Annotated in this window: 53 protein-coding genes and 3 tRNA genes (2 of these 56 cut by a window edge); 13 read left to right on the top strand and 43 right to left on the bottom strand. The window is 71.9% G+C overall.

Translation table 11 applies throughout. The features are described 5' to 3' along the window. The 9 genes from LVO85_RS04900 to LVO85_RS04860 all read right to left on the bottom strand — a co-directional run. Positions 1–559, bottom strand: the 5' portion of a protein-coding gene (locus LVO85_RS04900; protein WP_332875409.1) for a UDP-N-acetylmuramate dehydrogenase. Its footprint begins 533 nt before the window's first position; the window shows 559 of its 1,092 coding nt (coding positions 1–559); it begins with the start codon at positions 557–559; its stop codon lies beyond the left edge, outside the window. Next, entirely contained in the window at positions 556–990 is a 435-nt protein-coding gene (locus tag LVO85_RS04895) for a MaoC family dehydratase (RefSeq protein ID WP_232746297.1), read from the bottom strand. The genes LVO85_RS04900 and LVO85_RS04895 overlap by 4 nt, the downstream gene beginning before the upstream one ends. After that, positions 990–1,436, bottom strand: a complete 447-nt coding sequence (locus LVO85_RS04890) for an FAS1-like dehydratase domain-containing protein (protein ID WP_232746296.1) — start codon at positions 1,434–1,436, stop codon at positions 990–992. Before LVO85_RS04890 ends, LVO85_RS04895 begins: the two co-directional genes overlap by 1 nt. An 85-nt stretch (positions 1,437–1,521) precedes the next feature. Then, positions 1,522–1,689, bottom strand: coding sequence for a 50S ribosomal protein L33 (gene rpmG, locus LVO85_RS04885; protein ID WP_232746295.1), 168 nt, complete (start codon positions 1,687–1,689; stop codon positions 1,522–1,524). Between the two features lie 50 nt (positions 1,690–1,739). Then, a tRNA-Met gene (locus LVO85_RS04880) sits at positions 1,740–1,813 on the bottom strand. A gap of 36 nt (positions 1,814–1,849) precedes the next feature. Further along, positions 1,850–1,922 (bottom strand) — tRNA-Thr (locus LVO85_RS04875). Positions 1,923–2,028: 106 nt separating this feature from the next. Beyond that, the gene (locus LVO85_RS04870) at positions 2,029–2,919 is read right to left on the bottom strand and encodes a MaoC/PaaZ C-terminal domain-containing protein (protein WP_232746294.1); all 891 of its coding nucleotides are present in this window, start codon (positions 2,917–2,919) and stop codon (positions 2,029–2,031) included. 2 nt (positions 2,920–2,921) lie between these two features. Continuing rightward, positions 2,922–4,310 (bottom strand): 3-oxoacyl-ACP reductase, encoded by a 1,389-nt coding sequence (locus LVO85_RS04865; RefSeq protein WP_232746293.1) that lies wholly within the window; start codon positions 4,308–4,310, stop codon positions 2,922–2,924. Continuing rightward, positions 4,310–5,596, bottom strand: a complete 1,287-nt coding sequence (locus LVO85_RS04860; RefSeq protein ID WP_232746292.1) for an acetyl-CoA C-acetyltransferase — start codon at positions 5,594–5,596, stop codon at positions 4,310–4,312. The genes LVO85_RS04865 and LVO85_RS04860 overlap by 1 nt, the downstream gene beginning before the upstream one ends. A gap of 108 nt (positions 5,597–5,704) precedes the next feature. Here LVO85_RS04860 and LVO85_RS04855 point away from each other — a divergent pair, with 108 nt between their 5' ends. Next, a complete protein-coding gene (locus LVO85_RS04855; RefSeq protein WP_232746291.1) occupies positions 5,705–6,439 on the top strand; it encodes a TetR/AcrR family transcriptional regulator in 735 nt (244 codons plus the stop codon). Beyond that, positions 6,423–8,411, top strand: a complete 1,989-nt coding sequence (locus LVO85_RS04850) for an acyl-CoA dehydrogenase family protein (protein ID WP_232746290.1) — start codon at positions 6,423–6,425, stop codon at positions 8,409–8,411. The genes LVO85_RS04855 and LVO85_RS04850 overlap by 17 nt, the downstream gene beginning before the upstream one ends. Positions 8,412–8,560: 149 nt before the next feature. On the opposite strand, the gene rocD is transcribed toward LVO85_RS04850, so the two are convergent. The 3 genes from rocD to LVO85_RS04835 form a co-directional block, all read right to left on the bottom strand. Next, positions 8,561–9,793, bottom strand: a complete 1,233-nt coding sequence (gene rocD / locus LVO85_RS04845; RefSeq protein WP_232746289.1) for an ornithine--oxo-acid transaminase — start codon at positions 9,791–9,793, stop codon at positions 8,561–8,563. 121 nt (positions 9,794–9,914) lie between these two features. After that, complete coding sequence (locus LVO85_RS04840; protein WP_232746288.1) at positions 9,915–11,249, bottom strand: MFS transporter; 1,335 nt, start codon at positions 11,247–11,249, stop codon at positions 9,915–9,917. An 81-nt stretch (positions 11,250–11,330) separates the two neighbouring features. Continuing rightward, positions 11,331–11,416, bottom strand: a tRNA-Tyr gene (locus LVO85_RS04835). Between the two features lie 72 nt (positions 11,417–11,488). Between LVO85_RS04835 and LVO85_RS04830 the strand changes: the two genes are divergently transcribed. From LVO85_RS04830 to folP, 3 genes are all read left to right on the top strand, one after another. Then, complete coding sequence (locus LVO85_RS04830) at positions 11,489–11,986, top strand: YajQ family cyclic di-GMP-binding protein (RefSeq protein WP_232746287.1); 498 nt, start codon at positions 11,489–11,491, stop codon at positions 11,984–11,986. 87 nt (positions 11,987–12,073) lie between these two features. Further along, positions 12,074–12,973 carry a DUF368 domain-containing protein gene (locus LVO85_RS04825; RefSeq protein WP_232746286.1) on the top strand — a complete coding sequence of 300 codons (900 nt, stop codon included), beginning with the start codon at positions 12,074–12,076 and terminating at the stop codon, positions 12,971–12,973. 41 nt (positions 12,974–13,014) lie between these two features. After that, entirely contained in the window at positions 13,015–13,947 is a 933-nt protein-coding gene (folP, locus tag LVO85_RS04820; protein WP_232746285.1) for a dihydropteroate synthase, read from the top strand. On the opposite strand, the gene htpX is transcribed toward folP, so the two are convergent. Genes htpX through LVO85_RS04755 form a run of 13 tightly spaced genes read right to left on the bottom strand, consistent with a single transcriptional unit; the run spans position 13,941 to position 25,005 of the window. After that, positions 13,941–14,810, bottom strand: coding sequence for a zinc metalloprotease HtpX (htpX, locus tag LVO85_RS04815; protein WP_232746284.1), 870 nt, complete (start codon positions 14,808–14,810; stop codon positions 13,941–13,943). The two genes, folP and htpX, sit on opposite strands and share 7 nt — an antisense overlap. 41 nt (positions 14,811–14,851) lie before the next feature. Next, positions 14,852–16,333, bottom strand: coding sequence for a proton-conducting transporter transmembrane domain-containing protein (locus LVO85_RS04810; protein ID WP_232746283.1), 1,482 nt, complete (start codon positions 16,331–16,333; stop codon positions 14,852–14,854). Further along, positions 16,330–17,877, bottom strand: a complete 1,548-nt coding sequence (locus tag LVO85_RS04805) for a complex I subunit 4 family protein (RefSeq protein WP_232746282.1) — start codon at positions 17,875–17,877, stop codon at positions 16,330–16,332. Before LVO85_RS04805 ends, LVO85_RS04810 begins: the two co-directional genes overlap by 4 nt. Beyond that, complete coding sequence (locus LVO85_RS04800) at positions 17,874–19,850, bottom strand: NADH-quinone oxidoreductase subunit 5 family protein (protein ID WP_232746281.1); 1,977 nt, start codon at positions 19,848–19,850, stop codon at positions 17,874–17,876. The genes LVO85_RS04805 and LVO85_RS04800 overlap by 4 nt, the downstream gene beginning before the upstream one ends. Continuing rightward, the gene (gene nuoK / locus LVO85_RS04795) at positions 19,847–20,152 is read right to left on the bottom strand and encodes an NADH-quinone oxidoreductase subunit NuoK (protein WP_232746280.1); all 306 of its coding nucleotides are present in this window, start codon (positions 20,150–20,152) and stop codon (positions 19,847–19,849) included. Before nuoK (LVO85_RS04795) ends, LVO85_RS04800 begins: the two co-directional genes overlap by 4 nt. Further along, entirely contained in the window at positions 20,149–20,676 is a 528-nt protein-coding gene (locus LVO85_RS04790) for an NADH-quinone oxidoreductase subunit J family protein (protein ID WP_232746279.1), read from the bottom strand. The genes nuoK (LVO85_RS04795) and LVO85_RS04790 overlap by 4 nt, the downstream gene beginning before the upstream one ends. Next, positions 20,673–21,143, bottom strand: a complete 471-nt coding sequence (locus LVO85_RS04785; protein ID WP_232746278.1) for a 4Fe-4S binding protein — start codon at positions 21,141–21,143, stop codon at positions 20,673–20,675. Before LVO85_RS04785 ends, LVO85_RS04790 begins: the two co-directional genes overlap by 4 nt. Next, positions 21,140–22,102 carry an NADH-quinone oxidoreductase subunit NuoH gene (gene nuoH, locus LVO85_RS04780; RefSeq protein WP_232746277.1) on the bottom strand — a complete coding sequence of 321 codons (963 nt, stop codon included), beginning with the start codon at positions 22,100–22,102 and terminating at the stop codon, positions 21,140–21,142. Before nuoH (LVO85_RS04780) ends, LVO85_RS04785 begins: the two co-directional genes overlap by 4 nt. Further along, positions 22,102–22,659: an NADH-quinone oxidoreductase subunit C gene (locus tag LVO85_RS04775; RefSeq protein WP_232746276.1), complete on the bottom strand. Its 558-nt coding sequence runs from the start codon at positions 22,657–22,659 to the stop codon at positions 22,102–22,104. The genes nuoH (LVO85_RS04780) and LVO85_RS04775 overlap by 1 nt, the downstream gene beginning before the upstream one ends. Next, positions 22,656–23,234 (bottom strand): NADH-quinone oxidoreductase subunit B, encoded by a 579-nt coding sequence (locus tag LVO85_RS04770; protein ID WP_232746275.1) that lies wholly within the window; start codon positions 23,232–23,234, stop codon positions 22,656–22,658. The genes LVO85_RS04775 and LVO85_RS04770 overlap by 4 nt, the downstream gene beginning before the upstream one ends. A gap of 4 nt (positions 23,235–23,238) precedes the next feature. After that, entirely contained in the window at positions 23,239–23,595 is a 357-nt protein-coding gene (locus LVO85_RS04765; RefSeq protein ID WP_232746274.1) for an NADH-quinone oxidoreductase subunit A, read from the bottom strand. 10 nt (positions 23,596–23,605) lie between these two features. Next, positions 23,606–24,457 carry a fructosamine kinase family protein gene (locus LVO85_RS04760; protein ID WP_232746273.1) on the bottom strand — a complete coding sequence of 284 codons (852 nt, stop codon included), beginning with the start codon at positions 24,455–24,457 and terminating at the stop codon, positions 23,606–23,608. Beyond that, on the bottom strand, positions 24,454–25,005 hold the full coding sequence (locus LVO85_RS04755; protein WP_232746272.1) for a low molecular weight protein-tyrosine-phosphatase: 552 nt from the start codon (positions 25,003–25,005) through the stop codon (positions 24,454–24,456). The genes LVO85_RS04760 and LVO85_RS04755 overlap by 4 nt, the downstream gene beginning before the upstream one ends. Positions 25,006–25,086: 81 nt before the next feature. Between LVO85_RS04755 and LVO85_RS04750 the strand changes: the two genes are divergently transcribed. Next, positions 25,087–26,022 (top strand): hypothetical protein, encoded by a 936-nt coding sequence (locus LVO85_RS04750; protein WP_232746271.1) that lies wholly within the window; start codon positions 25,087–25,089, stop codon positions 26,020–26,022. A 130-nt stretch (positions 26,023–26,152) separates the two neighbouring features. Here the strand turns inward: LVO85_RS04750 and LVO85_RS04745 are convergent, their stop codons facing one another. Further along, on the bottom strand, positions 26,153–26,932 hold the full coding sequence (locus LVO85_RS04745; RefSeq protein ID WP_232746270.1) for an ATP-grasp domain-containing protein: 780 nt from the start codon (positions 26,930–26,932) through the stop codon (positions 26,153–26,155). A gap of 100 nt (positions 26,933–27,032) precedes the next feature. Between LVO85_RS04745 and LVO85_RS04740 the strand changes: the two genes are divergently transcribed. From LVO85_RS04740 to LVO85_RS04715, 6 genes are all read left to right on the top strand, one after another. Next, positions 27,033–28,913, top strand: coding sequence for a 2-oxoacid:acceptor oxidoreductase subunit alpha (locus tag LVO85_RS04740; RefSeq protein ID WP_232746269.1), 1,881 nt, complete (start codon positions 27,033–27,035; stop codon positions 28,911–28,913). Then, positions 28,910–29,989: a 2-oxoacid:ferredoxin oxidoreductase subunit beta gene (locus LVO85_RS04735; protein WP_232746268.1), complete on the top strand. Its 1,080-nt coding sequence runs from the start codon at positions 28,910–28,912 to the stop codon at positions 29,987–29,989. Before LVO85_RS04740 ends, LVO85_RS04735 begins: the two co-directional genes overlap by 4 nt. After that, positions 29,986–30,954, top strand: coding sequence for an EamA family transporter RarD (gene rarD / locus LVO85_RS04730; RefSeq protein ID WP_232746267.1), 969 nt, complete (start codon positions 29,986–29,988; stop codon positions 30,952–30,954). Before LVO85_RS04735 ends, rarD begins: the two co-directional genes overlap by 4 nt. A 9-nt stretch (positions 30,955–30,963) precedes the next feature. Beyond that, on the top strand, positions 30,964–32,244 hold the full coding sequence (locus LVO85_RS04725; RefSeq protein ID WP_232746266.1) for a glycosyltransferase: 1,281 nt from the start codon (positions 30,964–30,966) through the stop codon (positions 32,242–32,244). A gap of 100 nt (positions 32,245–32,344) precedes the next feature. Further along, positions 32,345–32,989 (top strand): TetR/AcrR family transcriptional regulator, encoded by a 645-nt coding sequence (locus tag LVO85_RS04720; RefSeq protein ID WP_232746265.1) that lies wholly within the window; start codon positions 32,345–32,347, stop codon positions 32,987–32,989. A 69-nt stretch (positions 32,990–33,058) separates the two neighbouring features. After that, positions 33,059–35,722 carry an MMPL family transporter gene (locus LVO85_RS04715; protein WP_232746264.1) on the top strand — a complete coding sequence of 888 codons (2,664 nt, stop codon included), beginning with the start codon at positions 33,059–33,061 and terminating at the stop codon, positions 35,720–35,722. Here LVO85_RS04715 and LVO85_RS04710 read toward each other — a convergent pair. Continuing rightward, positions 35,689–36,699, bottom strand: a complete 1,011-nt coding sequence (locus LVO85_RS04710) for a hypothetical protein (protein WP_232746263.1) — start codon at positions 36,697–36,699, stop codon at positions 35,689–35,691. The genes LVO85_RS04715 and LVO85_RS04710 overlap by 34 nt on opposite strands. An 87-nt stretch (positions 36,700–36,786) precedes the next feature. Between LVO85_RS04710 and LVO85_RS04705 the strand changes: the two genes are divergently transcribed. Next, positions 36,787–38,412, top strand: a complete 1,626-nt coding sequence (locus LVO85_RS04705; RefSeq protein ID WP_232746262.1) for a GAF domain-containing sensor histidine kinase — start codon at positions 36,787–36,789, stop codon at positions 38,410–38,412. Between the two features lie 356 nt (positions 38,413–38,768). Here the strand turns inward: LVO85_RS04705 and LVO85_RS04700 are convergent, their stop codons facing one another. The 16 genes from LVO85_RS04700 to LVO85_RS04625 form a co-directional block, all read right to left on the bottom strand. Continuing rightward, entirely contained in the window at positions 38,769–39,434 is a 666-nt protein-coding gene (locus LVO85_RS04700; protein WP_232746261.1) for a response regulator, read from the bottom strand. A gap of 3 nt (positions 39,435–39,437) precedes the next feature. Continuing rightward, positions 39,438–40,427 (bottom strand): polyprenyl synthetase family protein, encoded by a 990-nt coding sequence (locus tag LVO85_RS04695; protein ID WP_408637670.1) that lies wholly within the window; start codon positions 40,425–40,427, stop codon positions 39,438–39,440. 44 nt (positions 40,428–40,471) lie between these two features. Next, positions 40,472–42,004 carry an NADH-quinone oxidoreductase subunit NuoN gene (nuoN, locus tag LVO85_RS04690; RefSeq protein ID WP_232746838.1) on the bottom strand — a complete coding sequence of 511 codons (1,533 nt, stop codon included), beginning with the start codon at positions 42,002–42,004 and terminating at the stop codon, positions 40,472–40,474. Beyond that, positions 42,004–43,539 carry an NADH-quinone oxidoreductase subunit M gene (locus LVO85_RS04685; RefSeq protein ID WP_232746260.1) on the bottom strand — a complete coding sequence of 512 codons (1,536 nt, stop codon included), beginning with the start codon at positions 43,537–43,539 and terminating at the stop codon, positions 42,004–42,006. The genes nuoN and LVO85_RS04685 overlap by 1 nt, the downstream gene beginning before the upstream one ends. After that, positions 43,539–45,407 (bottom strand): NADH-quinone oxidoreductase subunit L, encoded by a 1,869-nt coding sequence (nuoL, locus tag LVO85_RS04680; RefSeq protein ID WP_232746837.1) that lies wholly within the window; start codon positions 45,405–45,407, stop codon positions 43,539–43,541. The genes LVO85_RS04685 and nuoL overlap by 1 nt, the downstream gene beginning before the upstream one ends. Before the next feature lie 115 nt (positions 45,408–45,522). Then, positions 45,523–45,822, bottom strand: coding sequence for an NADH-quinone oxidoreductase subunit NuoK (gene nuoK / locus LVO85_RS04675; protein ID WP_232746259.1), 300 nt, complete (start codon positions 45,820–45,822; stop codon positions 45,523–45,525). Further along, entirely contained in the window at positions 45,819–46,640 is an 822-nt protein-coding gene (locus tag LVO85_RS04670; RefSeq protein ID WP_232746258.1) for an NADH-quinone oxidoreductase subunit J, read from the bottom strand. Before LVO85_RS04670 ends, nuoK (LVO85_RS04675) begins: the two co-directional genes overlap by 4 nt. Beyond that, complete coding sequence (gene nuoI / locus LVO85_RS04665; protein ID WP_232746836.1) at positions 46,637–47,281, bottom strand: NADH-quinone oxidoreductase subunit NuoI; 645 nt, start codon at positions 47,279–47,281, stop codon at positions 46,637–46,639. The genes LVO85_RS04670 and nuoI overlap by 4 nt, the downstream gene beginning before the upstream one ends. A gap of 70 nt (positions 47,282–47,351) precedes the next feature. Next, entirely contained in the window at positions 47,352–48,752 is a 1,401-nt protein-coding gene (gene nuoH / locus LVO85_RS04660) for an NADH-quinone oxidoreductase subunit NuoH (protein ID WP_232746835.1), read from the bottom strand. 5 nt (positions 48,753–48,757) lie between these two features. Continuing rightward, on the bottom strand, positions 48,758–51,316 hold the full coding sequence (locus LVO85_RS04655) for an NADH-quinone oxidoreductase subunit G (RefSeq protein ID WP_232746257.1): 2,559 nt from the start codon (positions 51,314–51,316) through the stop codon (positions 48,758–48,760). Further along, positions 51,313–52,623, bottom strand: coding sequence for an NADH-quinone oxidoreductase subunit NuoF (gene nuoF, locus LVO85_RS04650; RefSeq protein ID WP_232746256.1), 1,311 nt, complete (start codon positions 52,621–52,623; stop codon positions 51,313–51,315). Before nuoF ends, LVO85_RS04655 begins: the two co-directional genes overlap by 4 nt. Next, positions 52,620–53,534, bottom strand: a complete 915-nt coding sequence (nuoE, locus tag LVO85_RS04645) for an NADH-quinone oxidoreductase subunit NuoE (protein WP_232746255.1) — start codon at positions 53,532–53,534, stop codon at positions 52,620–52,622. The genes nuoF and nuoE overlap by 4 nt, the downstream gene beginning before the upstream one ends. After that, entirely contained in the window at positions 53,531–54,880 is a 1,350-nt protein-coding gene (locus LVO85_RS04640) for an NADH-quinone oxidoreductase subunit D (RefSeq protein WP_232746254.1), read from the bottom strand. Before LVO85_RS04640 ends, nuoE begins: the two co-directional genes overlap by 4 nt. After that, a complete protein-coding gene (locus tag LVO85_RS04635) occupies positions 54,880–55,653 on the bottom strand; it encodes an NADH-quinone oxidoreductase subunit C (RefSeq protein ID WP_332875408.1) in 774 nt (257 codons plus the stop codon). Before LVO85_RS04635 ends, LVO85_RS04640 begins: the two co-directional genes overlap by 1 nt. Next, positions 55,650–56,204 carry a NuoB/complex I 20 kDa subunit family protein gene (locus tag LVO85_RS04630; protein ID WP_232746253.1) on the bottom strand — a complete coding sequence of 185 codons (555 nt, stop codon included), beginning with the start codon at positions 56,202–56,204 and terminating at the stop codon, positions 55,650–55,652. The genes LVO85_RS04635 and LVO85_RS04630 overlap by 4 nt, the downstream gene beginning before the upstream one ends. Positions 56,205–56,272: 68 nt before the next feature. Beyond that, positions 56,273–56,418, bottom strand: partial view of an NADH-quinone oxidoreductase subunit A gene (locus LVO85_RS04625; RefSeq protein ID WP_232746252.1) — the final stretch only. Its footprint extends 217 nt past the window's final position; 146 of the gene's 363 nt are visible here — the last part of the coding sequence; the start codon falls outside the window, past its right edge; it ends in the stop codon at positions 56,273–56,275.

The following is a 56,418-nucleotide window of genomic DNA, read 5'->3' as shown; positions in this document are numbered from 1 at the left end:
CCTCGAGCACGACGTAGCGGGGGGTGACGCCGTCGCCGCCTGCGGTGCGCATCGACTCCTTGAGGAGGCTGTGCCGGTAGGAGAAGTCGCAGTCGGTGTTGGCGAGCGATCGCACCCGCTGCTCGTGGCGGTCGTAGACCCGCACCTGCCAGATCGTCTGCGAGACCTCCTGGCCGTAGGCCCCGACGTTCTGCACCGGCGTCGCGCCGGTGCTGCCCGGGATGCCGGACAGTGCCTCGACCCCGGACCACGACTCCGCGACGGCCAGGTCGACGAGGTCGTCCCAGGGCTCGCCCGCGGCCACCCGGATGACGACGCCGCCGCACAGGTCGTCGGACTCCACCCGCACACCCCGCGAGGTGACCTGCACGACCGTGCCGGGGAAGCCCTCGTCGGCCACGACGAGGTTGGACCCACCCCCGACGACGAGCAGCGGCTCCCCCGCCGCGTCGACGGCACGCACGGCGTCGACGAGGGCGTCGGCGTCGGCAGCCTCGACGAGCGCGCGCGGCGGACCGCCGACACGCATGGTGGTCAGCTCGGCCAGCGACCGGGTCACGGAACGGGCACCGGGGCCTGCACGACGGCGACCGCGCGACCCAGCACCTTGGTGCCGTCGCAGGTGACCGACAGCTCGACCGTGACGCGGCCGGTCTCCTCGTCGACCTTCGTGACCACGCCGGAGACCTCGACGTCGGCTCCGCCCGTGGCCGGCACGACGACGGGGTTGACGAAGCGGGTGCCGTAGGAGACCACGGCCGTGGGGTCACCCGCCCAGTCGGCCACGAGCACCACCGCAGCACCCATGGTCCACATGCCGTGCGCGATGACGTCGGGCAGACCGACCGAGTGCGCGAACTCCTCGTCCTGGTGGATCGGGTTGTGGTCGCCGCTGGCCTCGGCGTACGCGACGAGGCGCTCCCAGTCGACGTGGACGGTGCGGCGGGGCAGCTCCAGCCCCGGCCGCACGTGCAGCAGGTCGAGGGCCATCACTGCTCACCCCGGACGACGATCGTGGAGCTGGCGGTGCACACGGGGTCGCCGCTCGCGGTGGACAGCTCGCTGCGGGTCGTGACCATCGCATGGCCGCCGGCCTGCCGGACCTTGTCGACGTGCAGCACCCCGACGATCTCGTCACCGGCCACGATCGGGCGGTGGTGGGTGAAGGTCTGCTCGCCGTGGACGACGCGCGTGAAGTCGACGCCCGCCTCCGGGTCGGAGACCAGCTGCGCGTCGCACTGCTGGGCGACCACGACGGCGAAGGTCGGCGGTGCCACGACGCCGGCATGGCCCGCGGACCGGGCGGCACTCTCGTCGTGGTGCACCGGGTCGTCGGCACCCACCGCTGTCGCGAACGCCGAGATGCGCTCGGCGGGGACGGCATACGGGTCGGTGGGCGGATAGCTGCGCCCTTCGAACTCTGCGTTGACAGCCATGGATCTCACCCTAGCCGTGGGCGGGGACGACGAAGGGCCGCCACCCGGTGCGGGTGACGGCCCTCGTGTGCGCGGTGCGCTGGGGTCAGCGGGTCTCGCGGTGCGGAGTGTGAGCGCGGCAGCGCCAGCAGAACTTCGCGAGCTCCAACCGGTCGGGGTTGTTGCGGCGGTTCTTCTTGGTGATGTAGTTGCGCTCCTTGCACTCCGTGCACGCCAGCGTGATCTTCGGGCGGACGTCGGTGCTCTTTGCCACGGGGCAACCTGCTCTCGGAACTCGGTGTGGGGTGGTGCGGGGTGAATCTGTAGCGGGAGCGGGGCTCGATCCCGCGACCTCACGATTATGAGTCGTGCGCTCTAACCAGCTGAGCTATCCCGCCTCGGGAAGGCCGTGGACGTCGCCCTCGGCCTACCAGAGCCCCCAAACGGAATCGAACCGTTGACCTTCTCCTTACCATGGAGACGCTCTACCGACTGAGCTATAGGGGCCGGCTCGCGGCCATGGGAGATCCCGGTGGCTCGCGGCGCTGTGCAAGGCTACACAACCGGGGGCCGCTGCGTGAAATCGGGCGGGGTGCCGGTGCCGTGGCCTTCCTCAGCCCGTCTGGTCGGGCTCACGGACCGTGCCCAGGAGGTGCTCGCGGGCCCCGTCCCTGCCGGTCACGGCGAAGTCCCAGCCCGTCTCTGCGCGCCCGGCACGCAGCTCGACCGTCGAGGGCAGCAGGACGGGCTTGCGGAACTGCACCCGCACCGTATGGCGTGCGGGCAGCCTGCCCTCCAGCGCGGCGAGGACGCGGGCGTGGGTCCACATCCCGTGGGCGATGGCCCGCGGGAACCCGAAGGCTTTGGCCGCGAGCGGGCTGAGGTGGATCGGGTTCACGTCACCGGCCACCGCGGCGTAGCGCCGGCCCAGGGACGCCGGGAGCCGCCACTGCGCCCGCCACGGCAGGTCGACCACGTCGACCAGGTCGTCCTCGGGCTCGACGACGACGCCCTCGGCCGGGGCACCACGGACCAGGTAGGTGCTGCGACCCTGCCACACGGTCTCATCGCCCGCCTGGGCGCTGCCGACCAGGTCGACGGTGAGACCACGCCGGTGCGGGCGCAGGCTGTCGGCGTGGGTCGACAGGGTGAGCCGCTCGCCGAGGTCGACCGGCCGGTGCAGGGTCATCTCGTTGCCCACGTGGACCATGCCCGCCATCGCGAACGGGAAGTCTGCGGCGGCCATGAGGTGGACCTGCAGCGGGAAGGTGAGGACGTGCAGGTAGGTCGCCGGCACCTCGTTGCGCAGCGTCATGCCGCACACCCGGGCGTAGTCGGCGAGCTCGGCGACGTCGACGCCGACCCCCGTGCGCACGACCCGCCGGGTCGGCAGGTCACCGGCAGCACCGGGGCGCCCGGCCCCGGTCGCCAGGGCCCGGGCCACCAGCCGGGCCATCGACGGGCTCTGCTCGAGGAGCTCGACCTCGGTGTCGGGGACGCTCATGCTCAGGCTCCGATCTGGGACTGGCCGCACACACGGAGCACCTGGCCGGTGACGGCGGCGCTGGCAGGGTCGGCGAACCAGGCGATGGCCTCCGCCACGTCGACCGGCCTCCCGCCCTGCTGCACGCTGTTGAACCGGCGGGCGAACTCGCGCGTGGCGAACGGCACCTTCCCGGTCATCTCGGTCTCGATGAACCCTGGGGCGACGGCGTTGACCGTGATGCCGCGATGGGCGACCAGCGGGGCCAGGGCGTGCACCGCGCCGATGACACCGGCCTTGCTCGCCGCGTAGTTGGACTGCCCACGGTTGCCGGCGATGCCGCTGGTGGACGCCACACCGACGATGCGGCCGCCGTCGGAGAGCCCTCCGGGCAGCTCCGGGTCCAGGAGCACGTCGTTGATCCGCAGCTGGGCGGCGAGGTTCACCTCGAGCACGCTCTGCCAGCGCTCCTCGTCGGTGTTGACGAGCAGCTTGTCCCGGGTGATGCCGGCGTTGTGCACGACGGCGTGGATGCGCGACCCGTCGCCGTAGCGACCCGCCACGTGCGCGGCGATGCGCCGGCCGGCGTCGGGGGCCGTGATGTCGAGCTGCAGCGCCGTGCCACCCATCTCGTTGGCCACGGCGGCCAGCGGCTGTCCCGCTGCCGGCACGTCGACGGCCACGACGGTGGCGCCGTCGCGGGCGAACACCCGGGCGATGCCGGCGCCGATGCCACGCGCTGCGCCGGTGACGACCACGATCTGGCCCTCGAACGGGCGCGCCTCCGGCGCAGGCACCTGGCCGACGGTCCCGATGCGCACCGGCTGGCCGGACACGTAGGCCGAGCGCCCCTCGAGCAGGAAGAGGAGGGTCGAGGCGAGCTCCTGGGCAGACGTGCCGGCGACCTGGACCAGGTTGGCGGTGCCACCGCTGCGCATCTCCTTGCCCACGCTGCGCACGATGCCCTCGAGCGCCTGCGCGACGGCTGTCGCCTCGACTCCGTCGACCGCCTCGGGCTGCACTCCGAGGACGACGACACGGCCGGAGGACCCCATGGACCTCAGTGCCGGGCGCAGCAGGGCGCGCACGGTCTCCAGGTCGGCGATCGTGCGGGCAGCGGTCGCGTCGAGCACGAGCCCGCCCAGACGCTGCTCGTATGCCGGGGGCCGCGCCTTGCCCTCGTCGTCCGTGGTGCGGGTCTCGGGGGTGTCCAGGAGCGCGTCGACCGCGTCGACCCCCAGCAGGGCGAGGGTCTGGGCGGCCAGGCCTGCGGCGCCGATCGCCCCGAGGGCCACCGGCCGCTCCGGCAGCGTGCGGCCCCGGCGCAGGGAGGCAGGCTGCGGCAGGCCGAGGCTGCCGGTCACGGTCTTGCCCAGCGGGCTGCGGGTCAGGGTCGAGTAGAAGTCAGCCATCACACAGCCTCCAGGATCGCGACGACACCTTGGCCGCCGGCAGCGCAGATCGAGACCAGGCCGCGCGAGCCCGGTCCCTTCTCGGACAGCATCTTCGCCAGGCCGGCGACGATGCGGCCGCCGGTGGCAGCGAACGGGTGGCCCGCCGCCAGCGACGAGCCGTGCACGTTGAGCCTGGCGCGGTCGACGGCACCCAGCGGCGCCTCGAGGCCCAGCCGGTCCCGGGTGAACTCCGGCGACTCCCAGGCCGCCAGGGTGGCCAGGACGGTCGAGGCGAAGGCCTCGTGGATCTCGTAGAGGTCGAAGTCCTGCAGGCTCAGCCCCTGGCGGGCGAGCAGCCGGGGCACCGCATACGCGGGTGCCATGAGCAGCCCCTCCCCTCCACCGACGTAGTCGACGGCGGCGACCTCGGCGTCCACGATGCGGGCGAGCACCGGCAGGTTGCGGGCCCTGGCCCACTCCTGCTCGGCCAGCAGCACCAGAGCCGCGCCGTCGGACAGCGGAGTGGAGTTGCCGGCTGTCAGTGTGGCCCCCTCGCCCTTGCCGAACACCGGCGAGAGCTTCGCGAGCTTCTCCACGGAGGTGTCGGGGCGCAGCCCCTGGTCCCGGGTCAGCCGCAGGAAGGGCGTGGCGAGGTCGTCGAAGAAGCCCGCGTCCCAGGCCGCGGCGAGGCGGTGGTGGCTCGCGGCGGCCAGCTCGTCCTGCGCCTCGCGGGTGATGCCCCACTCCTTCGCGGTGCGGGCCTGGTGCTCACCCATGGACAGGCCGGTGCGCGCCTCGGCGTTCCGCGGGGTCTCCGGCGTGAGGTCTCCGGGGCGGATCGCGCCCAGGGCCTTGAGCCGCTGGGCCGTGGTGCGGGCTGCACCAGCCTTGATGAGCGCCTTGCGCAGCCCCTCGCTCACGGCGATCGGCGCGTCGCTGGCGCTGTCGACCCCGCCCGCGACACCGCTGTCGATCTGGCCCAGGGTGATCTTGTTGGAGACCTGGATGACGGTCTCGAGACCGGTGCCGCAGGCCTGCTGCAGGTCGTATGCCGGGGTGTGCGGGTCGAGCGCGGAGCCCAGGACGGCCTCGCGGGTGAGGTTGAAGTCACGGCTGTGCTTGAGCACGGCACCGGCCGCCACCTCACCGAGGCGCTGTCCGGACAGGCCGAAGCGTGCGACCAGCCCGTCGAGAGCAGCGGTGAGCATGTCCTGGTTGGAGGCGGCGGCATACGCGCCTCCGGCCTTGCCGAAGGGGATCCGGTTGCCACCGACGATCACGGCGGTGCGGGGGATCGAGGTCATGAGCGGCTCCTGGGAAAGGGGCGGTCCGGCGACGCGCGCGGACGACGATGGGACGACTAGCCGGTACCGACCGTAGCAGGTACGTGGAGTACTAGGTACTCTGAGTGCATGACATCGACGAACGCCCCCGCGCCACAGACCCCGGTGGTCACCGCGCGCGACGGACGCGACGCCCGCTGGGAGGCCCACCGCCTGCGGCGACGGCGTGAGCTCGTCGAGGACACCCTGCGGGCCATCCGGCGGCACGGGCCCGGCGTCGGCATGGATGACATCGCCGCCGAGGCCGGCACCAGCAAGACCGTGCTCTACCGCCACTTCGGCGACCGGACCGGCATCTACCTCGCGGTGGCCGAGGCCGTCGACGAGCTGGTGCTGACCGATCTCGGCGCGGTCGCCGACCAGTCCGGCCACGCCCCTGACGGCACACCCGCCGACGTGACCGAGGTGATCACGGCGATGGTGCAGGCCTACCTGCACCTCGTCGAACGCGACCCCGACATCTACCGGTTCGTCGTGACCCGGCCGCTGCTCGACCAGGACACCGACGTGCCGGACCCCGTGCTCACCCTGACCGGTCGCATCGGCGACCAGCTCGCCGCCATCCTCACCGCGCACCTGGAGCGGGCCGGTCGCGACAGCCGACCCGCCGTCACCTGGGCCCACGGCATCGTCGGCTTCGTGCGCGCGGCGGCCGACCACTGGGTGAGCGAGGCCCCCACCGACACCACCGCCGCGGACGTGACGGCCTTCGTCGTCGCCATGCTGCGGCCCGCCCTGCACGGGCCCACCCCTGACCCCACCCGCACCGACGCCCCCTGGAGGACGCATGACCACCACCCATGACCGGCCCGCCCACGTGACGGGGGCCGAGGCCACCGCTGCTGCGCCTCGCGACGACATCAGCCCGCTGGGGCGTGCCCTGCGCGTGGCCACCGGCGGCCGCTACCTGCACGTCCGCGACCGCGCCCGCCAGACCCTGTCGGCCGACGTCATGGTGCGCGACCCGGGGATGTCCCTGGACGAGGCGCGCGACTGGACCCGTGAGTCCCTGGTCCGGCTGACCGAGGCGGGGTTCGTCTGCAACGGCTACCCGGAGCAGTACGGCGGCCGCGACGACGTGGGCGAGGGCAGCGTCGACTTCGAGATGACCGCACACGGCGACCTGTCCGTCGCCGTGAAGTCGGGTGTGCAGTTCGGGCTCTTCGGCGGTGCGGTGGCCGGCCTGGGCACGCAGTGGCACCACGACCGCTACCTGGCCGACATCGCCTCGATGAGGTTGCTGGGCTGCTACGCCATGACCGAGATCGGTCACGGCAGCGACGTCGCGTCCTTGCAGACGACGCTGACCTACGACGCCGAGACCGACGAGATCGTGGTCCACTCCCCCACCCCGTCGTCGATGAAGGCCTACATCGGCGGGGCCGCCGTCGACGCCCGCATGGCCGTCGTCTACGGCCAGCTCTGGGTCGGCGAGGACTGCCACGGCGTGCACGCCACCCTGGTCCCGATCCGCGACGAGTCCGGGCAGACTCTTCCGGGCGTCACCGCCGGGGACCACGGCGCCAAGGGCGGCCTGGCCGGGGTCGACAACGGGACCCTGGTGTTCGACCACGTGCGGGTGCCCCGGGAGATGCTGCTCAACAGGTACGGCGGCGTCACCGAGGAGGGCGTCTACGAGAGCGCCATCGACAACCCCGGACGCCGCTTCTTCACCATGCTCGGCACCCTCGTACGCGGTCGGATCAGCATCGCGGCGGGCGGCGCGGTCGCCGGCCGCAAGGGCCTGTCGATCGCGACACGCTACGCGCTGGCCAGGCGCCAGTTCAGCGCGCCGGGCCACGAGGGCGAGGTGCTGCTCGTCGACTACCTCGCCCACCAGCGCAAGCTCTTCCCGGCCATTGCCACGGCATACGCGCTGCAGTTCGCGCAGAACGAGCTGAGCGAGCGGGTGCAGGACCTGCACGCGGCCCCTGAGAAGGACCAGCGCGCCCAGCGGGAGCTCGAGACCCGCGCCGCCGGGATGAAGGCCGTGGCCACCCGCTTCGGCAACGACACCCTGCAGATGTGCCGGGAGGCGTGCGGCGGCGCCGGCTACATGGCGGAGAACGGGCTGACCCTGGCCCGCCAGGACGCCGACGTGTTCGCGACCTTCGAGGGCGACAACACGGTGCTGCTGCAGCTCGTGGCCAAGGGGCTGCTGACCAACTACAAGGAGATGTTCGGCGACCTCGACATGAAGGGGATGGTGCAGTTCGCCGCCCGCTCGTTCGGCGGCGCGGTGATCGAGCACACCGCTGCCCGGCCGCTCGTCGACCGGCTGGTGGCCGCTGCCGGACGGCGCTCGGAAGACGAGACGCTGCTCGACCGCGGCTGGCACCTGGCGATGTTCGAGGACCGCGAGCGCCACGTGCTGGAGACCCTGGCCGGACGGCTGCGCGCGGTGAGCAAGGCCACCGACTCGTTCGAGGCCTTCAACGCCTCGCAGGACCACGTGCTGCTGGCAGCACGGACCCACATGGACCGGGTCGTCCTGGAGGCCTTCGTCGCGGGCATCGACGTGTGCACCGACCCGGTCGCCAGGGACCGGCTCGAGCGGCTCTGCGACCTCTACGCGCTGTCGAGCCTGGAGGCCGACTCGGCCTGGTTCCAGGAGCACAACCGGATGTCGGCGGCCCGCTCCAAGGCGGTCACGGCCCAGATCAACGAGCTGTGCCGGCAGCTGCGCCCGGACGCGATGGCCCTGGTCGAGGGCATGGGCTTCCCGGTGGAGTGGCTGGGCAGCTCGATGCTGGTCGAGCCGCAGTGGACGAGCTGAGGTGACCGCCGGCTGACCTGACGCTCCCCGGCCACTCCACCCGCACAGAGCGGAGGTGGGGGATGCGCGACGAGGCCGAGAGGCCACGTGGGCACGGCGGAGGCCGGGACCCCGTGGGGTCCCGGCCTCGGTCCAGGTATGCCGTGGGCTCAGCGCGCGGCGGCCGCCTCGGCGACGACCTCGGCGAGGGTGTCGGTCACCACCGTGAGCTCGTCCTTGGTGATGGTCAGCGGCGGCGCCAGACGGATGGTCGACCCGTGGGTGTCCTTGGCCAGGACCCCCTTCTTGGCGAGCGCCTTGCACGCGGCCTTGCCGGTCATGACGTCGGGGTCGATGTCGACGCCGGCCCACAGGCCGCGCACCCGGACGGCGACGACGCCCTTGCCGATGAGCGCCTCGAGCTGCTCCCGGAAGTAGGGCTCGAGCTCGGCGGCATGCGCCTGGTGCTCACCGGTGGCCAGCAGCTTGACGACCGCGTGGCCCACCGCCGCCGCCAGCGGGTTGCCGCCGAAGGTGGAGCCGTGCGTGCCCGGGGTGATGACGTCCATGACCTTCCGGTCGGCGGCCACGGCCGAGACCGGGATGATGCCGCCCCCGAGGGCCTTGCCGAGGGTGTACATGTCGGCCTCGACCCCCTCGTACCCACAGGCGAGCGTGGTGCCGGTGCGGCCGAGGCCCGACTGGATCTCGTCGGCGACCATGAGCACGTTGCGCTCCGTGCACAGCTCGCGCAGGCCTGGCAGGAAGCCCTCCTTGGGGATCTGCACGCCCTGCTCACCCTGGATCGGCTCGACGAGCACGGCCACGGTGTGGTCGGTGATCGCGGCCTCGATCGCGGCGAGGTCGCCGTAGGGCACGGTGACGAAGCCGGGGGTGTAGGGCCCGTAGTGGTCGTGGGCCTCCGGGTCGTCGGAGAAGCTGATGATCGTGGTGGTGCGACCGTGGAAGTTGCCGCTCATGACGACGACCTCGGCGGTGTCGGCCGGCACGCCCTTGACCAGGTAGCCCCACTTGCGGGCGATCTTCAGCGCGGTCTCGACCGCCTCGGCGCCGGTGTTCATCGGCAGGACCGACTCCTTGCCGACCAGGGCGGCCAGGTCACGGCAGAAGGGCCCGAGCTGGTCGTTGTGGAACGCCCGGCTCGTCAGCGTGGACCGGTCGAGCTGCGCCTTCGCGGCGGCGACCAGGTCGGGGTGGCGATGGCCGAAGTTGAGCGCCGAGTAGCCGGAGAGGGCGTCCAGGTAGCGGTTGCCCTCGACGTCGGTCACCCAGATGCCCTCGGCCTCGGTCACGACGACCGGCAGCGGGCTGTAGTTGTGCGCAGCGACCTGGTCCTCCAGGTCGATGAAGGACTGGTTGGTGGTGAGCGCGGTCTCTGTCATGGACTCAGCGTAGAGGCCCGCGGGCATGGTGGATGCGGTCACGGTGGTTCCTTGTCGGTGCGTGGCGGCTGATCGTATGCAGCATACAGCATGAGTATGCAGTGTGCGGGGACGTGCCAGGTCAGGCCGCCAGCCGCTCCCCGCGCTGCTCCGGCAGCAGGAACGCCGCGGCTGCCCCGAGCGCGAAGGCGGCGGCGAAGACGAGGAAGAGGCCGAGACTGCCGATCGTCGCCAGGAGGACGGGCACCGACAGCGGCGCGACGATCGAGGCGATGCGTCCGAACCCGGCTGCGGAGCCGGCGCCGGTGCCGCGCAGGGCCGTCGGGTAGATCTCCGGCGTGACGGCGTACAACGCCCCCCACGCACCCAGGTTGAAGAACGACATCGCCATCCCCGCGGCCAGGATCTGCGGCACGGAGTCGGCCAGCCCGAACGCTCCTGCGGCGAGCGCGGAGCCGACCAGCATGGTGGCCAGGGTGGGACGCCGGCCCCACTTCTCGATGAGGACGGCGGCCAGGGCGTAGCCCGGCAGCTGCGCAAGCGTGATGATGAGGACGTACTCGAACGAGCGGACGAGGTCGAAGCCGCGGTCGACCAGCAGGGTCGGCAGCCAGATGAAGGCTCCGTAGTAGGAGAAGTTGACGCAGAACCACACCGCCCAGATGGCACCGGTGCGCACCCGGTATGCCGGGCTCCACAGCTGCGTGGGCGCGGGCACCTTGGCCTCCGGCAGGTCACGCGAGGCCTCGGACGCGACGCCGGCGGACTCCTCGAAGTCCCGCACGACCTGCTCGGCCTCGGCGACCCGGCCCCGCCGCTCGAGGAACAGGGGCGACTCCGGCAGCCCGATCCGCACGACGATGGCGTAGAGCGCCGGCACGAGCCCGACGAGGAAGGCGTAGCGCCAGCCGTTGTCGTACTCCTGCACCACGAAGTAGCCCAGCAGCGCCGCGAGGATCCACCCGACCGCCCAGAAGGCCTCCAGGATGACGACCATCCGGCCCCGGATCTTCGTCGGTGACAGCTCACTGACCAGCGTCGAGGCGACCGGCAGCTCCGCACCCAGGCCCAGGCCGACCACGAAGCGCAGCAGCAGCAGCACCGCCAGCCCGGTGACGAAGGCGGAGGCACCGGTGGCCAGGCCGTAGAGCACCATCGTGGCCGCGAAGACCGTGCGCCGGCCGTAGCGGTCGGCCAGCCTCCCGCCCAGCGTCGCGCCGAGCGCCATCCCGATGAAGCCGATGGAGAGCAGCCACGACTGCTCGGTGCGGGTCAACGACCACTCCACGGCGAGCGCGGCACCGACGAACGAGATGAGCCCGACGTCCATCGCGTCCAGCGCCCACCCCGTGCCGGAGCCGATGAGCAGCTTGGTGTGCTTGCGGGTGTACGGCAGCCGCCCGAGGCGCTCGGGCCGGGTGGGCAGCTCTTCGACGGGCGTCGAGGTCACGGGCATCCCACCATCGTAGGCGGGGCACGGTCCCCCAGGACCCGCCGAGGGCCTCGCCGGTTACGACGAGGCCCTCGCGGTGCACGCTGGTGGCAGGTGCAGGATTCGAACCTGCGTAGGCATACGCCGACGGATTTACAGTCCGCTTCCATTGGCCGCTCGGACAACCTGCCGCGCTGTGCGGGTGAAAGGATAACAGCCACACACGGGCCTCGTGCCAACCAAGAGAACCGGGAGGGATCGTCATGGCGGACTCGTCGTTCGACGTCGTCAGCAAGGTCGACAAGCAGGAGGTGGCCAACGCCGTCAACCAGGCGGCCAAGGAGATAAGCCAGCGCTACGACTTCAAGAACGTGGGCGCGTCCGTGGAGCTGTCGGGTGAGTCCATCACCATGAAGGCCAACAGCGAGGAGCGCTGCCGGGCCGTGCTGGACGTGCTGCAGACCAAGCTGGTCAGGCGTGGCGTCTCCCTCAAGACCCTGGACCTGTCCAACGACGGCGAGCCCCGCGCGTCCGGCAAGGAGTACCGCCTGGACGCGGGACTGAAGGAGGGCATCTCCTCCGAGGACGCCAAGAAGATCGCCAAGATGGTCCGCGACGAGGGGCCCAGGTCGGTCAAGGCGCAGATCCAGGGTGACGAGCTGCGGGTGTCGTCGAAGTCGCGCGACGACCTGCAGGCGGTGCAGCGGATGCTCAAGGAGGCCGACCTCGACGTGGCGCTGCAGTTCACCAACTACCGCTGAGACCGGGCAGACGCGGCAGGCCCGGGGGCGAGCCGCGCCTGGGTGCTGCACCCGTCGGTCATAGGCCCGAGGACGTAGGCTGCACCGGTGGACCGGACCGCTCTTCGCCATGCCCTCCCGCACTACCTGCGCGGGCTGCTCATGGGTGCCTTCGACGTCGTGCCGGGGGTCTCCGGCGGCACGGTGGCTCTCATGGTCGGCATCTACGAGCGGCTCATCCACGCCATCAGGACGGCGGTCGAGGTGCCGACCGCCCTGGTCAAGGCGGACCTCTCCGGCGCCCGGCAGGCGCTGGGCCGGGTCGACTGGACGCTGCTCGTGCCCCTGGGCCTGGGCATCGTCACGGCGCTGCTGACCGGCGCGCGCTTCATCCCCCCGCTGCTGGAGGCCTACCCGGAGCAGAGCCGGTCGCTGTTCGCCGGCCTCATCCTCGCCTCGCTGGCGGTGCCGCTCGGTCTGATCGGCCGGTGGACCCCGCTGCGCGGGCTGGCCCTCGCCGGAGCGCTGGTGCTGGCCTTCGTGCTCACCGGGCTGCCACCGGCCGAGGTCACGGACCCGGGCTACCTCATCGTGCTGCTGGCCGCGATGGTCGCCATCAGCGCCATGATCCTGCCGGGGGTCTCCGGCTCGTTCCTGCTGCTGGCGCTGGGGATGTACACCCCGACGCTCACGGCTCTCGACCAGCGCAACCTCCCCTACATCGCAGTGTTCGTCCTCGGGTGCGCCCTGGGGCTGGCCCTGATGGCGCGCCTGCTCGAGCACCTCCTGCAGCACCGCCACGACGTCACCATGGCCGTCCTGCTGGGCCTCATGATGGGAGCGCTGAGAGCGCTGTGGCCCTGGCAGGAGGACGACCGGTCGCTGCTGCTGCCGCCCGACGCCGCAGGCGTGCTGCAGGCCCTGCTGTTGGCCCTCGTCGGGTTCGCCGTCGTCACGACGTTCATCCGGGCGACCCGCCGCAGGACGACGGAGCCGGTCGACGCCTGACGGTCCGGCCACCGCCCAGGACGTGCTGCCACAATGCGCTCGTGACCCTGCCCACCCCCGTCGACCTGCCCCGACCTGCTGCGCTCCGGCTGCGTGGGCAGGTCTTCGATGCCTCCCGTCCCGCGGTCATGGCCGTCATCAACCGCACCAGGGACTCCTTCTGGGCCGGCAACCGGCTGGCCGCCGTCGAGGACGCCGTGGCCGCCCTGCACGCCGCGGTCGAGCAGGGGGCCGACATCGTCGACGTGGGAGGGGTGCGCGCCGGTGCGGAGGGCGAGCACGTCGGTGCCACCGAGGAGATCTCGCGGGTCGTGCCCTTCCTCGAGGCCGCTCGCGCGGCATACCCGAGCCTCGTGCTGAGCCTCGACACCTGGCGCTCCGAGGTGGCCCTGGCCGCCGCACCCGTGGGCCTGGACCTGGTCAACGACACCTGGGCCGGTCACGACCCCGACCTCGTGCACGTCGCGGCCCAGGTGGGCGCCGGCGTGGTCTGCTCGCACACCGGTGGCCTGCCCCCGCGCACCGACCCCGTCGGGATGCGGTATGCCGACGAGCACGGCGACGACGAGCTCGCCGTCGTCCGCGACGTGCTGCGCACGCTGCGCACAGGCGCACGCCGCGCCCGCGAGGCCGGCATCCCCCGCGAGCGCATCCTCGTCGACCCGACGCTGGACTTCGGCAAGACCACCCGGCACAGCCTGGTCACCCTGCGCCACACCGCCGACGTCGCCGCCCTGGGCTACCCCGTGCTGCAGGCGCTGTCGCGCAAGGACTTCGTCGGCGAGACCCTCGACCTGTCGGTGGACGAGCGTCTGGAGGGCACCCTGGCGGCGACCGCCGTCGCCGCCTGGCTCGGGACCACGGTCTTCCGGGCGCACGACGTGCGGGCCACCCGGCGGGTGGTCGACATGGTCGCCGGCATCCGGGGCGACCGGGCCCCGCTGCTCACCGTGCGGGGCGAGCCGGCTCAGTAGCGCTGCGGACCGCCGGCCATGCCCTCCAGGCGCTCGATGCGCTGGGCCATCGGCGGGTGGGTCGCGAAGAGGCTCTTCACGTCGGCCGCGCGGAACGGGTTGGCGATCATCATGTGCGCGGCGTTCTGCAGCTGCGGCTCGGGGGCCAGCGGGGCCGCCTGCACCCCGCGCTCGAGCTTGCGCAGTGCCGAGGCCAGGGCCAGCGGGTCACCGGTGAGCGCCGCGCCGTCCTCGTCCGCGTCGTACTCCCGGGTGCGGCTGATCGCCAGCTGGATCACGCTGGCGGCGATCGGGGCCAGCAGGGCCATGGCCAGCAGGGCGAGGGGGTTGCCGCCGCCGCCCCGGTTGCCCCCGAAGATGTTGGCGAACATCGCCATCTGCGCCACCGAGGTGATGACACCGGCGACGGCGGCGGCGACCGAGGAGGTCAGGATGTCGCGGTTGTAGACGTGCATGAGCTCGTGGCCGAGCACCCCGCGCAGCTCCCGCTCGTCGAGCAGGTGCAGGATGCCCTCGGTGCAGCACACGGCCGCGTTCTGCGGGTTGCGTCCGGTGGCGAACGCGTTGGGGGCCGCCGTCGGGCTCACGTAGAGGCGCGGCATCGGCTGGCCGGCGCGGTCGGAGAGCTCGCGGACGATGCGGTACATCGCCGGCTGCTGCTGCTCGGTGACCGGGTAGGCCCGCATGGCCTTGATCGCCAGCTTGTCGGAGTTCCAGTAGCCGTAGAAGGTGGTGACGACACCGATGAGGGCGAAGAGCCAGATGTAGTTGCCCCCACCGATGAGCGCACCCATGCCCAGCAGGACGGCCCAGATCGCCCCGAAGAGCAGCGCCGTCTTGAGCCCGTTGTAGTGCCTGTTCATGTCTGTCCGAACGTCGGGGTCGGGCCGGGTGTTCCGGCAGGTCAGAAGATGCCGACGGGAGCGACGCTGCCGGCGACGAGCAGGGTGGTGAGCACCGCGATGAGCGCCGTGTGCCGGGCGGGCACCGCGGTGTGCGCGGTGGACCGGGTCTGTGCCTCGGCCTCCGCCGCGGCGAGGGCGTCGACCGGCTCGGGATGCTGGGCCAGCACCCGCAGCCATCTGAGGTAGACCGCGATGCCGAGGGCCACGTTGAGGGCGGCCACCACGGCCAGCCACCAGGTGCCGTCGCCGGCGACCGGGCGCAGCGCCACCACCTTGGCCACCAGACCCACGACCGCCGGGGGCAGCCCGGCCAGGGCCAGCAGCGCGAAGGCCAGCGGCAGGCCGAGCAGGGGGCTGTCCCGCAGCAGCCCCCGGTGGTCGGTGAGCAGGACACCCCGGCGCGCGCCGACGGCGACCACCACCACGAAGGCGAGCAGGGTCGCGACGGCATACACCGCGAGGTAGCCCCCCGCCGCACGGGTGCCCCGCGAGGAGAGGTCGGCCAGCGGCAGCAGCACCCACCCGCCCTGCGCCACCGTCGACCAGGCCAGCAGCCGGACCGTGTCGGTCTGCACCAGTGCGACGGCGTTGCCGACCGTCATGCTGAGCGCCGCCATCACCGCGACCGCGAGCAGGCTGGTGCCGCTCGCACCCGACAGGGCGGTGACGATGACGACGACTCCCCCGAGCGCCGCCACCTTGGACACGGTGGCCAGGTAGGTCGTGACCGGCAGGGGTGCTCCGTGGTAGGTGAGCGGGGTCCAGGCGTGGAAGGGCACCGCCGAGACCTTGAAGGCCATGCCGGCCAGCGCGAGGACCGCCGCCAGCGTGAGCAGCGAGAGCCGTGCCGGGTCGGCCGCGGCGACCGCGACCGCGTCGCCGCTGAGCACGGCGGTGCCGGTCGCGACCACCCACAGCGCCGCTCCGAGCGCCAGGAGGGCGAACGAGACCAGCGAGGTCGTCAGCAGCGCGACCGCACCGTCGACGGCAGCGGGCTGGCGGGAGGCCCTGCGCTCCAGCGCCACCAGGGCGGCGGTCGGCAGGGTCGCCAGCTCCAGGGCCACCAGCAGGGTCCCCAGGTCACCGGCCGCAGGGACGGCCACGACCCCGGCGGTGGCACCCAGCACCAGCGCGGCGATGACCGCGGTGCGACCGCCCTCGCCGTGCGACCAGTCGTCCCACGCGAGCACCAGCACCACGACACCGCTGAGCAGGGCCAGCAGCTGCAGGCCGGAGGTGAGCGAGCTCGCCTGGTAGAGGCAGGTGCCGTCGGGCAGGCACAGCGCGGCGACCCGCTCCCCCCGCCCCTGGAGCAGGCCCGGCACCGTCGCCACGGCACCACCGAGCAGTCCCAGACCCACGACGACGAGATGAGTCGCGCGGGCCGGGGGCCAGGCGATGTCGAGCACCAGCACGAGGACGGCGGCGACAGCGGGTGCCAGCACCGGCAGCAGTGCCACGAGGTTGAGGTCCAGGCTCATCGGACACCCCCGGTGAGCAGGGCCGCAGCATCGGCCGCGGTGACGTCCAGCAGCAGGGACGGGTAGACGCCCAGCACGAGCACCGCCACGACGAGCACCCCGATGAGCACTCCCTCGACACGGTGGGAGTCCGGGATCGCCGGCAGCAGCCGGTCGCCGGCCCACACCTCACGCAGGACCCGCACGGCATACGCGGCGGCGATCACGGCACCGACGGCGGCCACGACGGCGAAGAGCCGGAACCAGCCCTCGGTGCGGTCCTCGGCCGGGGCCCACGCTGCGTAGACCGCACCGAGCTCGCCCCAGAAGCCCGCCAGGCCGGGCAGGCCCATCGACGCCGCCATGCCTACCACCAGGGCGAAACCGAGACGGGGCGTGACCTCACGCAGCGCCGCCCGGGCGACGGTGAGGTCGGCGGACCCCCAGCGCTCCTTCAGCGCGCCGACGACGACGAAGAGCAGGGCCGCGATCACACCGTGGGCGACGTTGCCGAAGAGTGCCGCCTGCAGCCCGGTCTCGGTGCCGGTGGCCAGGGCCAGCACGACGAACCCCAGGTGGGCGATGGAGGACCACGCGATGAGCCGCTTGAGGTCCCGCTCGACCAGGCAGGCCAGACCCGCCCACACGATCCCGGTCACGGCCAGTCCCGCGAGCACCGGCGACGCGGTGGCGAACCCTTCCGGGACGACCGGCACGACGAGCCGCACGATGCCGTAGGTGCCCATCTTCAGCAGCACCGCGGCCAGCAGCACCGAGCCGGCGGTGGGGGCGGTCGAGTGCACCCACGGCAGCCAGGTGTGCAGCGGCCACACGGGCACCTTGAGCCCGAGGCCCACCAGCAGCAGCACCGCGACGAGAAGCTGCTCCCGGCCGCTGAGCGAGGCACCGGCGAGCTCGGCCCACCGGTCGACGTCGGTGGTGCCGGTGAGGGTGCTGAGGGCCAGGATGCCCAGCAGCATCAGCGTCGAGCCGGTGGCGGTGACCAGCACGAAACGCAGCGCCGCCCCGTCCCGCCGGGCCGCCTCGTGCGCGTCGCCGTGACGCGCGACGAGCAGCCACATCGGCAGCAGCACCAGCTCGAAGCCGACGAAGAAGACGATCGCGTCGCGGCTGAGGAACGTGACCAGGGCGCCGAGCAGCACCAGCTGCAGGCACGCGTGGTAGGCCGCGAGCCCGGGGACCCCGTGCTGGCCGACGAGGGGCGCGGTGCGGTCCTCCTCGGTGCGGTCGACGGGAGGCCGGGTGTGCCGCAGGGCGGTCGCGACGATGCCGACACCGGCGGTGAGCAGCACCAGCGGGGTGCTGATGCCGTCGGCACGCAGGTCGAGGTCGACCCCCAGGGCAGGGATCCACACCACGTCCACCCCGGTGCCGGTGAGCACGGTGCCCACGACACCCACCGCGGACAGCAGTGCGGAGCCCACGGACAGCCCGCGCACGAGCGGCTCGGACGGCGGCGAGGAGGTGCGGTCGGCCACGGCGAGGGCAAGGGTGGTCACCAGCAGGGGCAGCAGGGCCAGCGCGGGCCACAGGAGGTCGTTCACCGCAGCACCACCCCGATGACGGCGAGCACCAGCACGCCGGCGAGCACCAGCACCAGGGAGGGGGCCGGCTGCACCGGGCTCCAGCGCTCCCCGCCGCGCCCGAGCAGACGTGCGGCCCGGCCGGCCGCACGCACGTAGCCGTCGAGGACCTCCCGGTCCAGCCAGGTGACCCCGCGCGCCAGCGCCATGGTCGGCCGGGCGACCAGCGTCAGGTATGCCGTGTCGGCGCCGAGCCCGCGCTCGGCGGCCAGGTTGAGCACGGCGGGCAGGCGGGCCGCGGCGTCCCGGGTGCGCACCCCGCGGGAGGCGGCCAGCACGAAGAGCGCGGCAGCGGCCATGAGCAGCAGGGAGGCGACCAGCAGGGGCACGTTGAGATGGAGCTCCACGTCGAAGAAGGGGGTGAGGGGCAGCACGCCGCCGACGACGGTCAGCAGCGAGAGGGTGGTGATGCCGGCCCGCGCCGGGGAGGAGATCGCGGCCTCGGCCTCCTCGACACCGACCGCCTCCACCATGACCTCCGGCTCGGCGAAGAAGTCGTCCAGCTGCTCGCCCGTGCGGCCGTTGCCGCGGACCAGGACGGGTCGGCTCAGGATGAGCCAGGCCCGCATGCAGTAGGCCGCCGTCAGCGGCGCACCGGCGCCGACGGCCGCGAGCACGATGAGCGCCGGCCCCGGCGTCGCGGCCTGCACACCCGCCTCCGCGGAGCCGAGGATGAGCTCCTTGGAGACGAAGCCCACCAGCGGTGGCACCCCCGCCAGGGCGAGCAGCCCGATGCCGAGGGGGCGCCGGACGGAGCCGTAGCGGCGCACCCCGGAGACGGCGTAGGACACAAGCGTGCCTCCGGCCAGCACGGCGAGCCACCCGAGCGCGAGGAAGAGCAGGGCCTTGAAGAGCGCGTGCGAGACCAGGTGGAGCACCGCCGTGTCCGGCCCCTCCCCCACCGGGATGGCCGTCAGCGCGGCGAGCATGAGGGCGACCTGGCTGACGGTGGACCAGGCGAGCAGGCGCTTGAGGTCAGGCTGCGCGAAGGCCAGCAGCGCGGCGAGCAGTGTGGTGGCCGAGGCCAGCACCGCGAGCGTCGTCCGCGCCGGGTCACTGGCCTGCAGCAGCGGGAAGAGCTGGGCGAGCACGACCGTGCCGGCCGCGACCATCGTCGCTGCGTGGATGAGGGCCGAGGCCGGGGTCGGGCCCTCCATGGCGTCGGGCAGCCAGTCCTGGAAGGGCACCAGGGCCGACTTGCCGGCCACACCCATGATGACCAGCAGCATGGCCACGGTGAGTGCCGTGCCGGGCTCGGCGCGCCAGTGGTCGACGATGTCCGCGATGGCCGTGCTCCCCGGCCCGGCGGTCAGGGCGACCAGGCCGAGCACGAAGCCCAGGTCGGCGAAGCGCGTCACGAGCAGGGCCTTCGCAGCGGCGCGGCGGGCCGAGGCCTTCGCGGAGATGTGCCCGACGAGCAGGTAGGAGCACCAGCCCATCACCTCCCAGCCCACCAGCGTCAGCACGACGTCCCCCGACAGCACCACCAGGAGCATCGCGCCGCTGAAGAGGGAGACCGTCGCGGCGAACTGCCGGTAGCGGGGGTCGTACCAGAGGTACCAGCGCGCGTAGACCTGCACGACCAGCGCCACGAGGGCGACGGCCACCGCGGTGATCGCGGTCAGCGGGCTGGCCGAGAGGGTGAGCGGCACGGTGAGCTCGCCCAGGGCCAGCGGGCCGACCGTCTCGGACACCCGCGGCACCACGCCGACGCTGATGGTGTAGAGCTGCCAGGTGGCCGCCCCCAGCGTGAGGACGGCACCGGTGACCACCGTCCACGCCGCAGTGCGCGACGAGGTGCGCCCCAGCAGGAAGGCGAGCAGCGCGGCAAGCAGCGGGATCGCCACGACATACTGCGCCGCCGCTCCCGGGAAGTCGGGCAGCGGAGGCAACGCGGGCAGGTCGGGCAGGTCCGGCCACTGCAGGGAGGTCACGACTCACTCCGCTCGTGCTGCAGGTCGACATGGCCGCGGGCGCGGTAGAGCGCCATGACCACCGCGAGCGCCACGACGATCTCGGCGGCCGCGATCGTGATGACGAAGAGGGTGAGCACGGCACCGGAGGCCAACGGGTCGGGCGTCACCTGGCCGGTGGTCACCAGGACGAGCCCGGCAGCGGCCAGGATCAGCTCGACACCGACGAGCATCAGCACGGCGTGCCGTCGGGCGAGCACGCCGTAGACCCCGGCACCGGCGAGGACGGCAGCGAGCAGCATGGGCAGGGCGGGGGTGATCACGGCTCCTCCTCGGTGGCAGCTCCCACGTCCTCGACCGAACCGGCCCCCCGCGCCACGGCGACGGCGGCCACCAGGGCCAGCAGGAGCAGCAGGGAGAGCAGCTCGAACGGCCAGACCCAGGTGCCGAAGATCGCCGTGCCGATGTCGGTGCTGTCCGGTCCGGTGACCGGCACCCGGGTCCAGCCGACCACGGCGGTCAGCGTCACCCCCAGCAGGACCGTCAGCCCGGCGGCCACGACCCCCGCCAGCACCCGGTGCCCGGCCGAGGCCTGCACCGGGGCGTTGCCGTGCCGGGTCAGCATGAGCGCGAAGAGCACCAGCACGACGACGCCGCCCACGTAGATGAGCAGCTGCACGAGAGCGACGAGCTCGGCACCCAGCACCAGGTAGCACCCGGCCAGGCCCCCCAGCGCGACCACGAGCCACAGGGCGGCGTGCAGCACGACCCGGGAGGTGACGGCCAGGACGGCAGAGGCCGCCGTCAGCAGGCCCACCGCCAGGAAGAGCAGGTCCAGTCCGCTCACTCGGCGTCCCCCTGCTGCTCGGGCGGCTGCGGCAGGGAGGAGGGCGGCACGTCGGCCATCCACCCGCCGAGGCGGTCCTTGTCGTGCAGCAGGTTGCGGATGTCGCCTTCCGCGTAGGCGAAGTCGGGGGCCCAGAAGAGGGCGTCGAAGGGGCAGACCTCGATGCAGATCCCGCAGTACATGCACAGCGAGAAGTCGATGTCGAAGCGGTCGAGCACGTTGTGCTGTCGGGCCCGGCCGCCCTCGGGCCCCGGCTCGACGGTCTCCTTGTGGCTGTCGATGTAGATGCACCAGTCCGGGCACTCGCGGGCGCACAGCATGCAGGACGTGCAGTTCTCCGCCAGCAGGGCGATCACCCCGCGGGAGCGGTCGGGAAGGTCGGGCTCGACGTGCGGGTACTGCCGCGTGTGGGCCCTGGTGCCCAGCGTGCGTGCGGTCGTCCGCAGGCCCGAGAAGAGACCCTTCATCCCCAGATCACCACCCCTGCGCCGGTGAGCGCGAGCTGTCCGAGCGCGAGCGGCAGGAGCACCGTCCACGCGAAGCGCTGCAGCTGGTCCTCGCGGACCCGGGGCCAGGCCACCCGCAGCCAGATGATGAGCACGGCCACCGCGAGGCCCTTGAGCAGGGTCCACACCGGGCCCAGCGTGTCCGACCAGGGGCCGCCCCACCCGCCCAGGTAGAGCACGGCGAACAGCAGCGACATCACGACGATCCCCGCATACTCCGAGAGCAGGAAGAAGGCGAACCGGAGACCGGAGTACTCCGTGAGCGGGCCGAACACGATCTCGGCGTCGGCGATCGGTGCGTCGAACGGCGTCCGTTGCAGCTCGGCCACCGCGGCGGTGAGGAAGACGAAGGCACCGGGCAGCTGCCACAGCAGCCACCACGGGCTCCAGGCCCCCACGATCCCGGTGAGCGACAGCGTGCCGGCGGCCATCGCCACCGAGGCCGCCGCCAGCACGATGGGCAGCTCGTAGGACACCAGCTGGGCGCCGGCACGCAGCCCACCGATGAGGGAGTACTTGTTGCCGCTGCCCCAGCCTGCCATCAGCGTGCCGATCACCCCGACCGAGGTCACCGCGAGCACGAAGAGCAGGGAGGCGGGCACGTCCGCTGCCACCCACGAGGCCGACAGGGGGATGACCGCCAGCGCCACCAGGTAGGGGACCAGGGCGACCGCCGGGGCGAGCCGGAAGACGTGCCTGTCGGCCCCCGCCGGGGTGATGTCCTCCTTCTGCACGAACTTGATGCCGTCGGCGACGAGCTGCCCGATGCCGTGGAACCCGGCCTCCATGGGGCCCAGCCTGCCCTGCATGTGGGCCATCACCTTGTGCTCGGTCTGGCCGACGAGCAGCGGCAGGCTGAGGAAGGCCGCCATGACGGCCGCGGTCTTGAGCACGATCTCGAGCGCGAAGGCGAGGTCCATCAGCGCTCCTCCCCGGCCGGTGCTGCGGCCTGCGTGTGCCGGGGCCCCCAGGACGCGTCCGGCACGCCCGGCGGCAGCAGCCTCCGGCGGCGGGAGGCCCGGGCCGGCGTGGCCTCGGACTCCCCCGGCTCCTTGGCCCCCGGCCACGCCTTGGACGCCCGGGACGCCAGGACGAACGACTTGCGCAGCGGCGTGCCCTCGAAGCCCTCCGGGAGCAGCAGGGGACGCAGGCCCAGACCGCTGCCGTCGTCGAAGCCGCTGAACTCCACGCCGAACATCTCGTAGGTCTCGCGCTCGTGCCAGGCCGCACCACCGAAGACGCCGGTGATGCTCTCCAGGGAGATGCCGTCGGGCACGCGGGTGCGCAGCAGCACCCGCGCCCAGGGCCCGGTGCGGACGAGGTGGCAGACCACGTCGAAGCCCGGCGACTCGGCGTCGTCGGTCTGGTCGACCGCCGAGAGCCAGTCGAAGAAGGTGAAGCCCTCCTCCCGGGCCGCGCGCACCGCGGCGCGCCACTCGAGCAGCTCGACGTCGCGGGTGATGTCGGCCGTGGTCATGGCGCCTCCTCCGGGGGAGCCACCAGCGGACGGGTGACCTCCCCCGCCGTCACCGGGCCCGCGGCATACGGACGGTGCCCGCGGGCGCGGCCCGGGTGCTCGGCCTTGATCTGCTCCTGGAGCGTGATGATGCCGTTGAGCAGGGCCTCGGGGCGCGGTGGGCATCCGGGGACGTAGACGTCGACCGGGATGAGCTGGTCGACACCCTTGGTGACGCAGTAGGAGTCCCAGTAGGGCCCCCCGGAGTTGGAGCAGGCGCCGAAGGAGATGACGTACTTGGGCTCGGGCATCTGGTCGTAGAGGCGGCGGATCGCGGGGGCCATCTTGTCGGTGACCGTGCCCGAGACGACCATGAGGTCGGCCTGGCGCGGCCCGGGGGCGAACGGGATGACGCCCAGCCGCATGAAGTCGTGCCGGGCCATCGAGGCGGCGATGAACTCGATGGCGCAGCAGGCCAGGCCGAAGTTGAACACCCACAGGGAGTAGCGCCGCCCCCAGTTGAGCACGATGCGCACCGCGGTGGGGGCCCGGTCGGCGGCGGGCCCGACACGCGGCATCGGCAGGTCGGTCGTCACGGGCTCACCACCACCGCAGCAGTCCTCGACGCCAGGCGTGCCCCAGGCCGATCACGAGCACCCCGATGAAGATCGCCATCTCGACCAGCGAGGCGGGCCCGAGCTCGGTGCGGAGCACCAGCGCCCAGGGGAACAGGTAGACCGCGTCCACGGCGAAGACCACGTAGAGGAAGGCGAAGACCAGGTAGCGCACGCTGCCCTGCATCCAGCCCTCGCCGATGGGGTCCACGCCCGACTCGTAGGTCGTCTGCTTGGCGGTGGTCGGGTCGCTGGGCGCGAGCAGGCGCCGGGCGCCGTAGCCGGCAACGACGAGCAGCACACCGGCCAGCACGACCGCCAGCACCACCGCGTAGTCGCCCATGTCCGGCAGCCTAACGATCGAGGCGGTCCAGGGCACGGACGACCTGCACGGCATACGGCTCCCCGAAGAGGATCACGTGGACCAGCAGGGGCAGCAGGCGGTGCAGGCCGTCGCGGTCGCGCCACCCCGGCTGCAGGGGGGTGACCTCCTGGTATGCCGTGAAGGCCGCCTCGCCGAACCCGCCGAAGAGACGCATCATCGACAGGTCCAGCTCCCGGTGCGACCAGCTGACGGCGGGGTCGATGAGCCAGTGCCGCCCCGCCGTGTCGACCATCCGGTTGCCCGCCCAGAGGTCGCCGTGCACGAGGGAGGGCGGCTCGGGCGGGCCGCAGAGGTCCTCACCCCGGGCGACCAGACGCTCGACCGCGCCGAGCTCGCGGGGGTCCAGCCGCCGCATCTCCACGCAGCGCTGCACCAGGGGCAGCACCCGGCGGACGAGGTAGCTCTCCGCCCACGTGGACGCAGGGGTCAGGTCGACCTCGACGGTGCCGAGAAAGCCGCGTGTCTGGTCGTCGACGGCCCCGAAGTGCGGCCCGTGGGTGGCGTGCAGCATGGCCAGCGCGCGCCCGAAGGCAGCGTCGTCACCGACGCCGCGGGGGGCCGCATCGACCCACTCGAGCACCAGGCCGCTGTCGTCGACGTGCAGGACCTCCGGCACGGACAGTGCTCCGGCGGCCCGCAGGACCCGCAGCCCTGCCGCCTCGCGCTCGAACAGCCCCGCCGGGGCCTCGGGCAGGTGCTTGACGAAGACGGGACCCTCGGGGGTCTCCACCCGGTAGGCACCGGCGATGTCGCCGCCCGCGACCGGCGTCACCTGCCGGGCGTCGAGATGCCCTACGAGGGCCTGCAGCGACGCGCTCACCGGTCGCCGCTGAGGTGCTCCACCAGGCCCCGGCACGCGGTCTCCACCTGGTCGAACATCGTCACGAACTCGGCCTGTGGCCGTCCGTAGGGGTCGGGCACGTCACGCACGCCGGTGGTCCCGACGTCGGGCGCGAACTCCCCCAGGCGCACCACCCTGGCGGCGGACTCCTCGTCGGGCGCCATCTCCTGCAGCTCGGCGACGTTGCCCGAGTCCATCGCCACGACCAGTTCGAAGCGGGCGAAGTCGTCCGGGCCGAACTGCCGGCCGACGTGGTCGACCGGGATCCCCCGGCGCGCGGCCTCGGTGAGCGTCCCCTCGTGCGGTGGCTCCCCGACGTGCCACGGCCCGGTGCCCGCCGACTCCACCTCGACGTCGAGCCCCGCCTGATCGGCCAGGTGCAGGAAGACCGCCTCCGCGGCCGGGGACCGGCAGATGTTGCCCAGGCAGACGAAGCAGATGCGCATGCGCCCAGCCTGCCAGTTGGGCTTCTCGTCGCTGCCGCACCCCCGACCGGCCAGGTGGGAGCGGTCTGCAGACGGTGCCACCGGTGGCCACTTCTGCAGACCGCTGCTCTGTGTCCACAGGCCGGTCACACCGTGCGTGGGAGATGAGCCAGAGTCGGCCGCATGACCAGGGCGAGCCGGCGGCAGTCGCGGGCGCGGTTGGCTGTCGCGGCGGCAGCCCCGCACGGCGGCGTCGCCCTGCGCCGGCAGCTCCTTGCCGAAGGCATCACCAGCGACGAGATCCGCAGCGAGGTCCGTGCCGGACGGTGGACGCGCCTCGGTCGGCACACCATCGCCGTGTCGACACAGGAGCCGGTCGGTGCCGTCGACCCGGCTGCGCGTCTGTGGTGGGCGGTGTGGGAGTCCGGGTCAGGAGCGGCGCTGGACGGGGTGAGCGCCCTGATCGCCGCAGGGCTCACGGGCTGGACCGAACGCGCCGTCCACGTCAGCGTGCCGCACGGCCGCCGCGTGCACGCCCTGCCGGGGGTGGTGCTGCACCGCCCCCGGCCCTGGCACCCACCGTGCACTGCAGGACTGCCACGCGTCCCCGTGCCTGTGGCCCTGGTCCGGGCGGCGCACTGGGCGAGCAGCGACCGACAGGCCGCCACCCTGATCGCGATGACGGTGCAGCAGCGGCTGGTGTCGGCTGACCGGTTGCTGGCGCACTGGACCACGGTGCGACGGAGCACGCGGCGACAGCTGGTCGACCAGGTCATCCGAGACGTCTGCGACGGTGCTCACTCACTGTCGGAGCTGGACTTCGCGGCGCTCTGTCGGCAGCGTGGGCTTCCCGAGCCCAGCCGCCAGGTCGTGGTGCACGGGCAGGGTGGGCGCGCCTATCTCGACGTCTGGTGGGACGCCTTCGGAGTGCACGTCGAGATCGACGGGGTCCAGCACACCTGGGGACTCGCCCCGATGTCCGACGCGCTCCGGCAGAACGCGGTCGCCATCGACGGAGGGGTGACACTGCGGATCCCGGTCCTGGGCCTGAGGGTGGCTCCCGACGCCTTCCTGGACCAGGTGGGAGCAACCTTGCGGGCGCGCGGCTGGGGATCGTGATGCCCTGGACGGCGATCCTCGCCAGGAGGGGTGTGCCGTCGTGGTCACCCGTGGCCACATCTGCAGACCCATGGACGTGCAGACCCGCCATCCCGGAGCCGGCGGCCGGGACGCTCCGGGCGGGGTGGAGTCAGAGATGCGTCAGGACGTGGTCGGCAACCAGCACGTCCGCGCCGTCCACACCGCGGAAGCCGGGAAAGGCGTTGACGTCGACCACGACGGGCCCCGCGTCGGTCAGCACCACGTCGACGCCGTAGAGATGCACCCCGAGAGCGCCACCCACGCGCAGGGCCAGGTCGCGGAGGTCCTCCTCCGGGTCGAAGGGCTCACCTGTGGTCACATGACCGGCGGCGAGCGTCGAGGGCTTGCGCAGCGCGCGCACGCTCGACCCTGCGACATACAGCTTGCGGTCGGTGCCGTCGTGCCGCAGCAAGGGCTCCACCAGGAACGGCCCCTCGAACGGCGCGTCGTCGGGCAGGGAGGCGGCGTCCCCGCTGAGCACCGTCGCACCATGCCCCGTCCCCGACGCCGCCTTGACGACGACCTCGGTGTCCACGGCCAGCAGCAGCTCGGCCCACGTGTCGAACGCGGTGAGGGCGGGCGCCGGCAGGTCTGCGTCGTGCAGGAGCGGGCTCCAGCGCCGGCGGTCGAGGAGAGCATGCGTCCCGGCCCAGGGGTTGCACAGCGGGACCCCGCGTCCGTGCAGGGCCGCGAGCACCGGCTCGTCGCGGGCCCCGAGCCCGCGGTGGACGACGAGGTCGGCGCGCACCGCGTCGGGGTCGACCGGCTCATCGTGCGGCAGCCGCCGCCGGACCTCGCACCCGCGCTCGACGAGCAGCTCCTCGAGCCGTGCAGGCAGGGAGTCCGGGGCCGGGGGCTTCCCCCACAGACAGGTGACGTGCGCAGCCATCCGCCATTGTGGTCACGGTGTGACCACTTTCACCACCAGAGTCGGTCCCGTGACGTCTGTGCGGTGGAACAACCTACGGTCCCGTAGCATTGGGTCTGTTATGAGCAGCAAGCCCACACGCCGGTTGGACCGTGTCGTGATCCGTTTCGCCGGTGACTCCGGTGACGGCATGCAACTCACCGGAGACCGGTTCACCTCCGACACCGCCGCCCTCGGCAACGACATCTCGACCCTGCCCAACTTCCCGGCCGAGATCCGCGCTCCGCAGGGCACGCTGCCCGGCGTCTCCAGCTTCCAGCTGCACTTCGCCGACCACGACGTGATGACCCCCGGCGACGCCCCGGACGTCCTCGTGGCGATGAACCCGGCAGCGCTCAAGGCCAACCTCGCCGACGTGCCGCGCGGCTCCACCCTCATCATCAACACCGACGAGTTCACCAAGCGCAACCTCGCCAAGGTGGGGTATGCCGTGAGCCCGGTCGACGACGAGAGCCTCGCCTCGTGGCACGTGCACTCGCTGCCGCTGACGACCATGACGGTCGAGGCGCTGGCCGACTACGGGCTGACCCGCAAGGAGAAGGAGCGGGCCAAGAACATGCTGGCCCTCGGCCTGCTGTCGTGGCTCTACTCCCGCCCCCTGGAGGGCACGGAGGCCTTCCTGCGCGCCAAGTTCGCCAGGGCCCCCGAGGTGCTCGAGGCCAACCTCACGGCCCTGCGGGCCGGGCACGCCTACGGCGAGACCACCGAGGACTTCGCGGTGCGCTTCGAGGTGGCCCCGGCACCGATGCACGCAGGCACCTACCGCACGCTCACCGGCAACCAGGCGATGGCCCTCGGGCTGGTCTCGGCGTCGCACCGCAGCGGGCTGCCCCTGGTGCTGGGGTCCTACCCGATCACCCCGGCCTCCGACGTGCTGCACGCCTTGTCCACGATGAAGCGCTACGGCATCACGACGCTGCAGGCCGAGGACGAGATCGCCGCGGTCGGGATGGCCCTGGGGGTGTCCTTCGGTGGCGGCCTGGGCGTGACCACCACCTCCGGACCCGGCCTGGCCCTCAAGAGCGAGACCATCGGCCTGGCCGTCGCGACCGAGCTGCCGCTGATCGTCATCGACGTGCAGCGCGGCGGGCCCTCCACCGGCCTGCCCACCAAGACCGAGCAGTCCGACCTGCTGCAGGCAATGCACGGCCGCAACGGGGAGTCACCTCTCGCGGTCATCGCCGCCCAGTCACCGACCGACTGCTTCGACGCCGCACTGGAGGCCGTGCGCATCGCCACGACCTACCGCACCCCGGTCATCCTGCTCTCCGACGGCTACCTGGCCAACGGCTCCGAGCCGTGGCCGGTGCCGGAGGTCGCCGACCTGCCCGACCTCGAGGTCGAGTTCGCGACCCGGCCCAACGGTGTCGACGACAAGGGCGAGCCGGTCTTCCACCCCTACGCCCGCGACGAGGCCACCCTGGCGAGGGCGTGGGCGATCCCCGGGACCGCCGGCCTCGAGCACCGGATCGGCGGCATCGAGAAGGCCGACGTCACCGGCCACATCTCCTACGACCCCGACAACCACGACCGCATGGTGCGGCTGCGGCAGGCCAAGATCGACCGGATCGCCGACACGGTCCCGCCGCTGGAGGTCGAGGACCCGTCGGGCGAGGCGAAGGTGCTCGTACTCGGCTGGGGCTCGACCTACGGCCCGATCTCGGCGGCCACCCGGCTCGCCCGGGCCGCCGGCACCCCTGTCGCCCGGGCCCACCTGCGCCACCTCAACCCCTTCCCCCGCAACCTCGGCGACGTCCTCCGACGCTACGAGCGTGTCATCGTGCCGGAGATGAACCTGGGACAGCTGGCCATGCTGCTGCGTGCCCGCTACCTCGTCGACGTCCGCTCCCACACCGCCGTCCGCGGCCTGCCCTTCACCTCCGCCGAGCTGGCCGAGGTGCTGCACGCGCAGGCGCTGGACCTGCAGGAGGTCCCTTCATGACCAGCACCGACCTCGGTATGCCCTCGCTCGGCACCCAGGGGGTGCCCCGGCTCGACCCCGAGGCGCCCGCACAGACCAAGAAGGACTTCACCTCCGACCAGGAGGTGCGCTGGTGCCCGGGCTGCGGCGACTACGCCGTGCTCGCCGCCGTGCAGGGCTTCCTGCCCGACCTCGGCCTGCGCCGGGAGAACATCGTCTTCGTCAGCGGCATCGGCTGCTCCTCGCGCTTCCCCTACTACCTGGACACCTACGGGATGCACTCCATCCACGGCAGGGCACCGGCGATCGCCACCGGCCTGGCCACCACCCGCGAGGACCTGTCGGTCTGGGTGGTGACCGGTGACGGCGACGCGCTGTCGATCGGGGGCAACCACCTGATCCACGCGCTGCGACGCAACGTCAACATGACCATCCTGCTGTTCAACAACAAGATCTACGGGCTCACCAAGGGGCAGTACTCCCCCACCTCGGACGTCGGCACGGTCACCAAGTCGACCCCGGTCGGGTCGGTCGACCACCCGTTCAACCCGGTGTCTCTCGCCCTCGGCGCCGAGGCGACCTTCGTGGCGCGCACCATGGACTCCGACCGCGCGCACCTGACGCAGGTGCTCAAGGCGGCCGCCGCACACCGCGGCACGGCCCTGGTCGAGATCTACCAGAACTGCCCGATCTTCAACGACGGCGCCTTCCAGCTCATCAAGGACCGTGACGAGGGCCGCGCCCGGCTGGCCCACCTCGTGGACGGCGAGCCGGTGCGGGTCGGCGAGGACCACGTGGTCGTGCGCGACGGGTCCGCCCTGCGGGTCGTGCCCGAGGCGACGGCCGACCCGTCCGACGTCGTCGTGCACGACGCTGCTGCACCCGAGCCCACCCAGGCCTTCGCGCTCTCCCGCCTCGACGACGGCACGATGTCGCACGTGCCCATGGGCATCTTCCGCCAGGTCGACCGTCCCACCTACGACGACCAGGTCCGGGCCCAGGTCGACGGTGCCCGCGCCGCGGCCGGCGGACCCGCTGGTGACGACGACCTGCAGGCCCTGCTGCTCGGCAAGGACACCTGGACCGTGACCGGTTGAGCGCGCCCGCACCCACCCGCGCCACGCGTGAGACGGAGGCCGCGGCGAGGGAGCGGTCCCGCGGGACCGCATACGGGCTGGCTGCGTACGGGCTGTGGGGCCTGTTCCCCGTCTACTTCGCGACGCTCCGGCCGGCCGGGCCCGTCGAGGTGCTGGCCCACCGGGTCATCTGGTCGCTGCTGATCTGCCTGGTGGTGCTGGCGCTGATGCGTCGCCTCGGGTGGCTCCGGCAGCTGCTGCGCCGCCCCCGCATGCTGGCCGCGGTCGGTCTGGCCGGCGCCCTCATCGCCGCCAACTGGACGGTCTACACCTTCGCCGTGCTCAGCGGCCACGTCACCGAGGCGTCCCTGGGCTACTTCCTCAACCCGCTGGTGACGGTGGCCCTGGGCGTGCTGCTCCTGCGCGAGCCGCTGCGCCCGCTGCAGTGGGTGGCCGTGGGCATCGGCGCCGCCGCCGGCATCTACCTGACCGTCGACTACGGCAGCCCACCCTGGATCTCGCTGAGCCTCGCGTTCAGCTTCGCCGCCTACGGCCTGGTCAAGAACCGGGTCGGCATCTCGCTGTCCGCGATCCAGTCGCTGACCGCAGAGACGCTGGTGATCGTGCCGTTCGCGCTGTCGATCGTGGTCTTCCTCGCCGTGACCGGCCAACAGACCTTCACCACCGAGGGGCCCACCCACACGGTCCTGCTGGTCAGTGCAGGCCTGGCCACCATGGTGCCGCTGCTGTTCTTCGCCTCGGCCGCACGGCGGGTGCCCCTCACGACCATCGGGCTGCTGCAGTTCCTCACCCCGGTGCTGCAGCTGCTGTCGGCGGTGCTGCTGCTCGGCGAGTCGATGCCCGCCTCCCGCTGGGTCGGCTTCGGCATGGTCTGGGTCGCGCTGGCCATCCTGACCGCCGACTCCATGGTGGCGGTCGGCCGGTCCCGGCGCCTGGCCCGCGCCGCTCGCGGGGCTGCGGCCTAGGCCTGTGCCATGAGCCGCAGGGTGCAGCTCGTCTGCTGGGGCTCGCGGGGTGACGTCGCTCCGCTCGTCTCGCTCGGGCGGGGCCTGCTGGCCGCCGGCGACAGCGTCGCGGTGATGGCCGCCCGGGACTTCGAGGGCCTGGTCACGGGCGCGGGGCTCGACTTCGTGCCCTTCGACATCGACGTGCGGACCACGGCGGACTCCCCGGAGGGCCGCTCCTGGCTGGGTGGGCACCGCACCCTCTTCGGGGAGGGGCGGGCGCTGCAGCGGGTCCTGGACCGCTTCGCCGCCCCCCTGGTCGAAGGGCTGTGGGAGCGGACGGGCGAGGCCGACCTGCTCGTCAGCGGGCTGCTGACGGTCGACGCCTGTCTGAGCCTGGCGGACGCCCGCGGCCAGGACCACGCCCTGGCCCTGCTGGCGCCCCTGCTGCCGAGCCGCCATGGCCCGAGCTCGGCAGCAGCACCCCTGCGGGGCCAGGACACAGCGCTGAACAGGTGGGCAGGGGAGGCGGTGCTCACGTCCTCCTACCGGCTCCTGCAGGTGCCCGGGGCGCAGGTCCGGCGCCGGCTGGGGCACCGGCACACGGGGCCGCGGTGGTTCCGTCGCGAGCTCACCCGTACTCCGACCCTGCTCGGGGTCAGCCGTCACGTCGTGCCGCCACCCCCGGACCAGCCGCAGGTGCAGGTGACCGGCTACTGGCCGGCGTGGGACGACGCCGGCGCACCGTCGGACGCGGCGCGGATCGAGCACGACCTGGCACGGGCCCGCCGCCGCGGCCGGCCCGTGGCCTACCTGGGCTTCGGGAGCATGACCACCGGTGACCCCGCCGGCACGGCGGCACTGCTGACCGACGCGGCCACCCTCGCCGGGGTGCATCCTGTGGTGCACGCGGGGTGGTCGGGGCTGGACCGCCACCTCACCGGTCGTGCGGACGTCACGGTGGTCGACCACGTGCCGCACGGCTGGCTCTTCCCCCGCTGCGACGTGGTCGTCCACCACGGCGGGGCGGGCACCACGGGTGCCGCCGTGCACTCGGGGGTGCCCCAGGTCGTCGTGGCCCACATGGGTGACCAGCCCTTCTGGGCCGGCCAGGTCCACCGGTGCGGAGCTGCCACCCCGCCGCTGCGCAGGAGCGGGCTGCGCGCCGGGACGCTCGCCGCCGCACTGCGTGCGGTGACCACAGGACCGCAGGCCGGCCTCCTGTCGCGGGAGGCGCGCCGGCTGGCGGCCCTCACCGGGAGCGAGGACGGCGTGGGCACCGCGGTGCGGGCGCTGCACCACCTGCGCTGACGTGCCGCCTCCACTGGGGTGAGGGCGTTCCCGACGAGGTGGGACACTTCACACTCGTGCATTTTTGCACTCGCGTGCACCACTGCTTACCATGATCGTCATGACCAGCGGCGATGCATCCTCCCGCCGTGAGCGCAACAAGGCGCGCACCCGTCAGGCCATCAAGTCGGCCGTCCTCGACCTGGCGCTCGAGCGCGACATCGGGACCGTGACGGCCGAGGAGATCGCCGAGCACGCCGGCATCTCCCGGCGCACCTTCTTCAACTACTACGCCGGCCTCGACGCCGTGCTGGTCGAGGCCACCCTCGAGCCCATGCACGCGGTCGCCGAGCGCTTCCTGCAGCGTCCTGCGGAGGAGGACCCGCTGGCCGCCATGGTCGCGGCCCTGGAGGGTCCCGCGCCCGTCGAGCTGGCCCGCTGGTCGGTGGCGCTGTGCCGGGAGAGCACGCAGGGCACCGAGGTCTACGCCCGCATGTGGCAGCTGCACACGGCCTGGCTCCGTGGCGTCCTGCAGGACCGGCTGGGCGCGGCGTCGGTCGACCCGCTGTATGTCGCCGGGCTGGCAGGTGCGGTCATGTCCGTCTTCGCCGCGGCACAGGCGACCTGGCTGACACGCACCGGGGGTCGTCTCGACGAGGCCTCGCTGGAGGACCTCTCCCACGACGTGTGCTCAGCCCTGCAGCACGCCCGCGACGGCTGGCGCGCCCCTCCCCTCTCCGCCCGCACGACAGCCGACCGGCGCTAGCACCCGGCACGGGTGCGCCCCTGCCCTGTCCCTCCCCGACCTCGTCCCACGACGCGAAAGGAGCCCCCTGTGGCTTCCCTCCTGCACCGCCTCGGCCGATGGTGCGCCGACCACCACTGGACGACCATCGCCGCATGGGTGGCGGTCCTCGTGCTCGTCGGCGGCAGCGCCGCGGTCTTCAGCAAGCCGCTCACCACGGAGTTCTCCATCCCGGGCAGCCGCTTCGAGGTCGTCCTGGAGGAGCTCCGGCAGGAGATCCCGGTCGCCGCCGGGGCCACCGGGACCGTGGTCTTCACCGGTGAGGACGGGTTCGACGCCGACGACCGGACGGCCGTCGAGGAGGTCCTGCAGGGGTGGCGTGAGCTCGACGGTGTCGCCGAGGTGGTCGACCCCTTCGCCACCCAGGAACAGCTCGACACCGGCGACGAGGAGCTCGCCACGGCGGAGCAGGAGCTCGCCGACGGCCAGGCCGAGGTCGACGCAGGCCGCGAGCGGGTCGCCGAGGCCGAGGCCGAGCTGGACGCCGGCCAGGATGAGGTCGACGCCGGCCAGGCCGAGCTGGACGCGGCACAGGAGGAGCTGGACGCCGGGCGAGCCCAGCTCGAGGCCGGCCGGGACCAGCTCCCGGCAGAGCAGGTCGCGGCCGCGGAGCAGCAGCTCGAGGCCGGGCAGGCCGAGATCGACCAGGCGCGCGAGGAGCTGGACGCCGGCCAGGCCGAGGTCGACGCCGGCCGGGAGGAGCTCGAGGAGGGTCGGGCCGAGCTCGAGGCAGGTCAGGCGGAGCTCGACGCCGGACGCGAGCAACTGGCGGTCGGCGAGCGCCTCGCCGGGCTGAGCGAAGGGCTGCGGTTCGTCTCCGAGGACGGCACCGTGGCCCTGGCCCAGGTCCGTTTCGTCGACGACGTCAACAGCCTCGACCCCGCGCTCACCGAGCGCGTCCAGGAGATCGGCGAGCAGCTGGAGGGCAGCGGCGTCGAGGTCGACTACAGCCAGGAGATCGTGCAGGACCTCAGCGAGGTCGTGGGGCCCGGGGAGATCCTGGGTCTGGTCGTGGCGGCCGTCGTGCTGCTCGTCGTGCTGGGGTCACTCGTGGCGGCCGGACTCCCCCTGCTCATGGCCCTCGTCGGCGTGGCCGTCGGTGTCCTGGGGGCGCTGTCGTTCTCCGGCGCCGTGCAGATGAACGACACCACCCCTGCCCTGGCCCTCATGCTCGGCCTCGCGGTGGGCATCGACTACTCCCTGTTCCTCATCAACCGGCACCGGACACAGCTGCGCCAGGGCATGGCCCAGCGCGACTCCATCGCGCTGGCGACCGGGACCTCGGGCAACGCGGTGGCCTTCGCGGGGATGACCGTCATCATCGCGCTGGCCGCGTTGACCGTCACCGGCGTCCCGTTCCTCGCGGTCATGGGTCTGGTCGCCGCCGCCACGGTGCTCGTGGCCGTGCTGGTGGCCCTCACGCTGACCCCCGCGCTCCTGTCGCTGGTCGGCGAGCGGGTGCTGCCGAAGAGGCAGCGAGCCGGGGCCGACGGCGCCCGTCCGGGCGGACCCCGCCACTACGACGACACCGAGCGCGGCTGGGCCGCCGCCGTCATCCGCCGCCCGGTGCTCACCATCCTGGGCGTCCTGGCTCTGGTCGGGGTGATGTCCTTCCCGGTCGCCGACCTGCGCCTGGGCCTGCCCGACGGCAGTGCGGAGAGCGCCGACTCCACGGCATACCAGACCTACGACGCGGTGCGCAGCAACTTCGGGGCCGGCGTCAACGGCCCGGTCATCGCGGTCGCCGAGCTCGACGAGCCGCTGGCCGAGGGCGAGAGCGCCCTGGCGTCCGCCCAGGCCGACCTCGGTGAGGACCTGGCAGCGATCGAGGGGGTCGTCTACGTCGTGCCCTTCGGGGTGAGCGAGGACCGGCAGACCCTGGCCTTCCAGATGGTGCCGCAGGACGGCCCCTCGGAGGAGTCGACCGTGGAGCTCGTCGGCACCCTGGAGGCGGAGGGCGAGCAGATCGGCGCCGACAACGGCGCCACCCTCGGCTTCACCGGGCAGACCGTGGCCAACATCGACATCAGCAACCAGCTGTCCGACGCGCTGCCGGTCTACCTGGCCGTCGTCGTCGGCCTGTCCCTGCTGCTGCTGCTCCTGGTCTTCCGCTCCGTGGTCATCCCGCTGCTGGCGACACTGGGCTTCCTGCTCTCCCTGGGCGCAGCCTTCGGTGCCGTGGTGGCGACCTACCAGTGGGGTGTGCTCGACGTCGTCTTCGGGGTCAACGAGCCCGGGCCGATCCTGAGCTTCCTGCCGATCCTGCTCATCGGGGTGCTCTTCGGCCTCGCGATGGACTACCAGGTCTTCCTGGTGTCAGCGATGCGGGAGTCCCACGTGCACGGAGAGCCCGCCCGGCAGGCGATCGTCACCGGCTTCAACCACAGCTCCCGGGTGGTCGTCGCCGCCGCCGTCATCATGGTCTCGGTGTTCGGCGGGTTCGTCTTCGCCGAGCTGGCCATGATCCGCCCGGTGGGGCTCGGCCTGGCGGTGGGGGTGCTCATCGACGCCTTCGTCGTGCGGATGACCCTCACCCCCGCCGTGATGGCCCTGCTCGGTGAGAAGGCGTGGTACCTGCCTCGCTGGCTCGACCGGGTCCTGCCCGACGTGGACGTCGAGGGCACCGCCCTCGAGCGGTCCGTGGGCGTCGGCAGCCGACCTCAGGAGGTCGTGGACTCCCCCGTGAGGGCCTGACCCGCGACCGCGCGCAGGGCCTGTCTCCCGGCCGCCGCCGCCAGGGCACCCTCGGTGAGCTCGACGGCCAGCCTGCGCCCACTGCGCCGGTGCACCACCAGGCCCGGTCCGCCGGAGGCGATGTAGGCGCTGCGGTCGGGCAGCCAGCGCAGGCCCCACCCGCCCCAGGCCAGCGGGTCGAGGTCGGCGACCCCCACCCCCACGACGTCCTCTGCCCGCACCCTCAGCACCGTCACGGGCAGGCGGAGGGGGCGCAGCCGCAGCCCCTCGGCGTCGACCTCGGCGCGCACCTGCGCGAGCGAGTGCACGACCAGGGCGAGCGCCAGGCCGGGGGCCCCCAGCAGCAGCGCCGGCACCCAGCCGTCGCCGCTGCCGACCAGCAGCACCACCACGACCACGGCGACCGCCGCAACGAAGACCCCGACCCAGCGCAGCGACGGGGAGGTCGTGTCGGAGCGCCAGGGCACGCCGGGCACCGCCCCGGTGACCGGCACGACACGGTCCAGCTCCGGCACGGTGTCGAGCACCTCGGCCAGGGGAGGTCGGTGCTCGCCGTGGACGGCATACGTGAGCCAGCTCCAGCCCGCGGCCACCGGGAACGCGGCGAGGGCCCACCACGCGGTCACCGCGTCGGCGCCGCCACCGACCCGCACCCCGAGCACCGTGAGCACGTAGACCGCGGCCGCGCCCGCCCCGACGGCGGCGCACCCTGCCAGCACCACCCGGGACCACCGGGGCGTCACCAGCCGGGACAGCCCGGCGACGAGCCCCGCGGTGAGGGCGCTGATGACGGTCAGCGTCAGGGTGGTCCCCAACAGGGCCGTCCCGGACATGACCCTGTCGACGTCACCGCCGACCCCCCAGCGGGCGGGCACCGCGCCGGGAGGCGGAAGCACCGGTGCCAGCGCGAGGAGCACGGCGAGCGGGGCGATGGCCAGGAGGCCTGCGAGCAGGCGGCGGGAGCGTGGTGACGACACGTCGCCAGCGTAGGCCCGGCGCGGCGGCTCACGGATGTCCCCGACCGCCAGTGGCCTGCTGTCCCTGCAGGCCGATACGGTGAGCGGGTGACGGACACCGATCTTGCGCCCCCGGGTGATGTCGCCGCGCAGATGCGGATGCTGCTGGAGACGATCCAGGAGCTGGGCGGCGCCCAGGACCTCGTCTCCGTGCTGCAGCGCACGGTGGAGCTCGCCTGCCAGGTGACGGGAGCCCGCTACGGCGCACTGGGGGTGGTGGACGAGTCCGACACCGGCGCCATGACGCACTTCATCACCACCGGCCTCACGCCGCAGGAGCGGGAGGCCATCGGTGACCCTCCCGAGGGGCGCGGGCTGCTGGGCCGGCTGCTGCAGCACCCGACGCCGGTGCGGGTGGCGGACCTGAACCAGGAGCCCGACTCCGTGGGCTTCCCACCGGGGCATCCTCCGATGCGCAGCTTCCTGGGCATGCCCATCCGCATCGGCGGGCGCACCTTCGGCAACCTGTACCTCACCGAGAAACGCGACGCCCAGACCTTCACCGAGCGCGACGCGCTGCTGGTGCAGGGGCTCGCGTCGGTCTCCGGCGCGGTCATCGACGCGATGCAGCGACGGGTGCTCGGCGAGGTGCAGAGCAGTGTCGTCGACTCGGTGTGGCAGATCAACAACGCCCTGCTCTCCGAGGTCGACCCGGAGGACACCCTGCCCATGGTCACCGACCAGGCGCTGCGCGTCACCGCCGCCGACGCCGCGGCCGTCGTCGCCGCCGGGCCGACCGGGGAGGCGGCCCGGGTGCTGGCCTCCTCCGGGCTCGACACCGCCGCGGTCGTGGCCGACCTGCACGACCAGATCACGCAGGTGCTGGCCACCGGGGAGCCGTTGCACCTGTCCCTCGACGAGCGACGGGTCGTCCTGGACAGTAACCAGGGGCCGCGGCACACCAGCGTGGTGCCGGTCTCTCCCCGGCAGGGTGAGCGGGCCGCTCTCGTGGTGGCGCACTGGCGCTCGGCGCCGGCCACCGGGAGCCTGGGCATGCGCGACGTGGTCGACGCCCTGGCCGTGCAGGCCGCGCTCGTCCTCGACCGGACGCACACGGCCCGTGACCATGACATGCTCACCAAGCTCGCCGACCGCGACCGGATCGCTCGTGACCTGCACGACCTCGTCATCCAACGGCTGTTCGCCACCGGGCTGTACCTGCAGGGCGCCACCCGGCTCACCCGGGAGCCTGCCGTCGTCGAGCGGCTGGAGAGCTCCATCCATGAGCTCGACGCCACGATCCGCGACATCCGGGCGACGATCTTCGCGCTGCAGCACCGGCCCTTCGAGGGCTCGCTGCGCACCCAGCTGCGCAGCCTGGCCGACAGCTACACGACGACCCTGGGCTTCTCCCCGGTGACCCAGTTCACCGGCCCCATCGACAGCGTGCTGGCCGACGACGTCCACGACGCCCTGCTGCTGGTGCTGCGCGAGGCGCTGTCCAACGTGGCGCGGCACGCCGGGGCACGCTCGGTGCTCGTCGAGGTCGAGACCCGCGAGGACCGTCTGTCCCTCACCGTGACCGACGACGGGGTGGGCCTCGCGCCCGGAGCGGCCGAGAGTGGGCTGCGCAACGTGCGCCAGCGTGCCGTCGAGCTCGGTGGTCAGGCCGCGGTGGGTCCGCACGCCAAGCAGGGCACGGTCCTGCACTGGGAGATCCCGGTCCAGGCCTGAGCACAGCGGGTCACACAGCCCCGCACCGCCGGGACGTCGGCGCACGCACACGCAACCGAGCACACGCAACCGAGGGGCCGGACCGTACGGCCCAGCCCCTCGGCGTCCCCTGTGCGGCCGTCACACCGCAGTGCGCTCGGCACGGGATCCGTGCGTCGCCCACGGGCCTCGGTGCCTTCCACCACGATCCGAGGCCTCAGGTCTTCCCGAAAGCTGCACGGCGCCTCTCGCCCAGCCCCCTGCTCTGGGCGAGAGGTGGACCAGAGGCCAGCGCTGCCTCCATGTCCCATGGTGCTCGAGACCGCGCCGGGTCGACAGGGTCGACGGTCCCGGCCCGGCCGGGACCTAGGTCCCGGTCAGTGGTGGTCGTGGTCGGCGTCGAAGAGCTTCGACCCCAGCACCGCCGCCTGGGTGCGACGCTGCAGACCCAGCTTGGACAGCATCGAGGAGACGTAGTTCTTGACCGTCTTCTCCGCGAGGTGCAGGCGCTCGCCGATCTCTCGGTTGGTCATCCCCTCGGCGATGAGCGCCAGGATCCGCTGCTCCTGCGGCGTCAGCCGCTCCAGCTCACGGCGGTGCGGGTCGCCCCGGCGCACGCGCTCCAGCACCTGGGTCGTCACGCTGGGGTCGAGCAGCGACTGGCCGCCGGCAACGGTCCGGATGCCGTCCACCAGACCGGAGCCGGTGATCTGCTTGAGCACGTAGCCGGAGGCTCCCGCGAGGATGGCCGCGAACAGGGCCTGCTCGTCGTCGTACGACGTGAGGATCAAGGCGCGGATGGTGGGGTCGATCGCCCGCACGTCACGGCACACCTCGATGCCCGAGCCGTCCGGGAGCCGGGCGTCCAGCACCGCGACGTCGGGACGGAGCGCAGGGATCTGGGCTCTGGCGGAGACCGCCGAGCCGGACTCGCCGACGATCTCGATGTCCGGCTCGGCCGAGAGCAGGTCGTGCAGACCACGACGCACCAGCTCGTGGTCGTCGAGGAGGTAGACCTTGATCGGGGTGGTGGCGTCCGTCATGGTTCAGGCCGATCTGTCGGCCACACCGTCGACGAGCGCCCGAAGCGCCCGCACGGGTGGCTGGTCGGGCAGGTCCGCCAGGAGTGCTCGTGCCTCGTCGGCGACCTGCTGGGTATGCTGCCGCGCCTGCTCCATCGCCGGGTGGACCCGGAGCAGCGCGACCGCCTCTGCGACCTCGTCCGCGTCGCCGATCGGCCCCGCGAGCAGCTCGCGGAGCCTGGAGTCCCCCGGGTCCGTCGAGCCCCGGGCGTAGAGGACGGGCAGGGTCGCCTTTCCCTCACGCAGGTCGGTGCCCGGGGTCTTGCCGGAGTCCGCCGCCTCGGAGGAGACGTCCAGGAGGTCGTCAGCCAGCTGGAAGACCACGCCGAGCTTCTCGGCATACGAGGTCAGGATGTCGCGGGTGCGCGCGTCGCATCCGCCGAAGGTCGCGCCGTACCAGGCCGCGGTCGCGATGAGGGAGCCGGTCTTGTCGGCCAGGACTCCCAGGTAGTAGTCGGCCGGGTCGGCATCGGCGGCGGGTGCCCGCTCGTCGCGGATCTGGCCCGAGCACAGCCGCACGAAGGTGCGCGCCTGCACCTTGACCGCCTCGGGACCGAGGTCGGCGATCACGGACGAGGCGGTGCCGAAGAGCAGGTCACCGATGAGGATCGACACGGCGTTGCCATAGCGGAGGTTGGCGCTCTGCACACCGCGGCGCAGCTCGGCCTCGTCCATCACGTCGTCGTGGTAGAGCGAGGCGAGATGGGTCAGCTCGACGCCGACCGCGGCGTCGACGACCCGGTCGTTGCGGCCCTCCCCCACCTCGGCGCACAGCAGCGTGAGCAACGGCCGGAAGCGCTTGCCCCCGGCCTGCGCCAGGTGACCGGCCGCCTCGGCGATGAAGCCGTCGTCGTGCGCGATGACCTCCTGCAGCCGGCGCTGGACATCGGCCATCCCGGCCACCAGCCGGTCCTGCAGCGCACCGTCGATGTCCGGGATCACCGGCACGCTCACCGCAGTGGTAAGGGTGCCGGTGTCTCGGGTCGCCGAAGGTCCCATCAGCGCAGGAACTGCGAGGCCTGTTGGGTCAGCTCGAGCAGCGGCGAGGGCATGACCCCCAGGCCGAGGGTGACGACGACGCCGGTGACGATCGCGAAGGTCGTCATCGCCGACGGTGTGATGACCACCGTGTCGCCGTGGCTCTCGCCGAAGTACATCGTCACGATGACCCGGAAGTAGACGTAGGCGGTCACGGCGCTGGCCAGCACGCCGATGACGACCAGCCATGCTCCACCACCGGCCACCGCTGCGGAGAAGACCGCGAACTTGCCGGTGAAGCCGGAGGTGAGCGGGATGCCTGCGAAGGCAAGCATGAGGAAGCTGAAGCCCGCCGCCACCCACGGCGCACGCCGGGCCAGGCCCGACCACTGGGACACGTGCGTCGCCTCGCTGCCGGAGGAGCGGACCAGCGTCACCAGCGCGAAGGCGGGGATGGTCATGAAGCCGTAGGCCGCCAGGTAGAACAGCGTGCCGGAGATGCCTGCAGACTCCAGGGCCAGCAGACCCACCAGGATGAAGCCGGCGTGCGCGATGGAGGAGTAGGCCAGGATGCGCTTGATGTCGCTCTGGCGCACCGACATCACCGCGCCCACGATCATGCTCAGGGCGGCGACGACGGCCAGGATCGGCTGCCACTCCAGCCGGGCCGGCTCGACCGCGACGTAGAACACCCGCAGGATCGCGCCGAACGCGGCGACCTTGGTGCAGGCGGCCATGAAGCCGGTGACCGGCGTCGGGGCGCCCTGGTAGACGTCCGGTGTCCAGGCGTGGAACGGCACCGCGCCGATCTTGAACAGCAGGCCGACCCCGACCAGCAGGATGCCGGGCACGAGCAGCCCGTCCATGCCGACCCCGGTCCGCACCGCCTCGGCGATGACGTCGAAGCGCATCGAGCCGGCGAAGCCGTAGATCAGGGTGGCCCCGAAGAGGAAGAACGCCGAGGAGAAGGCCCCCAGCAGGAAGTACTTCAGGGAGGCTTCCTGGGACAGCAGCCGTCGCCTGCGCGCCAGACCGGTCAGGATGTAGAGCGGCAGGGAGAGGATCTCCAGCGCGATGAACATCAGGATCAGGTCGTTGGCCATCCCGAAGAGCATCATGCCGCCGACGGAGAACAGTGTGAGCGGGTAGACCTCCGTGGTGGTGGCCCCGAGCCGGGTCGCCAGCGACTCCTCCGCCGAGCCGGGCACGGACACGCCCGCCTGGGTGAAGGCATCCGCACTCTGCCCACCGAAGCGCTCGCTCATGACGAGCACCCCGATGACGGCCAGCGACAGGATGAGCCCCTGCAGCAGCAGCGCCGGACCGTCGTTGGCCACCGCTCCGGCGGCCGTGATGCCCTGGCTGTCCCGAGCGACGAGGACCACTGCCGCGAGGGCCAGCACCAGGGTGGCCACCGTGAGCGGCACCTGCACCATGTGGCGGTGGGCCCGGCCGGCGAAGCCCTCGACGGCCACACCGAGAAGACCGCCGACGAAGACGATGATCAGGGGCAGCAGCGCTGCCCAGTCGATGTCAGGAGCGGTGAACTCCATCACTCATCACTCCCCTCAGCGGCGGCGTCCGTGGGCACCGGGTCGCTCACCCCGACATGCTGCAGCGTGGTCTGGACGGCGGGCTCGAGCAGGTCGAGGGCCGGCTTGGGATAGAACCCGAGCACGAGGAACGCGACCATCAGCGGCGCGACGACGACCTTCTCGCGCAGGCTCATGTCCGGTGTCGCAGTGACCAGCTCGGGCGCGGCCGGACCGGTCGCGACGCGCTGGTACCACAGCAGGATGTAGAGCGCCGCGAGGATGACCCCGGTCGCACCGATGACTGCGAAGACGGGGTAGGTCTGGAAGGTCCCGATGATGACCATGAACTCCGAGACGAAGGAGTTGAGGCCCGGCAGCGCAAGCCCGGACAGCCCGGCCACGAGCAGCGAGCCCGCGATGAGCGGGGTCACCCGCTGCCAGCCGCCGAAGTCGGCGATGTCCCTCGAGCCACGGCGCTGGATGAGCATGGCGGCGATGAGGAACAGCGCGGCCGTGGTGAAGCCGTGGTTCACCATGTAGAGCGTCGCGCCCGTCTGGCTCACCGTGGTGAGCGCGAAGATGCCCAGCACGATGAAGCCGAAGTGGCTGATCGAGGTGTAGGCGATCAGGCGCAGCATGTCGCGCTGGCCGATGGCCAGCACCGCACCGAAGAGGATCGAGGCGACCGCGAGCGTCATCACCACCGGCGTGGCCCACTGGCTCGCCTCCGGGAAGAGCTGGAGGCAGAAGCGGATCATGCCGAAGGTGCCGACCTTGTCGAGCACACCGACCAGCAGCACCGAGGTCGCCGGTCGCGCCTCGCTGGCGGTCTGCGGCAGCCAGGTGTGGACGGGCCACATCGGGGCCTTGATGGCGAAGGCGATGAAGAACCCGATGAACAGGAACCGCTCGGTCGTGGCGTCCATCTGGATGCCGGTCAGGCTCTCGACCAGGAAGCCGTCGGTGCCACCGGGGCCCTGCAGGTAGAGCGCGATGACCGCGACCAGCATGATGAGCCCGCCGAGGAGCGAGTAGAGCAGGAAGCTCGTCGCCGCCTTGGCGCGCTGCGGCCCGCCGAAGGACCCGATCAGGAAGTACACCGGGATGAGCATGGCCTCGAAGAAGACGTAGAAGAGGAAGACGTCGGTGGCCGCGAAGACACCGATCATCATCGCCTCGAGGGCCAGCATCAGCGCGAAGTAGGTGTGCTGCCTGCGACCGTCGCCGACCGGCACGTCGTCCCAGGCCGCCACCAGGCAGATCGGCACCAGCACCACGCCGAGCAGGATCATCGCCAGCGCGATGCCGTCGACCCCCAGGGCGTAGCTCACACCGAACTGCGGGATCCACGAGTAGGTCTCGGTCAGCTGGAACTGCTCGCCGGAGTCGAGCCGGAACTGCAGGGCGGTCATCAGGCCCAGCACCAGCGTGAGCAGCGAGAAGCCGAGAGCCACCTCCCGCACGCGGGCGAAGCCGCGCGGCAGCAGAGCCACCACCGCCGCCCCCGCCAGGGGGACGAGCAGCAGGAGTGTCAGCCAGGGGAAGTCGGTCATCACTGCATCACCCACACGGCACCGAGAATGACGACGACACCCGCGAGCATCGTCATGGCATAGGAGCGGACGAACCCGTTCTGGGTGCGCCGCAGGAGGTCGGACAGGCCACCCAGGCCGCCGGTGGTCTTGCCCACCAGACCGCCCTCGACGAGGTCCCGGTCACCCTCCACGGTCGCCGTGACGACACTGGCGCCGGGCCGGCGCAGGAAGGTCTCGTTGAGCTCGTCCTGGTAGAGGTCCTGACGGGCAGCGCGGGTGAGGGCGCTGCCGGCCGGGGCCGTCTGCGGGACGCTGTCGCGCACGTACATCATCCAGGCGAGGGCCACGCCGACCACCACGAGGGCGAAGACCAGCAGCTGGATCGCCAGGACCGGGATCACCGGCTCCGGGTGCTCGGCGTGACCGAACACCGGGTCGAGCCAGGCGGTGAGGATGCCGGTCGGGTAGAGCGCCAGACCGAGGAAGGCCGAGCCGACGGCGAGCACCATCATCGGGATCGTCATCGTCAGCGGCGACTCGTGCGGGTCGACGTCGTCCGCCCACCGCGCCTTGCCGTGGAAGGTCATGAAGAACAGACGGGACATGTAGAACGCGGTCAGGCCGGCGGCCAGCAGTGCCGCCCCACCGAAGACCCAGGCCCGCCAGGCGCCGTCCCCCTGGTCGATGAAGGCCGTCTCGATGATGAGGTCCTTGGACCACCAGCCGGACAGGAACGGGAAGCCGATGATGGCCAGCCAGCCCAGCCCGAAGGTCACCCAGGTGACCTTCATGACCGAGGACAGGTTGCCGAAGCGGCGCATGTCGACCTCGTTGTGCATGCCGTGCATGACCGACCCTGCACCCAGGAACATGCCCGCCTTGAAGAAGCCGTGCGTGAGCAGGTGGAAGATGGCGTAGATGTAGCCCAGGGGCCCCAGGCCGACGGCGAGCATCATGTAGCCGATCTGGCTCATCGTCGAGGCAGCCAGCGCCTTCTTGATGTCGTCCTTGGCGCAGCCGACGACCGCCCCGTAGACGAGGGTGATCGTGCCGACCACGACGACCGCGAGGCGGGCGTCGGGCGTGAGGTCGTAGATCGCCTGGCTGCGGGCGATGAGGTAGACACCCGCGGTGACCATCGTCGCCGCGTGGATGAGCGCCGAGACCGGTGTCGGGCCGGCCATGGCGTCTCCCAGCCACGACTGCAGCGGGAACTGCGCCGACTTGCCTGCGGCACCCAGGAGCAGCAGGAGGCCGACCGCGAGCAGCGTGCCCTGGCTCATCGCGTCGGCGCTGCCGTGGACGGTCGCGTAGTCGAGTGCCCCGATGCTCGCGAAGATGACGGCCATCGCGGTGATCAGGCCGAAGTCACCGATGCGGTTGACCACGAACGCCTTGTTGGCCGCCGTGGCGTAGGCCGGGTTGGTGTTCCAGAAGCCGATCAGCAGGTAGGAGGCCAGGCCGACGCCCTCCCAGCCGACGAACAGCAGCAGGTAGGAGTCGGCCAGCACCAGGATCAGCATGGCCGCGATGAAGAGGTTGAGGTAGGCGAAGAAGCGGCGCTTGTCGGGGTCGTGCTCCATGTAGCCCAGGGAGTAGACGTGGATCAGCGACCCCACGAACGTGATGAGCATGACGAAGGCCAGGGACAGCGGGTCCATCAGCAGCCCGACGTCGACGGAGAGGTCGCCGGCGGCCACCCACTCCCACAGCTGGACCGACAGCGACCGCTCCTCGTCGGGCAGCCCGAGGAGCTGCAGGATCACGCCCACACCCACGGCGAAGGAGGCCCAGGACAGGGCGGTGGCCAGCAGTGGCCCCCACCGGTCCGTCGCCCGGCCGCCGAGCAGCAGGATGGCGGCGCCTGCCAGTGGCAACGCGATCATCAGCCAGCCGAGCGCGGCGAAGCCGTCGGCGTCGGTGGCGCGCACCGCGCTGGCGTCGGCGAGCACGAGGTGCAGACCGGCAGAGGTCTCGAGCACAGTCACGAAGGCTCGCTCCTTACAGCTTCAGCAGGTTAGCGTCGTCGACCGAGGCGGAGCGACGGGCGCGGAAGATGGACATGATGATGGCCAGGCCCACCACGACCTCAGCGGCGGCGACCACCATGACGAACAGGGCGTAGACCTGGCCGTCGAGGCTGCCGTGCATGCGGGCGAACGTGACGAGCGACAGGTTGCACGCGTTCAGCATCAGCTCGACGCCCATGAACACGATGATGGTGTTGCGCCGGGTCATGACGACCAGCGCGCCGATCGTGAACAGGATCGTCGCCAGGTAGATGTAGGCGACCAGGCTCATCGCTTCTCTCCCTCGCCGAGCTGGTCGGGCGCGTGCTGCTCCCCCGCAGGCTCGTCCCGGGTCGGCTCGGCCTCGACCGCGTCGACCGCAGCGGCCGTGGTCGCCGCGTAGTCGCTGTAGCGGGCGACCTGGTCACGCGCCACGAGCACACGGGGCACGGACACCTCGGTCGGGGTGCCGTCCGGCAGCAGGGCCGGGGTGTCCGCGGCGTTGTGCCGCGCGTAGACCCCGGGGTTGGGCTTGCCGGCCAGCCACTGGCCGGAGCGGATCTTGGCCTCGGAGGCCGAGCGCTGCGAGAACGCGGGGGTGAGCCGCTCGTGGTGCGCCAGCACCATGGCGCCCATGACGGCGATGACCAGCAGGGCGCCCAGGGCCTCGAACCCGAAGACCTGACGCTCGAAGATCTCCCTGGCCAGAGCCGTGACCGTGCCCTCCTCCTGCACCGCCGCCAGGCCCACCGCGTCCGGGAAGGACACGCGGGCGATGGACCCGATCGTCACCAGGGCGAAGAGCAGACCGAAGGCGTAGGCGCCCAGCCGCTGTCCGGGCAGGGTCTCCACGAGGGAGTCCGAGGAGTCCACCCCGACGAGCATGACGACGAAGAGGAACAGCATCATCACGGCACCGGAGTAGACGAAGATCTGGATGATCCCGACGAACTCGGCGGACTGTGCGATGTAGAAGACGCCGAGGGTCACCATGACCAGTGCCATCGACATCGCCGCGTGGACGGCCTTGTGGGCGAACAACAGACCGAGGGCCCCGAGCACCGCGGTGGGGGCCAGGACCCAGAAGAGGACGACTTCGCCTCCACTCATCGGTACACCTCCTGCGTCGGCGTCTGGGGGTCCTGGTCCGCGGCCGCGTCACGCTGCTCGACGTAGTCCTTCTGGACCTGTGTCGGCGCCGTGACCTGACCCCGGTAGTAGTCGCGCTCCTCCATGCCCTCCGCCATCGGGAAGGGCGGCGGAAGCATACCCTCTCGCAGGGGCGCCAGGAGCTGGTGCTTCTCGTAGATCAGCGGCGCGCGCTCGCTGTCCGCCATCTCGTACTCGTTGGTCATCGTCAGGGCACGCGTCGGGCACGCCTCGATGCACAGACCGCAGAAGATGCAGCGCAGGTAGTTGATCTGGTAGACGCGGCCGTAGCGCTCCCCCGGGGAGAAGCGCGCCTCGTCGGTGTTGTCCGCGCCCTCCACGTAGATCGCGTCGGCCGGGCACGCCCAGGCGCACAGCTCGCAGCCCACGCACTTCTCCAGACCGTCCGGATGCCGGTTCAGCTGGTGACGGCCGTGGAAGCGTGCCTGGGTCGGTCGCGGCTTCTCGGGGTACTCCTCCGTCGCGACCTTCTTGAACATCGTCGAGAAGGAGACCCCGAAGCCCGCCACGGGCGCGAAGAGGTCGGCGAAGAAGCCCCCTTGGGGCCGGTCGGGGTGGGGAGTGCTGTCCGGGCCTTGCAGCGCCGGGTCGTCGGCCTTGTCGCCGCGCGCGATGTCCTTGCCGCGGGCGACTTCCTTGCTGTCCTCGGCCTCAGCCACGGGTGTCCTCCGGGGTGTCGTCGTGCGTGTCGTCGTCGGTCGCGCCGGCGCTGACCGACACCGGGTCGGCAGCGCTCACCGCGGTGCGCGGCTCCACGACCCGCTGGCCGGGAAGCGGCGGCACCGGGTAGCCGTCGGCGAAGGGGTCGATCTCGGCCGGAGGCGTGCGGGCCTCCAGCGTGGCCTCCCTGGCGGCTGCGCTGCGCCGGTCCCACAGCAGCAGCGCGGCGATGACCACTGCGGCGATGACCACCACGGTGATGACGGTCGCCCACTGGCTGTCACCGAAGTAGCCGACCTGGGCAGCGCGGATCAGCGCGACCGCCACGACCCAGGCCAGGGCTGCGGGGATCATGAGCTTCCAGCCGAACTTCATGAACTGGTCGTACCGCACGCGCGGCAGCGAGCCACGGAGCCAGACGTAGAAGAAGATGAACATCCACATCTTGATGGTGAACCAGAGCAGACCCCACCAGCCCTCGTTGAACATCCCGTCGAACAGGCCGGCGATGCCGGGGGGCGCGGCGGGTCCGCCGAGGAAGAGCGTCGTGGCCAGGGCAGAGACGGTGAACATGTTGATGTACTCACCGAGGAAGAACATGCCGAACTTCATCGAGGAGTACTCGGTGTGGAACCCGCCACCCAGCTCGCCCTCGCCCTCGGCCAGGTCGAAGGGCAGCCGGTTGGTCTCCCCCACCATCGTGATCACGTAGACCACGAAGGAGAAGAAGAGCGGGATGATGTACCAGAGGCCCTCCTGCGCGGCCACGATCTGGCTGGTCGACATGGACCCGGCGTAGAGGAAGACCGCGACCAGGGACAGGCCCATCGCGATCTCGTAGGAGATGACCTGCGCGGTGGAGCGCAGACCGCCCAGCAGCGGGTAGGTGGAGCCCGAGGACCAGCCGGCGAGCACGAAGCCGTAGGCACCGACCCCGGCCACGGCGAGCACCAGCAGGGTGGCGACGGGGGTGTCGGTGAGCTGCAGGGGTGTCGTGTGGCCGAACATCTCGACCGTGCCACCCATGGGGATGATCGCGAAGGAGACGAAGGCCAGGGAGCCGACCAGCAGAGGGGCGATGACGAACATCACCTTGTCGGCGTTCTTGGGGGTGACGTCCTCCTTCATCATCAGCTTGAGCCCGTCGGCCAGGGTCTGCAGCAGCCCCAGCGGCCCGAACCGGTTGGGTCCTGGTCGCTGCTGCATCCGGCCGATGACGCGGCGCTCGAACCAGATGACCACGAGCACCTGCAGCAGCAGGTAGACGAAGACCAGGACCGCCTTGATCAGCGACAACCACCAGGGCGTGTCGCTGAAGTCGGCGGCCGGTGCGTCCTGCAGCACGATCGGTGCGGCCGAGACCACGGACGGCAGGTATGCCGTCGCCTCCATCACGATCACGCGAGACCTCCTGTGGTGGCACCGGTGGCGACAGCCGCGCCACCCGGTCGGAGCTGCACCACCGCGCCGGCGCCGACACCCAGGGCCGGGCGCACCGCCGATCCGGTGGAGTTGGTCGGCACCCAGACCACGTGGTCGGGCATGTCGGTCACCACGACCGGCAGCGTGATGCTGCCGGCGCCGCGCGAGACCACGATGTGCTCGCCCTCGGCCACTCCCACGGCCGCCGCGGTGCCGGCGGAGACCCGCGCCACGGGCAGCGGCGCGGTGCCCGCGAGGAAGGGCTCGCCGTCCTGCAGGGAGCCGGCGTCGAGGAGGTGGTGCCAGGTCGCCAGGAGCGCCTCGCCCTCGCCGAGGGCGGGCGGCGCCACCGGAGGCACGACGTGCAGCGGCAGGGAGCCCTGCCAGGTGCCCAGCGAGCTCATCTCGCGGCGCAGCTCGGTGAGGCTGCGAGCGCCCAGGTGCACACCCATCTCGGCCGCGAGCAGGTCGAGCACCGCGTGGTCGCTGAGGGCGCTGGTGTGGATGGCCCGGTCGAACGTGCGCAGTCGACCCTCCCAGTCCGCGTAGGCGCCGGCCTTCTCCTGCTGCGGAGCGACGGGGAGGATGACGTCGGCGTACTCGTGCACCGCCGACTCACGGATCTCCAGCGACACCACGAAGGCCCGCTCGAGGGCGGCCCGTGCCAGCGCGGGGTCGGGCAGGTCGTCCGGGTCCACCCCACCGACGACGAGCGCTCCGATCTCGCCCTGGGCCGCGGCCTGCAGGATCGCGGTCGTGTCACGGCCCGGCCCCTCGGCGAGCTCGACACCCCAGGCGCCGGCCACGTGGGCGCGGGCTGCGTCGTCGGCGACCGGGTAGCCACCGGGCAGCAGCGCGGGCAGGGCGCCCACGGCGACGGCACCGCGCTCCCCGGCGCGACGGGGGACCCAGCCGATGCGGGCACCTGTGACGTCGGCCAGGGCCGCCGCCGCGGACAGGCCACCGGGCACGGAGGCCAGGCGCTCCCCCACCAGGATGACGGAGGTCTCGGACAGCATGTCCGAGGCGTTGGCCATCGGGTCGACGCCGGGCAGGGGCTCGGCCGTGCCCTCGTGCGCCTCACCGCGGTCCTTGCGGTGGTGCGCGAGGGCGTGCATGACCTCGGCCTCGGTGCCCGGCACAGCGGTCACCAGGGTGCCGGAGAGCTTCTCCAGGCCGCGGGTCTCGAACGGCGCGATGCTGAAGACCTGCGTCTTGGTGCGCCGCACGCCCTTGCGCAGCCGCAGGAAGACGATCGGGCTCTCCTCCTCCGGCTCGAAGCCGACAAGCAGCACGCTGCTCGCCGTCTCCAGGTCGGCGTAGGTGAGACCGTGGTGGTTGACGATGGCGGAGGCGAGGAAGTCGGACTCCTCCTGCGAGTGGGGCCGGGCCCGGAAGTCCACGTCGTGCGTGCCGAGGGCCACCCGGGCGAACTTGCTGTAGGCGTAGGCGTCCTCGACGCTCGCGCGCCCCCCGACCAGCACGCCGACACCAGCGGAGGCCCGGGCCCGGGCGAGCCCGTCCGCGGCCGCCACGTAGGCCTCACGCCAGGAGGTGACGGCATACGCACCGTCCGCACCACGCACGACGGGGTCGCGCAGCCGGTCCGGCATGGTCGCGTAGGTGAAGGCCCAGCGGCCCTTGTCACAGTTCCACTCCTCGTTGACCTCGGGGTCCTCCAGCGCCATCCGGCGCAGCACGGTGCCCCGGCGGTGGTCGGTGCGGATGGCGCACCCGGAGGCGCAGTGCTCGCAGACGCTCTCCGTGGACACCAGGTCGAACGGGCGGGACCGGAAGCGGTAGGCGGAGCCGGTCAGGGCGCCCACCGGGCAGATCTGCACGGTGTTGCCGGAGAAGTAGGACTCGAAGGGCTGCTCCTCGTAGATGCCGACCTGCTGCAGCGCGCCACGCTCGATGAGCGCGATGAACGGGTCGCCGGCGATCTGGTCCGAGAAGCGGGTGCACCGGGCGCACAGCACGCAGCGCTCCCGGTCCAGCAGGACCTGGGAGGAGATGTTGATCGGCTTGGGGAAGGTGCGCTTGACGTCCTCGAAGCGGCTCACCGGACGCCCGTTGGTCATCGCCTGGTTCTGCAGGGGGCACTCACCGCCCTTGTCGCACACCGGGCAGTCCAGCGGGTGGTTGATGAGCAGCAGCTCCATGATGCCGTCCTGGGCCTTCTCGGCCACCGGCGAGGTGTGCTGCGTGCGCACCTGCATGCCGGGCGCGACGGTCATCGTGCACGAGGCCTGCGGCTTGGGCATCGGCTTGACGTTGCCCTCGCGGTCGGGCATCGCCACGTCCACCAGGCACTGGCGGCAGGCACCGACCGGGTCGAGAAGCGGGTGGTCGCAGAAGCGCGGGATCATGATGCCGAGCTGTTCGGCGGCCCGGATGACGAGGGTGCCCTCGGGCACGCTGACCTCGACGTCGTCGATCGTCAGGGTGACCTTCTTGACGTCCTCCGGCATCGCGGCGTTGTCGCCGGTGTCGACGGCGTTGCCGCCCGCTGAGGGTGAGGTGTTGACGGTCATGCGGGGAGGGTCTCCTTCGCGAACAGCGTCGAGCGCTCGGGCGGGAACAGCTCGGCGGCAGGGGTGTGCATGCCCGCCTCGAACTCCTCCCGGAAGTACTGCACGGCAGAGGTGATGGGGCTGGTGGCCCCGTCGCCCAGTGCGCAGAAGGCGCGCCCCAGGATGTTGTCACAGATGTCGACCAGCTTGTCGATGTCGTCCTGGCTGCCCCGGCCCGCCTCCAGGCGGTCCATGATCTGCTTGAGCCAGAAGGTGCCCTCCCGGCACGGGGTGCACTTGCCGCAGGACTCGTGGGCGTAGAAGTCGGTCCACCGTGCCACGGCACGCACGACCGAGGTCGTCTCGTCGAAGATCTGCAGGGCACGGGTGCCCAGCATGGAGCCCGCCTCGGCCACCGACTCGAAGTCCAGCGGCACGTCGAGGTGCTCGTCGGTGAAGATCGGGGTGGAGGAGCCGCCGGGGGTCCAGAACTTCAGGCTGTGCCCCTCCCGGACGCCACCGGCCATCTCCAGCAGCTCACGCAGGGTGATGCCCAGCGGGGCCTCGTACTGTCCGGGCCGGGTGACGTGCCCGGACAGGCTGAACAGGCCGAAGCCCTGCGACTTCTCGGTGCCCAGGTCGGCGAACCAGTCGGAGCCGTGCAGCACGATGGGCGGCACGGAGGCGATGGACTCCACGTTGTTGACCACGGTCGGGCGCGAGTAGAGGCCCGCGACCGCCGGGAACGGTGGCTTCAGGCGGGGCTGGCCGCGACGACCCTCCAGGGAGTCCAGCAGCGCCGTCTCCTCGCCGCAGATGTAGGCGCCCGCACCCGCGTGGACGGTGATGTCCAGGTCGAAGCCGGAGCCCAGGATGTCCTTGCCGAGGTAGCCCGCGGCATACGCCTCCTCCACGGCGCGCAGCAGACGCCGGTAGACGTGCACCAGCTCACCGCGCAGGTAGATGAACGCATGGTGGCAGCCGATGGCGTACGACGTGATGACCATGCCCTCGATCAGGAACTGCGGGGCGGCCATCATCAGCGGGGTGTCCTTGCAGGTGCCCGGCTCGGACTCGTCCGCGTTGACCACGAGGTAGCGAGGGCCGCCGTCCGGCGGGGGCAGGAAGCCCCACTTCAGGCCGGTCGGGAAGCCCGCACCGCCGCGCCCGCGGAGCCCGCTGTCCTTGGCCATCTGCACGAGGTCGTCGGCCGGAGTGTCCAGCGCCTTGCGCAGCGCCTGGTAGCCCTCGTACTCCTCGTAGGTGGCCAGGGTCCAGGACCGCGGGTGGTCCCAGAACCTCGACATGATCGGCGTCAGCTGGGTCATGAGCCCGCTCCTTCGTCGTCGGTCCCGGGTCCGACCTCTTCACCACCGGGGGTCTCGTCCGGCTCGTTGGTGGGCGCGTTGACGGAGTCGTGACGGCCCTTCTTGGGCGCGGTGCCCTCGTCGGCCGCCGCGGTGTCGAACTCGGTCGCCTCGTCCGGCTGGTGCCCGGCGTCCTCGCTGTAGGGCCGCTCGGAGCCGACCGGCGCGACCCAGCCGCGCTCATGGGCGACCCGCAGCCCTTCCAGGGAGGGGCCACCGGCGCCCACGCCCTCGTCGGCACGGCCGTCGGTGAAGCCGGCCAGGACCCGCGCGACCTGCTTGAAGGTGCAGACCCGGGAGGCGCCGCGCGTGGGGGCGACCTCCTCGCCGGTCCGCAGCCGGTCCACGAGCTGCTTGGTCGACTCGGGGGTCTGCCCGTCGAAGAACTCCCAGTTGACCATCACCACGGGGGCGTAGTCGCAGGCCGCGTTGCACTCGACCCGCTCGAGGGTGATCGAGCCGTCCTCGGTGGTCTCGTCGTGACCGATGCCCAGGTGCTCGCTCACCTCGTCGAAGATCTGGTCCCCGCCCATGATCGCGCAGAGGGTGTTCGTGCAGACCCCGACCGTGTAGTCGCCGTTGGGGTGGCGCTTGTACTGGGTGTAGAAGGTGGCCACGCCGCTGACCTCTGCGGTCGTGAGGTCGAGCTGCTCGGCGCAGAAGTGCACGCCGCGGCCGGTGATGTAGCCGTCGACCGACTGCACGAGGTGCAGCAGCGGCAGCAGCGCCGAGCGCTGCTGCGGGTAGCGGCTGACCAGCTCGGCGGCGTCAGCCTCCAGCTGCGCGAGGACCTCGGGGGCGTAGGGCGCGTCCGAGGCGTGCAGCGGGGTGTGGTGGTGCAGCGGGCCGTGGTCGGTGTCGTGCGCGGTCATCGGTCCACGCCTCCCATCACGGGGTCGATGGACGCGACGGCGACGATGACGTCGGCCACCAGGCCGCCCTCGCTCAGCACCGACGCGGCCTGGAGGTTGTTGAAGGAGGGGTCACGGAAGTGCGCCCGGTAGGGCCGGGTGCCGCCGTCGGACACGACGTGGCAGCCCAGCTCGCCCTTGGGTGACTCGACCGCGGCGTATGCCTGCCCCGGCGCGACCCGGAAGCCCTCGGTGACCAGCTTGAAGTGGTGGATGAGCGACTCCATGGACTCGCCCATGATCCGGCGGATGTGGTCCAGCGAGTTGCCCTGACCGTCCGCGCCGACGCTCATCTGGGCCGGCCAGGCGATCTTCTTGTCGGCGACCATGATCGGCTCGCCGACGGAGGCGCGCAGGCGCTCGATGGCCTGCTCGGCGATCTTGATGGACTCCCACATCTCCTCGATGCGGATGCAGACCCGACCGTAGGCGTCCATCGAGTCGCGCGTGACGACGTTGAAGTCGTAGGTCTCGTAGCCGCAGTAGGGGTCGGACTTGCGCAGGTCGTGCGGCAGGCCGGTGGAGCGCAGGATCGGGCCGGTGATGCCCAGCGCCATGCAGCCGGCGAGGCTGAGGTAGCCCACGTCGACGGTGCGTGCCTTGAAGACGGGGTTCTCCAGCAGCAGCCTCTCGATCTCGCCCAGACCACCCTTGAGGTCGGCGATCTCCTTCTCGAGGAGCTCCAGCCCACCGTCCGGGATGTCCTGGTTGACGCCGCCCGGACGCACGTAGGCATGGTTCATCCGCAGGCCCGTCACGGCCTCGAAGAAGCGCAGGATGCGCTCCCGCTCCCGGAAGCAGGTCGTCATGACCGTGGTCGCACCGAGCTCCATCCCACCCGTGCCCAGAGCGATGAGGTGGGAGCCGATCCGGTTGAGCTCCATCATGAGGACCCGGATCGTGGTCGCGCGCTCCGGGACCTGGTCGGTGATGCCGAGCAGCCGCTCCACCCCGAGGCAGTAGACCGCCTCGTTGAAGATCGGGGTGAGGTAGTCCATCCGGGTGCAGAACGTGGTGCCCTGGACCCAGGTGCGGTACTCCATGTTCTTCTCGATGCCGGTATGCAGGTAGCCGATGCCCGCCCGGGCCTCGCGCACCGTCTCACCGTCGAGCTCGAGGATCAGGCGGAGCACGCCGTGCGTCGAGGGGTGCTGGGGGCCCATGTTGACGACGATGCGCTCCTCGCCGACGGCCGCGATGTCCTCGACGACCTGGTCCCAGTCACCTCCGGCCGCGGTGAAGACCGCGCCGGCGTCGGCGTCGTCGCCGTAGAGGTCCTGGCTCTCCGTGCTGGTGTGCGTTGCCATCAGTTGTAGCTCCGTCGCTCGTCGGGGGCCGGGATGGTGGCGCCCTTGTACTCGACCGGGATGCCACCGAGCGGGTAGTCCTTGCGCTGGGGGTGGCCGGGCCAGTCGTCCGGCATGAGGATGCGGGTGAGTGCGGGGTGAGAGTCGAAGACGATGCCGAACATGTCGAACGTCTCGCGCTCGTGCCAGTCGTTCGCGGGGTAGATGTCCACGATCGAGGGGATGTGCGGCTTCTCGTCGGGGCAGGACACCTCGAGCCGCACCCGGCGCATGCCGTGGGTGATCGACTGGAAGTGGTAGACCGCATGCAGCTCGGCGCCCACCTGCTCGGGGTAGTGCACCCCGGAGACGCCGGTGCAGACCTCGAAGCGCAGGGCCGGGTCGTCGCGCAGGGCGCGGGCGACGGTGGGCAGCCGGTCGCGGTGGACGTGCACCGTCATCTCGTTACGGTCGATGACGATGGACTCCACCGACTGCGCGTATGCCGTGCCGAGCGCCCGCTCGAGGTGGTCGGCCACCTCGTCGAAGTAGCCGCCGAACGGCCTGGGCGAGGCCCCCGGGAAGAGGACCGGACGCTCCAGCCCGCCGTAGCCGGAGGTGTCGTTGCCGAGCGAGGACCCGAACATCCCCTTCTTGTGCGCGACCTCCCGGGCACCCACCGCGCCGGAGACCGCCGGCGCCTCTGCCGCACGCGGCCCGGCGGTGCCCTCGGCGCGGGTGTTCTCGACGTTCACCTCGGGGGTCTCGTCGGTGTTCTGGTTCTCGTCGCTCACGCCAGCAGGCCCTTCATCTCGTGCGTCGGCGTCGCACGCAGGGCGGCCGCCTCCGCCGCGCGGGCGGCCTTGACGCGGTCCACGCCCATCTTGTTGTTGCGGATCTGCTCGTGCAGCTCGAGCAGGGCGTTGATGAGCATCTGTGGCCTGGGCGGACAGCCGGGCAGATAGACGTCGACGGGCACGATGTGGTCGACCCCCTGCACGATCGCGTAGTTGTTGAACATGCCACCGGAGCTGGCGCAGACACCCATCGACAGCACCCACTTCGGGTTGGGCATCTGGTCGTAGACCTGGCGGACGACCGGCGCCATCTTCTGGCTCACCCGGCCGGCCACGATCATCAGGTCGGCCTGGCGTGGGGTGGCGGCGAACCGCTCCATACCGAACCGTGCGATGTCGTAGTCGGGCGTGCCCACGGCCATCATCTCGATGGCGCAGCAGGCGAGCCCGAACGTCGCCGGCCACACCGACCTCGACTGCATCTGCCCGACCATGCCCTCGACCGTCGTCAGCAGAATGCCCGACGGGAGCTTGTCCTCAAGACCCATGTCTCACACCGTCCCTTCGGCGCACCCGGCCGGGCACGTCATACCTGTGTCGTGGCTGGCTCCGGCCCTCAGTCCCATTCGAGACCGCCCCGGCTCCACTCGTAGATGAACGGCACCGAGACGACCACCAGGAACAGCAGCATCGCCAGCACCGAGAACAGCCCCACCTGGTCGAACGCGACCGCGAAGGGGTAGAGGAAGAGCACCTCCACGT

Source organism: Ornithinimicrobium sediminis, assembly GCF_021272345.1.
GTDB lineage: Bacteria > Actinomycetota > Actinomycetes > Actinomycetales > Dermatophilaceae > Ornithinicoccus > Ornithinicoccus sediminis_B.
The sequence above is the reverse complement of the archived record's forward strand: the minus strand, read 5'-3'. Positions and strand labels throughout refer to the sequence as shown.

What these genes read in the sequence shown, in the direction of transcription:
- rocD (WP_232746289.1), bottom strand. Translation starts at nt 9,793, where the DNA reads ATGACAGAGACCGCGCTCACCACCAACCAGTCCTTCATCGACCTGGAG.
- LVO85_RS04765 (WP_232746274.1), bottom strand. Translation starts at nt 23,595, where the DNA reads ATGGGCGACTACGCGGTGGTGCTGGCGGTCGTGCTGGCCGGTGTGCTG.
- LVO85_RS04670 (WP_232746258.1), bottom strand. Translation starts at nt 46,640, where the DNA reads ATGAGTGGAGGCGAAGTCGTCCTCTTCTGGGTCCTGGCCCCCACCGCG.
- LVO85_RS04640 (WP_232746254.1), bottom strand. Translation starts at nt 54,880, where the DNA reads ATGGCAACGCACACCAGCACGGAGAGCCAGGACCTCTACGGCGACGAC.
- LVO85_RS04890 (WP_232746296.1), bottom strand. Translation starts at nt 1,436, where the DNA reads ATGGCTGTCAACGCAGAGTTCGAAGGGCGCAGCTATCCGCCCACCGAC.
- LVO85_RS04700 (WP_232746261.1), bottom strand. Translation starts at nt 39,434, where the DNA reads ATGACGGACGCCACCACCCCGATCAAGGTCTACCTCCTCGACGACCAC.
- nuoH (WP_232746277.1), bottom strand. Translation starts at nt 22,102, where the DNA reads ATGGACCTCGCCTTCGCGCTCGAGATCGTGCTCAAGACCGCGGCCGTC.
- LVO85_RS04830 (WP_232746287.1), top strand. Translation starts at nt 11,489, where the DNA reads ATGGCGGACTCGTCGTTCGACGTCGTCAGCAAGGTCGACAAGCAGGAG.
- LVO85_RS04740 (WP_232746269.1), top strand. Translation starts at nt 27,033, where the DNA reads ATGAGCAGCAAGCCCACACGCCGGTTGGACCGTGTCGTGATCCGTTTC.
- LVO85_RS04775 (WP_232746276.1), bottom strand. Translation starts at nt 22,659, where the DNA reads ATGACCACGGCCGACATCACCCGCGACGTCGAGCTGCTCGAGTGGCGC.
- LVO85_RS04860 (WP_232746292.1), bottom strand. Translation starts at nt 5,596, where the DNA reads ATGACCTCGATCCCCCGCACCGCCGTGATCGTCGGTGGCAACCGGATC.
- LVO85_RS04750 (WP_232746271.1), top strand. Translation starts at nt 25,087, where the DNA reads ATGACCAGGGCGAGCCGGCGGCAGTCGCGGGCGCGGTTGGCTGTCGCG.
- LVO85_RS04870 (WP_232746294.1), bottom strand. Translation starts at nt 2,919, where the DNA reads ATGAGCGTCCCCGACACCGAGGTCGAGCTCCTCGAGCAGAGCCCGTCG.
- nuoN (WP_232746838.1), bottom strand. Translation starts at nt 42,004, where the DNA reads ATGGAGTTCACCGCTCCTGACATCGACTGGGCAGCGCTGCTGCCCCTG.
- LVO85_RS04735 (WP_232746268.1), top strand. Translation starts at nt 28,910, where the DNA reads ATGACCAGCACCGACCTCGGTATGCCCTCGCTCGGCACCCAGGGGGTG.
- LVO85_RS04655 (WP_232746257.1), bottom strand. Translation starts at nt 51,316, where the DNA reads ATGACCGTCAACACCTCACCCTCAGCGGGCGGCAACGCCGTCGACACC.
- nuoK (WP_232746259.1), bottom strand. Translation starts at nt 45,822, where the DNA reads ATGAGCCTGGTCGCCTACATCTACCTGGCGACGATCCTGTTCACGATC.
- htpX (WP_232746284.1), bottom strand. Translation starts at nt 14,810, where the DNA reads ATGAACAGGCACTACAACGGGCTCAAGACGGCGCTGCTCTTCGGGGCG.
- nuoL (WP_232746837.1), bottom strand. Translation starts at nt 45,407, where the DNA reads ATGATCGCGTTGCCACTGGCAGGCGCCGCCATCCTGCTGCTCGGCGGC.
- nuoH (WP_232746835.1), bottom strand. Translation starts at nt 48,752, where the DNA reads ATGGAGGCGACGGCATACCTGCCGTCCGTGGTCTCGGCCGCACCGATC.
- LVO85_RS04840 (WP_232746288.1), bottom strand. Translation starts at nt 11,249, where the DNA reads ATGCCCGTGACCTCGACGCCCGTCGAAGAGCTGCCCACCCGGCCCGAG.
- nuoE (WP_232746255.1), bottom strand. Translation starts at nt 53,534, where the DNA reads ATGACCGCGCACGACACCGACCACGGCCCGCTGCACCACCACACCCCG.
- LVO85_RS04720 (WP_232746265.1), top strand. Translation starts at nt 32,345, where the DNA reads ATGACCAGCGGCGATGCATCCTCCCGCCGTGAGCGCAACAAGGCGCGC.
- LVO85_RS04685 (WP_232746260.1), bottom strand. Translation starts at nt 43,539, where the DNA reads ATGACCGACTTCCCCTGGCTGACACTCCTGCTGCTCGTCCCCCTGGCG.
- LVO85_RS04725 (WP_232746266.1), top strand. Translation starts at nt 30,964, where the DNA reads ATGAGCCGCAGGGTGCAGCTCGTCTGCTGGGGCTCGCGGGGTGACGTC.
- nuoF (WP_232746256.1), bottom strand. Translation starts at nt 52,623, where the DNA reads ATGACCCAGCTGACGCCGATCATGTCGAGGTTCTGGGACCACCCGCGG.
- LVO85_RS04785 (WP_232746278.1), bottom strand. Translation starts at nt 21,143, where the DNA reads ATGAAGGGTCTCTTCTCGGGCCTGCGGACGACCGCACGCACGCTGGGC.
- LVO85_RS04865 (WP_232746293.1), bottom strand. Translation starts at nt 4,310, where the DNA reads ATGGCTGACTTCTACTCGACCCTGACCCGCAGCCCGCTGGGCAAGACC.
- LVO85_RS04810 (WP_232746283.1), bottom strand. Translation starts at nt 16,333, where the DNA reads ATGAGCCTGGACCTCAACCTCGTGGCACTGCTGCCGGTGCTGGCACCC.
- LVO85_RS04630 (WP_232746253.1), bottom strand. Translation starts at nt 56,204, where the DNA reads ATGGGTCTTGAGGACAAGCTCCCGTCGGGCATTCTGCTGACGACGGTC.
- LVO85_RS04850 (WP_232746290.1), top strand. Translation starts at nt 6,423, where the DNA reads ATGACCACCACCCATGACCGGCCCGCCCACGTGACGGGGGCCGAGGCC.
- LVO85_RS04895 (WP_232746297.1), bottom strand. Translation starts at nt 990, where the DNA reads ATGGCCCTCGACCTGCTGCACGTGCGGCCGGGGCTGGAGCTGCCCCGC.
- LVO85_RS04745 (WP_232746270.1), bottom strand. Translation starts at nt 26,932, where the DNA reads ATGGCTGCGCACGTCACCTGTCTGTGGGGGAAGCCCCCGGCCCCGGAC.
- LVO85_RS04855 (WP_232746291.1), top strand. Translation starts at nt 5,705, where the DNA reads ATGACATCGACGAACGCCCCCGCGCCACAGACCCCGGTGGTCACCGCG.